We start from the raw sequence: 56,952 nt of genomic DNA on the forward strand, positions 1-56,952 counted from the left end.
AAAATAGTGCTAATATGTTCGGAATGATAAAACTTGCTACACCTAATATCCCTTTATTAGCAGCCATATCTGTAGACGTAATTAATGCCGGTGCCCATGTCCATGCTGATGCAATTGATAAAGCCATTACAACATTCTTATATTTTGCTCCAAAATAAAAGATTTTTTTATCCATTTTTGCCTCCAATTTTAAATAAATGTTTTAGTATACAATAGCCCTATAATATACTCTCAGCTTTTCTAATCCATTCTCTCATAGTATCTTTGTTTTCTTCCAGATAATCATAATATATCTTTGTATCAACATCTATATTGTAATCAAGGTTAATTTTCCCATGCCCTATTGAACTTTTACCACCGATATAGCCATATTCCTTCAACTTTTCAAGTCCTGCTTTCAAACAAGCTTTTTCAACCTCGTTATCATTTTCTATAATTATGTCTCCGGATAGTTCAGTACCGGCGCTCAAGCACTGCATTTCATATTTCATTTGAGTGGGATTTTCTTTCTTTTTGCCCTTTTCATCTTCAATTTCATTAATGTTGAAATCTTTGGATTTGAGGTCATCTCTTCTGGTATAAAAAGTATCTTGCAGCATATCATAAAAGCTTATATTATTTTCTTCACCTGTATATTTAGCTGTTTCCTTGCATACAGGTATAAAAATAGCCACCTTCAATTTGCCTTCCGGTATTTGGTCTCCTATAGCTGAACCAAATAAGCTTAAAGGTGGACACATTTTCCGCATTTCTCTTTTCTTACCTACTTCATTATATCTACTGCCACTGGTTAAAGCCCCACCGGTAAACAACAAGTAATAAAGATTCGCTGATACTCCTTCGTCTGCAATATCTATATGGTTTAAATAATCCTGCATGATAAGCCTTCTCAACTCACCTCTAAAGGCATTTCCGGAATATACAGGGATATCTATGTACTCGCCGTTATATTCATATTTTTGTGTTCTTGCCGCCTGCATTGTCCCCATTCTTTGGTCACCAAAATGACTTAATGGGCTTAAAAGTGTTAGTTTTATATTAGTTCTCATGTACTTTTACCCCCTTCTCTGTAAAACTTACTTGGGCATTTTCAAGTTTTTTATTCAAGGCTTCTTCTCTTTCTTTTCTGGCTTTTTCTGCTTGGATCTGCTCTTTACGCACTTGATTATTTAATCTAAGTTTTAGGATAATTACTTGGGTTTTATCTCTAAAAGCTTTAAGAACTGCATTTTTAAATTCATCTGTCTGCTCCGCAATTTCCGATATATTTTTATATTTGAGTGACCTAACGTCCATCTTTCTGCATAGCTTTTCCACAAACTTATCATATTGATTTGTTGTAGTAGCCGAAGCTTTCACCTTTGAAGTGAATTCATCCCATATTCCCATTGCCCTGGTACCAGTTACCTTGTCCCAATCTATTTGAGACCATATATCTGCCAATGTAGCTACTGCCGCATCTTGAATATTCTCTTTATTCAATTCGTACAATTTTAATACCTCCTAGAATAAACTTATTTGTTTGGTTTTAGCAGCTTTTTTCTTTTCTTTCTCAAGGGCTTTCAACCTTGCTTTTTCTTCTTTCTGTGCCTTCTGCTTAGCTTTTACATATTCGTTTCTTTTTTCAGAGTTCATCATGTAAATTAGTAAGTCAAATTGTGCTGAACCCCTGTATTGGCTAAATAAATCCTCATATGTTGCAAACTTTTCAAGTCCGAATTGTTCAATTGAAATCATCTTATAATTGCCCGTTTGTAGCTCATCTTTGCTAAACTGTAGATAAGCATCATTCAGGTATTCATACACTCTTTTCAGCTTATCTACATCAAAAACATATTCTCTGTCTTCCTCCCTAATAAAGTATCTCTTAGGGTTTGAATTTACCTTGCATCTAAAGGAATTATGTTTCTTGAAGCTTTGCGTTATACCTACCACAAATTCACCAGTTACATATTTCCCAAGGTTGAACAAATAATTTTCTATATCATTTTTCTTTAATAGATATAAGTTATTTGCATCTGCTACAAACGAATTAACCCTTACTTCCCTAGCCTTTATTGTCCCCGCACATTCTTTACAAATATATTGGCTTGATCTATCCTTGCAATCTCCCCAATTTGTAAAATTTGATGATAATACTTTCTTGGCTTTTGCACCTTCTTTTGTATGCTTACCACATATCAAGCAGTTAGTGTCTATACTTTCTAAGTCTTTTATGTCTGGTTTTCCTAAGGCTGAATATAATATCTCTGTATTTGTAATTATTCTCACCTCTTTTCAAGCATAAAAATAAGACACCTAGAATTTAATCTAAGTGTCTTTAAGGGATATGTTAAATAGCTATTCCCTTTGTTCCTTAGGCAGGTAGCTAACCTGGTCTTATAGTTGCGCATTGTTAAGAGGCTATATAAGCTCATTTGGGGCTGTATATTATTATGCCCTACAGCCACAGGCAATGGAAAATTAACTTTGTTACTATCTTTTAATCCCTAATATCATTATATCTCATTTTGGCAATGTTTTAATAAGTAGTTCATAACCACTTAATAAGCTATAATTTACGTTTTAAAATGTTTATAGTATTGTTTCAATTCCTTATAGGTATACTAAAAAGAGAGCACATTAAGTACTCTCTTTTATCTTTTCCAATACCAATCCACGTAATTTAGGCGGTATTGGTAACTCTATAAGCTTTTCTTTGGTAATAATACCTTCCCTAAGCAAGTCTACTAAGGTTCCCACAGGTTTTTCTAATTTCCCTTTTACAATGGCTTGCAAGGTTTCCTTTATAATTATTTTCTTTGCTCCTTTCACTGTTAATATAGTAGACTGCCCTTGCCCCAGGCGTCTAAAATCTTCTCCTTCCACCATATTAAACCCTGGTAAATCTAATCTCTGTTGTAAGGTACGTATCTCTATACCTGTTTCCTTCGCTATATCTCTAAGTGTAACTATATCTTTTAAATCCATGCAATTCCTCCTTCTGGCAGTTTTCTGGATAACTGCCAACCAAAAATATGTTCTAATTTTCTCCATATAAGTAATTGTAACAATCCTCTATGCTCCATACTGCAATAGCTTTTTTATATTCAGCGACATATTCATCATCATGTCCATTAACTCCCGTATCCTCTCCCTCGAATACAAGAACTACATAATTGTCGTCGAACTGGTCTACCCAGTCCCAAAGTCCTTCTAAAGTGTCCATGCAACTCTTCCCCGGTAATACTGCTTCTTCCTCTGTAAGCCCATCTTCTTCTGCAGATTCTAAAGCTTCCTCTTCGCTTCCATAAATCATTCCCCAGCTTTTAGATTCTGGGGTTAATTCCCATTCTGGGTTCTGGAACCTAAAAAATATATTGTTGTCTTTATTGAATTTTTCTACTAATTCCTCTGCCGGTTTTCCTGTTATTTCATAACATTTTTTAGGTTTCATTTTTATTTTAATATCTCCTTTCCTTATCTACAATTATATTATATTCCTACGTGGGAATATTGTCAAGGGAATTTTATAAGCTTTCAAAAAAATTTTTCTGGAATAAAAGAGCATAGATTTCTCTATGCTCTAACTAACTGATTTTCCATAAACTCGTTGCATGGCGGGCTTTGTAATAAGCCAAGTAGCCCCAGACTGCCTATATTCGTCCTCTCTGAAACGCCCTTGTCTAATAGCATTCCTAAGGACAGAGCCATCTGACAAGCCCCATTTTTGAGCCGCCTCGGCTAATGTGTATACATCATCCAGCAGACCACCTAGGATTTTGTCCGGGTCTTTCCGCTTATAAACACTCATGCTAGATGATTCCCAACTTCCAGTTCTATATTTATCATACATGATGCTCCCATATTCATCGTCATTATCAATTATCTGGAGGGCTACATTGTCCCCCAGAGTAATTGTAGAACCATCTTCTAGTTTAACCATATTTCTTCCTGTATATTTTCCCGTTAGCCCTGTAATTTCTTTTGCCTTTTCTTCAAAATCCTGTGGTAACATTTTATTTTCTCCTTCTGGCAGTTTTCTGGATAACTGCCAACCAAAATTTTTTCTAAAAATTTATCCTTTTACCAAATCATCATATTGCCTTTTTAGCCTCTTTATTTCATGAAGATATTCCTCCTTCGAGAGGTTCTCTTCTGGCCTATCATCCCATTCCTCTTCTCCTTTGCTTTGTAGCAGATATTGTATATTATCACCGCCATGTATGGCTAGACAACCACCGCGGTTCTCCCTATATACTTTATACCCGCGGCCATGAACAAATATATGATCATGGTCAATCCACTCCGCATCTAGAAATATTCTTTTTCCATTTTCTCGTCCTAAAACTCCAGTTAACATTTTACATATCCTCCTTTGGCAGTTTTCTGGATAACTGCCAACCAAAATTTTTCTAACGCCTGTATTCGTCTAAACTTAGAACCGTATCCATACTTTCGCCTTTCCATATTCTTCTAATCATATTATAAAAGCCACCTTTAAACGGGATATTGCCAGTACGATAATCAATAAACCATACTGCGTTGTCTATTTTTTCTATCTCGTCCATTAAGACTTTACCTTTTTGTTCTAAGCCCTTAACTCCAGCAAGTCTAGTCTCTGGGAATTTTTTATATTCACCCAAGAAGTCTTTCTCATAAATCTTTTTTGCCCATGCAACTTGTTTTTCTGAACCTTTCAACTCAACCATTGTATTTTCTACCCCCTTAATTTCAGAAAGGAGATAACTCATCTCTAACCCAAACTGGAATTTATAAGTAACTATTGGAAATTCCTTTTTCATATTTCTTGTTTCTTCGTGCGCCTTCCTTATTAACTCACCTGTAAATTTCATTTTTCATTATCCCCTTTCGTATCTTATAATTCTATTATAACACTAATTCGTGTTATGTCAACACTATTTTAAAAGTTTTTTAAGGGGATCTTTATAAAACACTGGTTTCTTTAGTTTCATATCTACATCCTGCCTATTTTTAAATTCTACAAAATAAGATTATATTCCTTTAAAGAAAAAGAGCATAGAAATTAATCTATACTCTACTAACCATTATCCAATCTTCCCAATTTAATATATTTCTTAGTAATTTATTCTTTCTCTCTGTAGCTGCTGGTTGACTTATCCCATATTTAAATCCCATCTGCCAGTCTGTTTTCCCATATCCTGAAAACTTTTCTTTTAGAAATTCCTTATCTCCATCTCTCAAATCTTTTATATTATCCTCTATAATAGTATTATCCTCCTGTATCTGCATAATTCTATCTTCTATATCTGCAATCTGCTGTTGCTTATAAGCCTTATTCTTTATTAGCTTGTCTGTTATGCTATACAAAGTTTTCTCTGCAAAACTATAGCCTGTAGGGCTTGTTTGTACCCTTTCTTCATATCCAATTTGTATAGATTCTTCTGGCAACTTGTAATCTATATGTTCCAACTTGTAATCTATCTGTGAAATCTGGCTTTTTAGTAAATCCAGTCTTTTATTCAATGCCCTAAGCCTCTTATCTTTGTTGAAATAATTATATAGTTTTTGTTCCATTTCTTTTAATCTAGCATCCATAACAATTCCTCCCTATAGAGATTCATTCTTTCCACTTTACAGCTAGAATAATACATAATATTGCTAATATTCCAACTACTATATATTTTATCATACTAAACCCTTCTTCAATCATTAAACATATTTATTTGTCCTTTTAGTATTTCTTGTTTATGTTGTATCTTCTCTTTATGCCGTTTCTTCTGCTCTCTCTTGACCTTATTTATCCGGGACAGGCATACAGGACCTATACCTATTTCTTTACTCTCTTTAGACTTTAACTTTCTGCCACATACTAAGCATCTATCAATTTCTACTCACCTACTTCCAATTCTTAATTGCTATCTTTATAGGGAAATCTTCTCTGCTATTAAGTTCTTCTATTAGTTTAGACGTAGATATCTGAGATAAATTAATATCTGCATTTGTATCATTATTTTCACTCAAAATTTTTATTATAGGTATAGACAATATACTACATATTCTATCTAATGCTATAAATGAAGGCTGCTTATCTCCACGTTCAATTTGATATAAATATGAAATGCTAAGTTCTGCATAATCTGATAGCTCTTCTATGCTTATTTTTCTTTTTTTTCTGAATTTCTTAATTTTTTTCCCAATATCCATAGCAAATCCTGTTTTTCCGATATTAGACTTCTGATTCGTAATTAATAAATCCACTTCAATATCTAATGCTTTGGCTATTTCTTTAAGTGTTTCAATATCTATTTTTTTTCTACCGTTTTCAATTTTACTTATTGCTGATTGACTTATTTTAAAACCATTTTTATTTATTATATCAGCTAATTCATAAGTAGATTTATTTTGTTGAGTTCTTATTTTTTTAATTTTTTCCCCAATATTCATATATTTCACCTACTTCTCAATTCTTTCTTGCACCCTCAATATACTTTGTAAGGCACTAACCTCAGTTTCTAAAGCTCTTAACATTGAATGGCTTGCTTTTAAAACTTCCTGTGATAAATCTCTGTTGAATTTTAAATCAGCTACATTTTCATTACCTCTTGCTAAATTATTTATAAGTGTAGTAGGAACACCTTCTGTCCTTAACTTTGTAATTTCCTTTGCCAATGCTATTCTATATATCTTCTCAGATTGTGCAAAATCCTTAGCTTTAGAAGTTATTATGTCAGCACCTTTATCTAATCTTTTAGATGTATTATATAATGCATCTGTTACTTCTATAGGCTCTACAGACATATTCCTTTACCTCCCATATCCATATTTACATTTTCTTCTTTCCCCTGTCGGGTACGGGATATCGTACTTTTTTAGTATCCCGAATACTTCACAACCCTTACTATGCTTATTACAGTTTCTGCAACTTCTATCAATTAAAATTTCTATAATACTCCTAAAATCTTCATCTGCCATAACTTTATATTTAGATTTTATATCCTCTCCTATAAGCAATTTGTTTTCATATTTATTAGCTAGTTCTAGTACCCTAGCATCTATATCTTTTATCCTTTTCTCACTTATTTTATGTTCTCTCATTGCCATATGGAGCCATGTTTCAATCCTGTGCCATGTATCATCATTTAGCTTTTTCAGTACATCTTCCCTTTCTGTAGCTGCCTTTTCTAGTTCGCCTTGCATCTGTAATGCTTTCTTCTCTACTTGCTTACCTATATAGGCTCTTAACTCCATTTGTTCACCTATATTTAACTTAGATAAGATATTAGATATCATTTAATCACCCACCTTAACAGCTCATATCTTCTCCGTGTACTTCATCTAACCTCACATAAACATAAGGATCTTTACTATAGTATTTTGTTATAAACATACTTATTATTTGTTTATCATCATCATAGGCTATTTTATTCAGCGCATCACAGATACATTTTAACACATTGTCCACATCTGGTTTTTTATCTGGCAACAATATACCTTTCAGCATCTTTTCCTTCTTAACTTTACTCGTTCTTTTTGGTATAGGGTAGTATGCCGATACCGACATACTTAAATACCCTTCTAACTTTGGGAATCTATTTATCTTATAAATATCCCTTATTAGCCTCTCATAATTTGCTGTTTTCTCTGGAGTATAGGTGCCGTGCCTTGTTACCCGTGGGCGCTGTTTTCCAACTGGGGGACCAGGGATTTTAAATTGTATCATCTATTCTTCATCCTCCCAATATCGAGTTAATATTGCTCTTGCTATCTCTAACCCTTGTATTTTGCCTTGTTTCGTTAAGCCTGTAACATCAAAATTATCCTTTTTATTTTGCTGGTTCTCTATTTCTTTTGTAATTAAATCTATACATTCAGATATCTCATCTTCCACCTATTCTTCATCCTCCTACCCGTTAATTACTACATCATTCCAGTTTGCTTTATGCCATTCTTCATACTCTCCATATGTGGAAAAATATTTTGTATGCCTTTCATTATCTCTTAAGTCCTTATAATTTATTTCTATAAATTTTGTTTTGTCCGTACATGTAGTTTCTTCTTCATCCTCCTTTATATACCATTTACCTTCTAAAATAATATCTGCAAGTATGTTATCTATATGGTTCGTACTTAATTCATGCATTAATTCACCTAACCAATAATATTTAGGTGTTTTACATAAACGCGGATGTTCTACTCTAATTTTCTTCTTACTTTTTACAGCCTCCATGAAGCTTACTGGCTGTTGTGCTAAAGTCCACATATCATTAAAATTTATACCGCATTTATCTTGACCGTAGCAACCCTTACAATCTATCACTATTTCTCTAAATTCATTTGTTGAAATTGTTTGAGTACATGGATCTTTTTTTGGAATTATCTCAAACTTTAATTTTTTATCTTTGTCAAGCATACTCAAAGCTTTTAACGTACTATATTTCTTCATTTAAATCTCCTCCTTTATATACCATTTACCATCTCTTGTTACTTTTTTTATCTGATATGGTGTTAATATACGTCCCATCTTCATTAGCAAATGGTCAGTATCCTGATAGTTACCGTGCATACAAAAATATTCATGCTCTACTCTTATAGGTTTGCAACTTTCTATAGCTTCAATAAAACTTACCGGTTGCTGTACTTCCTTCCATTCTTCTTTAAGAAATTTTTCAAATTGTAGAGGAGTATACGTATCTTTGGGTATCATAAAGTTTCTTCCACTCCCCACAATAAAAAAGTGCTTGGTTTGATCAGAACTATATATATCATTCTTTTCTATATTGCTCCGTACTTTTTTGGTATGATTCCTGCCTTGCTTAATTACTTCTCCAGTTTCAATATTTTTAAAATTATTTTCAAATATCTTTCCGTTATATACTGCATTAAGTAAATCTATAGTTCTATATGTTTTCATTTAAATCTCCTCCTTATTTACCCCATAATTCATCTAACCAATCTAAATATTCTTGTAATTTTTTATCTTCAAATTCATCTATAGGTTCAGGTGCCATTCCAAATTCTTTTTCACTCTTTCTTATAAATTCTCTATAAGTGCCTGTATTTTTTGTTCCTGGTTCTACATCACATATTCTTTTATCTAAATCATTTTTAGTCATTTCAATACTCCTCCCCACGGATCCTCATATTCCACATCTTTCAATTCTTCTTGTGTATATATCCTATCTCCCATAAGCCTTTTAACAAGTTCTTTATTTCTATATCCGCCCTTATATAATCTAAGCCTTTTACATATCTTTCTTGCTGTACTAGATGTAGTATTTAATAACTCTTGTATCTCTTTCTCCGTGTAAAAATCTTTGCTAAATAGTTCAATTAATTTATCCTGCAGTTCTAATTTGTAGGTAAGGTCAACATATCTGTTCTTATGTGGACCATTCTTGCCTTGGTGATGTTCATTGCACAGGTACTTGAAATTTAAGCTTATATTTTTTAATAAAGGGGCTTGGCTCCTAAATGCAACATGGTGTAACTGTACTTTATAACATGTTCCACATACAGAACAATGATGTATTTCTCTTATACTCATTTAACCATTCCTTTGTATGTAGTACAGCTTTTATACTGTACTACTATATTATTTTACTAATACACTTAATTTATATCCGTTACCAGCTTTTAACTTATTTCTTCAATATTTTCATTACATATTTACTAAAATACTTTCTATCCTTTCATCCGCCTCTTTCATTGCTGTTTTAAGTGGGTGGATATAAGTCGATTGAGTTGTTATAGTATTTGCGTGTCCCAACCTTTTGGCAACTGCCTGAATACTCACTTTCTTAGCTATAAGCAGGCTTGCATGTGTATGCCTTAATCCATGTACCGTTATTCTCCCAACCCCGGCATTAGCACAGTGTCGGGCTATTATGTCATTAATGGTTGAGTTGTAAATAACTACATGCCCACCACCATACCAATACGGAAATATTGGCTCTGTTGGTTCAAGTTTTTCTATTATTGGTCTTAATGTCCATGCTGTTTTTAAGTCCAATGATATTACACGATTAGACGATGGATTTTTTGTAGGCTGGAATCTATTAGCCTTGATTTTAGTTTTGTAGTCATATGATTTATTCACATCAATTTTTCTATCGTCAAAATTAAAATCATTTGGCGTCAATGCCAGCCCCTCTGAATAACGTAATCCAGTATTGATTAGTAATAGTAAAAAGTAGTCCCAATTCAATTCTTTTGTATTAACATTTAAATCAGCTATGAACTTTTTGGCTTCATCTTCCTCTAGAAACTTCTTTATCTTTTTAGCCTTTGGTTTACCCCCAACCTGTACACGCCTAGTGAAATCTCTTTTGATAATTCCTTCATCTAGGGCATCAAGCACACTGGCTCTAATCTGCCTGTGGAAGTCCATAACCGTCAAATGTTCGTGTGTCTCGGCATATTTATTTATAAGTTTCTGGTATGTCCCTCTGTCAAAATCTGTTATTTCGCATGCAGGTTCCAGTTTCTTTAATGATTCACCTGTCATTACATACTTTTTATAGGTTACAGGTCTTACATTGTTCTTTTTATATGTTACAATCCATTTATCATAATACTCAGATAGCTTCACTTTCTAAACTCACCTCTAGCAATCTTTAAAGCGCATTTCCAATATCCCTTAAAAATATCTTCATCTGATTTAAAACGCATTCTGAAAATAATCTCTCTTAAATCACTTAATTCTAAATACTTAGCTTTATTTATAGTTTTGTAATATTTATCTTCCATATGTGTGTAATACAAATCAATGGTTCCGCCTGTTTTGTCCTCTATAAACTTTCTAAGCTGTCCTTCTGTTAGTAATGGAATTGTATCATCTATAAAATCTTTTACAGCATTCAAGTGTTCTCTACCTTCTATGTGTGAAATTATTGAACGTTTCCCAGTCGTCTCATATAGGTCACATATCTGCATATTTTCTTTCCACCAATCTCTAAATACCTTTCGTACTTCCGATGGCTGTTTTAAAAATTCTTCTGCACTTATATACTGCATGTTCTATCCCTCCTTTATTGGCGGATATCTAAAATCATTAAACTTGACGTTGAAATAATCTTCAACTTGCTTGCTGTATGGCATTAAGTTTAAATTTGAAAAGCTTAGAAGATCGTCTTTCTTATTGTCTATAAAGAAAATTCCTTTGCATTTCCTTGATAAAGTATTACAATGGGCAACAGCAGCATTCATACCTCTTATCATCAAGTTAAATAATAGAAACGGTATGGCACGGTCGCTTAGTTCTTCACACATATAGAAGTGTTCACTGGGGATATATCTAAATGGTGTTTCTTGCAAGCACTCACTCCACCATTTACGTATGGTCATTCCCCCGGTTCCTGCCGCAACTTCATATACCATTCCTTTTTTACCTCCCGTGAGCCTTGCTATAACATTTGAAACTGAATCCGGTGTAAAATCCTGTTTCTTCTTTTTTCTGTCAGCATGTTCATCTTCAAAATATTCATGGAACCAGTCATAAGAAACATCATGCTTGTATAGCTTCAAAAATTCTGAGAATACTTTTTCTCTTCTCTCACGGTCATATAAGATTTTTAAAATAGTTTCTGGGGCTTTATAGCTCTCCGTTATACCCAAGATTTTATTTATATCCGTACCATATCATCCTTTCTATATCAAGAATCTAAGTATTGCCAATAATCCTACAGCAGCACCCAATACTTCTCCCCACCATACATCTTTTCTTTCTTGCTTAGATAGTATATATATTTTCTTCACTTCTCTTTTTCTCCTTTATTCTTGCTATTTAAATCCATTTCTAACTGTTCTCCCTTCATAATTTTTCTATCCCATATACTTATTTGCTTACCAAACTTTATTTTCTTTGCATCTTTTATAACCATTGTTTTATACCTTTAATGCTTTTCTATTACACTAATACACTATAGTTTTAACTATTCCGTATCTAGTGTATTAGTGCCTTAAATTATTTCTATTCTTTATTCTTTATAATCTCATTACAGCAATCTATATGTGCAACATCTAATTTACCATTTATTCTAATCATATGTGCATCTAATGGATGTAACTTTTCATGGCATAAAGCACATATCATATATTTAACTTTTGGATTATTCATATCTGTTTCACGCATTTTTTCACCTTCTTTTTAAAGGACAAATTAAAGTTTTAATAATAATTCTTTTTTATCCATTGCCTAAATGTGTCTATTTCACAAGTCCTCGGAAGTCCTGTGCCATCTTCATACGTCACCTTAACCCCGGTCGAACTTTCTGTAACTGCCAATACTGTTCTCCAATTGTCCGCAAAATTCTTATATGTCTTGCCAATGACAATTTTTATTGGAATTTTTTTCTTCATAAATATTTTTCCCTACCTACTTTTCTACACTAACAATGTCTTTCTTCTGGCAATACAATATTTCTTTACCACTCTTTATCATGTATTCTCCGCCCTCTAGCTGCCCTATTATCTTACCTTTTATTCCATCCCACAACTTTACTGTAGACCCTATCTTAATATCCAAGGCTTATCCCTCCTCTGCTATCTTACAAGCTATGATCCAATATGCTTCCAACATAGAATTTGTCTGCACATCATAGATAGGATCATTTATCAATTTTCCGCCATTTTTCATGTCTTTAAATTTAACTGCATAAGACATGGTATCGGCATCATTCCAAAAGGGAAAAACTATTGTACTAAATCCTGTTTTGTCCTCTATGAATTTCCTTAGTTGCCCTTCTGTAAATAATGGAATTGTCTCTTCCCCTAGTGGCAAACAATCTAAAGCTACGTTTTTAGCCACCCAAGGCGAACTCTTTTTATACAGCGGAATGTCTCCTATATATCCTATTAAATCAGTTCCTTCGGGATTTCGTTTCCACCACTTAATAAATACTCCCTGTACTTTTTTAGGCTGTTTTAAAAAATCCTCTAGCTTTATATATTCCAATGCTATTCCTCCCTTAAACACTCATTACAGGTTTTATCTTTTTCAACACATGGTGTATTGTCAATAGGACATACTATTATATTCTTCTCACGCAATGCTTCCAATGGTTGAAGATACAAGCTACTTCCTAATGCTCTAGAGTATTTTAAATAATCCAGTATGTTGGTGTTTTCTCCATGTTCTATATCCTTTAACTTTTCTATACTCATACCTGTTTGCTCTGAGATATACCCTAATTTGATACAATGTGCCTCTCTAGTCTCTTTTAGAGTTTTCCTTAATTCATACCATCTGTCTTGCGCAATAAAAGAATATTTTGCTTGTGGATTTTTCTTTATAATTTCCCTTACCTTTTCTTCTGCATCTACCTTATGAAATGGCATCTTATCCCTCCTTAATATCCTTCTTCCTGTCTCTTATAATTAACTTTGTTTTTCTTGTAATAAGCCTGCTCCATCTCTTCTTTACTAATACCAAGCATCATCCCTAATCCAATAATATATGCAAGCACTTCTCCACCATAATTCAAGACCGTATTATAAGTACTGAAAAACCCTTCTATTATGTCTATCAATGTTGGTTTATTTTTTTCTAAAAAATCTGAAATTGAGTTAAAATCATCTTTGCTAAAATCTCCTTCAAGTTCATTACCTTTACTTTCATAATAGTTTTCTAAGCTAAGAGCAAAGTGCAAACAGTCTGCAAATTCCCCAAGTAATTTTTCTCTATTGATTTTCTTATGTTTTTTCCAGTATTTAAATCCCTGCCACTCATTTGCCAACTCTCCAAGCTCCACCAGTAAAGCCAGTTTCATATTCTTTAATGGATATTTCTCTATGCTCGCATTACTAAGTATCCTATCATCCAACTTCTTTTGGTCTGCTAACATCTTTTTTATATCCAATCTATTTTTCCTCCTTTATTAATTCTGGGCTTTCATAGATATTTCCAACTATTTCAAATTTACTTTTGGTGGTGTACCTATATAAAGATTTCCACCACGTATCACCATCTACGTTCCGTTTTAATCGCCATGCACCCATATAAAAAGCTACAATATATTTATTTTCGCTATCTGATACTATGTCACCTTCATACACTTCAACACCGTTCTTATCTCTCAAGCCTGTAAACTGTTCAATACTTTCTGGAATAACCTCTATATCTGTCCCAAGTTTTTCTTGTATGCAAAATGTTACTTCATCTGTAGAAATCAATCTTTGATGTAAATATCCATATACCCATTTCTTTTCATCCGTTAGACCTCTAAATCTAATATCTCTCATTTTATTTCTCCCTCCATTTCAAACACAAAATCACACAAACTATTGCCAACAGCCCAATAACTACATACATATATGGCACCTTCTAATTACTCTTTTCCCGTCTGCACTGTATATAAGCCCTTTATCCAGATTTATTCTTGCTCTATGCCATACTCCATCAATCTTATATCTGCATCTTGTTTTCTTATATTCTTCCTCGAATAAGTCCAGCCCAGTTGTCAAATACTGTTTCAGACTTATCAACTTTTCCACCCCTTTTATGAAATATTTTATTCATTTATATATTTGCATGATAGTTATTTATTCTTATTAACTTTTACACTTATTCTTTAGTTTGAATATTCTGCACTTTATTTATATATCTTCTATCGAACATAGCGCCATTTTAAGCACATTTTTATTTCAAGATATCCAACTATACCAAAAATGATTTATCTTTTTAAATTTGCCCCTTCTCGTTTTAAATTTTGCTATTCTAATTTTTGCACTCTACCTAGAATAAAATCCACATACTTAAAACTTTCTGGATATTTCTCTATTCCGTTTTTAGATACCATAATCGTTATAAAATACTTTGTCCTAGCAATTACTCTTCCTCGTACATATCTGTCTTTATTTCTGCCCATATGCTCGATTAAACGTATCTTCTGTCCTTCCCTAAAACCATGCTTTACTGCTTTTACTTGCTTTACAGATATAAGCCTACCTTCCCAGCTATTGACATACATTCAATCCCTCCACAACCGTTTTACCGCTTAGAATATCTACAAATTTGAAACATTCTTTGTACTTTTCCCTTTGAACTACGAGTTGGCAGTCTGTTATTCCTACAATCTCGCCACACTTCTTGATCGGTATTGAACGCTCCATATCACGCATACTGTATGTTGAGCCCGCTGATTCATAGTCCATTAGCTCCAATGCATCTCCTAGTTTGAAATTATTTTTTATTTTTTGAATATTTGCTGTAGCTTCCCTACCCTGTGCTTCTTTTATTGTGTTCAGCCCCGATCCATAATGTTCGATCTCTGCAAGTATTCCATTGCCCTTTTCATACTCTACATCTTTCCATACACCACTTGCATCTCTGGACATTTTTCTTTTATCCGGAAGCCCTAATCCATGTCCTTTCTTGCTTACTGCTTGGGATGATATTCCCAACATTTCTCCTATTTCCGTGTTAGTCTTGCATAACCAATATTTCCTCAACTTGGCTATTTTCCTTTTATCCCATTTTCTAAGACCCATTTTTATTCTCCTCTCAACAAAATGTTTTGTAATTCTTCATTGTCCCGTTTACTCTGCCCTTTTCTCACATCTTCTTCTGGCATCTTTACGGGTATAGCCATTTTAAATATCCTGCTTTTTAACCTTTCGTCATGCTGCAAATTTTCAATTGAGCAATTAGACGTAAATATCGTTATCTTGTTATATTTCATTCTGGTATCAAATATCGAAAACAGCATTTCATTTACCCAGTTTGTAGGCTGTTCAACCCCTATATCATCTACAATCAAGACCTGTACACTGTTTATACTCTCTATCAACTGGGATTCGGTATATTGAGTATTTTTGTTGTACGTATTTCGTATTTCTTTAAGCAAATCCAGGGTTGTAATAAATTTAACTTGCATATGTCTCACTTTTAAAAGTGCATTTCCTAAACTAACTGCAAGCCTTGTTTTCCCACTCCCTCTGGTACTGCTATAGTAATATAACCCCTTAGCTTTCTCTCTGAATTTTTCAAAGCTTTTTATATAATTTGCCGTCATGATTTTAGCTGTTTTAGCTGTTTCCCTATCTGCTTGTGTTTTGTATATCTGCGTATCAAAGCTATTCACCGTCAAAGAAGAAAACTCGCTGGGGATATTTGCAAATTGTAATCTTTGGGAATATATAAGCTGTTCTTTGCATTTACAGTACTTTGCTTTAGTTTCAAGTGTTTCTCTGTTCTGCATAAATATTATCCCCGAACCGTCGCACATATGATACGGGCAATCAGAAGTCGCATTTAGGATCTTCCAGATGTCCCCCGGTAATTTCTTTTGCTCTTTTGAGGAGTCGTTCTCCCTCATCTTCGGTTGCTCTCTTTTTAGGTCCTGTATTATTTGCTTTATTGGTTCCATGCTGTTCCTCCTTCCCATCTTCAATCCAGCTCTTTAATATTGCTTCTGTGTAGTTTGGTATAAATCTATTTTTGTTTTTAACTGTTATTTGCAATGCCTCTTTAGTCCAATCAAAGCTATATTTTTCTATAAATATTTTTAAAGTAGATATGTGACTTGTTATAGACTGCCCTGGTTTTAACTCCTGCCAATATTTACAAAGGTCAATTGCTTTATCCGAATAGTCCTTTCTCTTATTAGCATTATTTTCATTGTTCTCATTATTATCATTATTGTTTGGTTCCGTGACCGTACCGCGACCGTACCGCGACCGTTCCGTGACCGTACCGTTTTCGTTCCGCACATTCCCTGTATTTGTTGATATATCTTTATTAGAACCGTTCTGTTTTTGATACCGGTCATAATTCACTACCGAAACAGTAGACTTTCGTTTGTCAATCGCCAATTTTATCATTCCTTCTTCTTCGAGAAGCCTTAAAAATCTTTGAACTTTTCCAGCACTCCACCCCCACCTTTTCATTAATTTCCTTTGAGAAGTTACATAGCTTCCACGTTTTACATCTATAAGCTGGTTGTCAATCAAGGTTTTATTATCCTTGTGGTTAACTAGTAGGAGAAGGTCTATCCATGCATGAGCTTTGTCAAAACATTTCTCCTGCCATAACCAGCTGTTTTGTATTTTCCTATATATGCTTATCCAGCCTTTACCTTCTCCCATGGTCCAATCACCTCTTAAAAGCCTTTTGACAATCCATGCATAATGCTTTTCCATATCGTTTTTTACTGTAGTCTGCAACCTTCTGTGAAATTTTCTTACCGCATTTTTCACAAGTTAATCCATTGCTTGAATTTTTACTTTCTTTATTTTGAATATTCTGTTTATAATTTTCACCATAATTAGGTGTAACAGATTTACCCATAGAGAACCTAACCACATTATTGTTGTCTACTATATCCAGTTTTTCTATCTCTCTTTTATCGTTATATGCTATAGACTTAACTCTAAAGTGTAACTTGGGATTTATATAAGCCTTGCCGCCTTTATCTTTAACCTCTCCTGCCTGTAGATTCACCCATATAAACGGAGCTGTATAAAGTTCCCTACCTATGCCTACATTAAATCCTGCTCTCTTAAATGAATCACTTGCCTGACCCTTTTCCTTCTCTGTATAACTCTCTACTCCTACATCTTGTTTACGGATCCATTGCTTCTTTTCATCATCCCAAATTGATATAGTGCAGAATAAATTTCCATTAATAAGTTGATGTTCTCTCTGCCAGCCTGTGGGACCGTAAGTTTCATCAAGTATACGCATATCAACTCTTGCATCTTTATATAGGAGAAGTATACAACCATTAGATTTTACACTTTGTACCCTTACTTCAATTTCATCTGCATTTAAAAGCCGTATCTCTGCCATAAAAGCACCTTCTATTCTATTGGTTTAATTTGTATAGTTTCTTCCTTGGAAACTGAAACTCCAGGAAGTACTTCACCTGTTTCTGCATCTATGCCATCTTTATATTTCTTCTTAAGTTCAGTTTTATCTACACTCTCCTTAACTTTCACAAGCGACGAATCATTTTCTTTCAGATAGGAAAGCAGCTCATCTTCATTATTGTAATTCCATTTGGCTGATTTTCTACTGCTTATTTTGCCATATGGAGTACTTACCTTAGCTTTGGGGTCAACATGTTTTAATCTTATATAATAGTCACTTAGCAAGCTCTCAAAGTAGGCAATAGAATCCTGTGCGTTTTTGGTTTCTGCTTTCTCCCAGATATTTATTCTTTCTCTTTCCTTGTCAGCAAAAGCCTTGGTTTCAGCTATCTTAGCATTTAAAGCCCTTATCTTCCTAAAACACCAATTCGCCTGGTCTAAGTCATTCACAATAAAGCCCTGTTGTTCCTGCCCTTCTATCTCCCGTAACTCTGCATTAATCAATCCATTTTCCATAATTATTCCTCCCCTGCTATTCTTCTACATTCAGTCATGCACCCTGTACAAATATTCATTCCTTCAAATATATAGTAAGCATCACCCTCATATATAGGATCACCGCACCAATCACACTCACAAAATACTTTAGCATTTGGTTGTTCATAACGATAGTCGTAACAGGTGTCTGGTAAATCATCCATATTTATTCCTCGCTTTCGATATCCTCTGGATGAGGTTCTTCTAAGATATAGCCCTCTGTTTCAACTCTCTCTTTATCTAAAATTTCTATAGAAACTGAAACTTTGGCAGGATAATCTTCAAACTCCTTCATCTCTGGCATTCTTTTTTGTAAGAACTCTCCAAACCTTTCATAATCCTTTTGTCCAACTTCTTTTATATCAAGCCCATATGCCTTCCTTATAAGACAGCCATTATTGCTATATTCCAGTTTCATTTCAAACCCTCCATTGATTTATTTTCCAGTTTAGTATATACTGGAAGTAACATTTTTTATTTGCCTTTTAATTAAAGGCTTTCTTTTTATATATTTTTAAGAAACTGTTTCATTTCAAACGGTGTAAGCATATCTATATCCTTATAAGTTGTTCCTATATCTTCGTCATAGAGTTCTCCATCACTGTTCAATTTCCAATGTCCTGCCCTGTTTATAATGTCTTTGGCACTAAGTTGACCATTACACCCAAAGTATATAGATTCCACTGTACCAAGCTTTTTACTTGTGCATCTGTCCATTTCTTTTCCACTCTCCCTCCATTCTTTCCAAGGCACTATATAACACCTTTAATATAGAATTTAATTCATCTTCATTAAGACTAGGAGCCAATTGTCCAACCAGTTTCATGGTTTCTCGGGCTTTAGCTATATTTGCCATGTTAATCCCTCCATAACTTCTTAAATTCAAATAGTCCTTTCCATGTGGGATTTATATAGCTTGTTTTACATTCATCTACATACTCAAGCAGTACATACACACTCATTTTGTAACATCTCCTTGAGTATATTTAGCGCCTTTTTCTCTTTCCTTGATACCATAGTCTGACTCATGCCAAGCTTATTTCCTATTTCTTGTTGTCTATATCCGCAAAAATATTTAAGCCTTATAATGCTACTTAATTCACATGGCAAGCTCTGTATAGCATTTTGTAAATCCCAATCCGGTATACTATCTTCAACACTTATAAAGTCACCTATAGGAGTATCTTTTTTTTCTCCTACACAAATATCAAGAGAAGTTACTATTTGGGCGTTATACATTCTTTCATTCATGTTTCTAGCCAAAAACCATCTATCATCTCTTATATATCTTAAAATTTCACGTTTTATATAAACCCAAGCAAAAGTAATAAATTTGGTTCCTCTGTTTTCATCAAAAGCTTTAATTGCTCTCATAAGTCCAACATATCCAACCTGCATTAAATCTTCATATTCATATCTGTGTCTATATTTTTTATATATCCCGCCTGCTAAATTATTTACTAACGGTATATACTGTTCTGCATTAATCAACTCTTTAAAACCTCCTTATACTTATTTGCATATTCTGCCATATACATATCATGTAGTTTTCTCGCATACTTCTCTGGATCTACATAAGATTCTGGAAAACTCTCTGCTATAACCATTTCTAATTCTTCTATAGGCGTATATATTGCTTTCTGTTTATCTTCTGTATATACAATTTCTTTATCTGGAGTAACATCAAATACATAATTTGTATCCATATAAATTCCTCCTGTTATATTTACTTAATCTGCTTCAACAAATTCTCCATTTTTAAACATTGTTATATGTTACAGGTATTAAATTACTCAATGTATTTCCTCCTTACATTATTTTCTAAAGGATTTTCCCTTATCTTATAGAACTAATTTACTGAAAGGTGGTGATGACCTATGGATAATAGCCCCATAAATCCATTCACGTATCCTAAAGTTGAAATACCTAAAATCCATAATCCATTACTTGCTAAATCTCAATTTGAAATTCTTAAAAAGTCCATAGAAAACTTTGAATCAAAATTAGACGATGATCATGAGATAGCTTTAAAACTAGCGAGTTTTGGTCAAACAGTTACTATGAATGTAACTCAAATTGGTTATTCTGGTCCTTCTATACTTTTTTTCCGTGGTTATATTGGTAATAATTATGCTGAACTTATCCAACATGTAACCCAACTTAATTTTTTAATAATGGCTGTAGAAAAACAAAATTCTGATAGTAAACCTCGGCGTGTTGGGTTTATTCAAGATGATTAATGCCATTCAACATGCCCTGATTTCGAAAGTTCTTTCTGGTAATGAATAATACATTGTAATAAATAATCAACAAAATAACTATCTTGAAGCTGCATATTTAAATTAATTGTTGTCGGCTGTGCTTGAACTTGCTCTTCAAGTGCAGCTACTCGTTTTTCTAACATATCAACTCTTTCTTCCAGGCTTTTCTTCATATTGCTTATCCCTCCTATCTAACTAAACTTATCTGTGCGTTGGCTCCACGTATTGCAAGTCCAAATTCTTCATCAGGTATCCAGTTGTCTATAAACGTATAAGCATTGTCTATATCTTTTATTGCAGTGTCCTTATAGGAAGATACTCCAAAAACTCTCTTGTAATTATTCCAGAACCTCGGGAAAGCTTTTTTACCCAATACTTTATATGCTGGGGCATCTTTACCACCTAAAACCTTTATTACTCTTTCCCTACCATATCTATTTAACTTTTCCTGCTGTGCATGGTCTATTGTCATGTTGTCCTCAATTTTTTGTATCCTAGTATCATGATTATCAAGCTTGTATATAACTGCTCCAACTTGTTCATGCATAAGTTTTAAAGCTCCCATACTATTGTCAGTTACTTTATTTCTAAAATAGTTATTCACTAATTCTCTCTGAACCTTCCAAGCTAGATTATCTTGTAATGATTTCACTAGCATTAAATAACCTGATTCAGTTATAAGTATCAAACCATTCGGAGCAATTACATCAAATTCATTTTTGGCTTCCGACGAATTTCGTTGGAAGTAATCTGTTCCCTTAATAAAGTATTTTCTATTTTCTCTAAAGTTTCTTCCAGCTGTTCCTTCTGGCCTTTCATGCAATATGTCAATGTCCTTCAAAGTTACAACTCTTTGTCCTTTAAACTCTTTTACTTGCAAATCTTGATTATTGATTTTTACTAAATTACTCATATCTATCTCCTTTCTTAAACTGCTATATCATCAACAAACCTTTTTAATCGCCCAAGTTCTGTCCTTAATCTTTCATTTTCTCTAATTGCTGCCTCATATTTTTCCTTTGAAACATAATCATCATTTTTGGTAAATTTATCTACTTCCTTTTCTGGAATTTTGTAATGACCTCTGTTGGTTCTTATTGCATCAATCTGATTGCTTTTGCACATATATAAAACTTGTGCGTAGGATAGCCCCACTTTGTTTGAAAATTGGTTAGGACTTAGCATTTAATTCACCTCCTTAAAAATTTCATCTTCTGTTGTTTCAAACGCCCTAGCTATAGCTGCTCTACTGTTTTTTCTTGGATATGCATTTCCTGTTTCCCAATTCCAATAAACTTTTTGGTTAGTATTACATTTTTCAGCAGCTTCGACTTGGGTCCATCCTTTCAAAACTCGAAGGACTGCAAGTTTCTTATTCCAGGTAATGTTATCCAATAGATCATTCATTCTCTCCCTCCTTACGTCTAAAATCTTTATCTTTGTTTATGTTTATATTTTACGTCATTTTGACGGTATATTCAAACTGCCCTAACCGTCAAAATGACGTAAAATATTTAAATATGTCTCCTTTGCTATATCTATCTTCTAAATATTTATTTTTATTGACAAAATGACGTAAATAACGTATAATGAATTTAAAATAAAATATGAAGGGAAGAAAAATGAATACTATACTATTAGGGTTAAAAATTAAGAAACTAAGGAGTGAACAAAGCCTAGAACTAGGTGAAAAAATAACACAACAAAAACTAGCCAAAAAATTAGGGATATCTCGTTCTTATCTAGGAGATATAGAAAGTGGTAGAACAATACCAAATGATGAAATTATAGATAAAATTGCAAAAGCTTTAAATGTATCTCCTGAATATCTAAAAGGTGAATCAATTGAAAAAAATCCAGGTGAAACTACACAAATAGTTAATGAAATACAAACAGAATTAGAAACTAAATTAAATAAAATGGCTAAAGATAAAAAGATAAAAACTATAAATAAATTAAAAGAAATGCTAAATAACATAGAATTATAATTAATAAAACCAACTCATATCTAAATTATGGGTTGTTTTAAATAAATTATAAAGAAGGGCTTTTATGAAAGGAACTATAAGAAAATACACCCGTAAAGACGGAACAGTTACATATGGTTATTTGGTCTATATGGGTGTAGATGAAAACGGGAAGAAAAAATACAAAAGAAAGAGGGGGTTTAAAAAACAAAAAGAGTGTGAAACTGCATTGGCTAAATTCATAACGCAGTTAGAAAAGGGGACAGTTGTAACAAATGATAAAATGACGATTAAAGAATATATGAATTATTGGTTAGAAACTTATCCAAAGAATCATTGTCAGCCTTCTACTTATAAAAGATACAAACTTTTCTGTAGAGACATTGTTCATTGTTTGGGTGGCTACAAACTTACAAAACTTAATCCGTTACTAATCCAAAAATTTTACGAAGATTTAAAGAACGGTACTATAAAAGAAGATCTTAAAAAGCAAAAAATATTAGAGCTGCAAAATGCATATAGTAAATCCAAAAGAGATTCTAAAGAAGCTAGGAACTTAGAGTTAAAAATAGAAAAGTTAAAAAAACAGCCATTAAAAGGGATATCTAATAATACTATAATAAAAACACATAGAATGTTTCATGAAGCTTTAAAACAAGCTCAAAAATGGCAATTGATATATGTAAACCCTTGCGATTTAGTTACACCTCCACCTGCAGATGAAATTGTAATGAATTATTGGGATCCGGAGGATATACACGATTACCTTGAAGATTTAAAAGGTGAATTTTTATATCCGATTATATTTTTAGCTGTTCACACTGGGATGAGAGAAGGTGAATTATGCGCTCTTCATTGGAATGATTATGATTCTATAGAAAAGACAATTACGGTCAACAAAACATTGCAACGTATTGATGGGAGACTTCAAGAAAAAAAGCCAAAGACCAAAAAATCTTCAAGAATTGTAACTCTGCTTGATACTACAAACACCTTCCTAAAACAACTCAAAAGAGAAGAAAGAGAAAAAAATAGAAAAGTTGTTAATATGGATTCTAAAAAAGAAAGAAAAGATGGATATATTTTGCATTGGGAAGATGGGAGACCTATGGATCCACATTATGTTGCACAGCATTTTCCTGAGGTGCTCAAGAAACATAACGTACCACAAATAAGATTCCATGATTTAAGACATACTCATGCAACTTTACTTCGTAAACTCAAAGTCAATGCAGAAGTAATAAGTGAAAGGCTTGGACATGCCGATGTTGCATTTACATTAAAAACTTATACTCACGTTAGTACAAAAATGCAAAGAGAAGAAGTTTCAAAAGCTAACGATTATTTATAAAAAAATAGTGATTTTATTATGTGTTTTAAATTAGACAACTAAAAGACAACCAACACACTAAAATCACAAAAACAAAATTATATTATATGAGCCTGTGAACCGTTGAATTCACAGGCTTTTTAAATGGCAGGGGTAGAAGGCTTCGAACCCTCAACCAACGGTTTTGGAGACCGCTACTCTACCAATTGAGCTATACCCCTAAGACGATAATTATTATATAATATAAAATAGTAAATTGCAAGTTTTTTACCTCTTGTAAATATTTTCTAAATTCTTGATATTGTACTTTAAGGTTTCCTCATAAGTAAGATCCCCATTGTATATTTCTATCTTTACAGGTTTTATATTATAATTTTTCAGCAATTCAGCATTGTTTTTCAAGACAGTTTCATCACTATATAAAAATATCATATTATTGTTTCCCAACCTCTGTTCAAGATTTTGCTTTTCAACTGGATCCTTAGGAACTATACTGCCATTTTCCCCGGGGTTTATTTCCAGGGTATTCAAATTGTTGTATTTTACGAAATAACTCAACTGGTCTTCAGCTATGATGAAATCGTAGCTGCTTAGCTGATCATCTATGGATTTCAAATCTTTTCTGTAATCTTCAAAATTTTTCAATGACTCAGAAAAATTTTTTTCATAGAAATCCCTATTTTGCGGATCCTTGTCCTGAAGAGCATTCTTTATATTCATAAGCATTATTCTATAATTATCAATATTCATAAAATAATAAGGGTTATATTTTAAGATCTTACCATTGTATTTTACAGTTTTATTATAGTTTAAAAGTTGTATCCCCCTAGAAACATTGGTTACTCCAACCCTATTTTTATCCAGTTTGTCTACGAAACCGTCTATCCAGGGTTCAAAACCTGCTCCTACATAGAAAAAGAGATCTTTCTTAGATATATTATCCACACTATCTTCCGTAAATTTGAAATTTACCTCGCCTGATCTATTGTTGAACATATATTCCACCACATGCCTGTCTTTAACTATGGACTTTACCATACCGTATAAAAGCTTATCGGTAGTTACTATATTTAATTCCATGTTTTTCCTCACAGCCAATTTATCAATACCTTCATCTGCATTATTATAATTTTTGTAACTGCATGAAACAAAAAACACTACAAAAAAAAGCATAATTAAGCACAGTAATCTTTTCAAGTTTTTCACCTTTCTCTCTACATTTCAAAACAGCAGTACCTGGACAGATTAAATAATAACAAATATATTTTACATAAAGAGATCTAACATTGCAAATTACTTTCACAAGATGTTTATCAGATTATTTTATTGTGATAAAATTATATATAGTTACTAAGTTAATATACCACTAAATGGAGGTTTAACCATGAAAGTTAGTATTGATAAAACAATAAGGGCCATGGCAATAGCTCTTGATTTAGCTCAGATAAGCTCCAATTATAATAATTTTCCGGGAAATGAACCCATTATTGAAAATATAACTAACGTCAACTATTCCGATCATAAATTCATGCATCATTCTCAGCGGACTACATATATAGCACTAGAAATTGCAAATCACTTAAATCTAAACCAGAAATGTAAAAACAGAATTTACATATCCGCGTTATTACATGATATAGGAGCGGCAAACTTCCTTTCTGAAAGTCATTCTGCTAATCTCTTCATAAAAGAGCACTGTAAAATCGGTGCCAGAATAACAGAACATTTTCCTATGTTTAAAGATCTATCCCATATCATATTATATCATCATGAAAACTTTAATGGCACCGGTCCCATGAAATTATCCAAAAATGAAATCCCTATAGAAAGTCAGATAATAAGAATTGCGGATTTAGTGGAAATACTGTACAATGAAAATTTGTCTAACTTCCAGCAAAAAGGCAACATTATAAAATGGGTTAAAAAAAACTGTAACAAAATTTTTTCCGACACAATAGTAAATGCATTTTTAAAAAGTGCACAGCACGATATGTTCTGGTTAAATCTTCAAAATATATCCTTTGCCAACTTTATACTGGATAAAATGCACCCGGGTCTTGATGAATTTATGAATTTAAATGAATTTGAGAATATCTCCCTTATATTTGCAAATATAATAGATAACAAAAGTAAATTTACTGCAACTCACTCCAAGGGCATAGCAAATTTAGCATATAAAGTTTCGAAGCACATCGGATATTCCATGGAAAAATGTCGTGAGATGAAAATTGCAGGTCTCCTTCATGATATAGGGAAACTGGCCATACCTTTATATATACTGGATAAAAATGATTCTCTGACAGATGAGGAATACAATATAATAAAATCACATGCCTACTATACCAAAGTGATCCTAGACAGAATAGAGGATATACCAAATATAAGCGAATGGGCATCAAATCATCATGAAAAATTAAACGGGAAAGGATATCCTCAGGGCTTGGAAGCAGTTGATCTTTCCGAAGAATCCAGAATAATGGCAGTATGTGACATATATCAGGCACTTACAGAGGATAGACCTTACCGGAAGGGCTTACCTTCTAAAAGGGCCTTTGATATAATGGATAATATGGTATTTCAAAATCTTATATGTCCTAATGCATTAAGTTATTTGAAGGAAGTTATACACAGTTCTCCATTACCAGAACTTAAATAATATATCGGGAGATGAACTAATTGGAATATATTTCAAAAAATGTGAAAGACACTGTGGCTCTGGGTAAAAAGCTGGGAAATCTATTGAATGCAGGTGACATAATCTGTCTTAAAGGTGACCTGGGTACAGGTAAAACCTACTTTACCAAGGGCATTGCATCAGGTCTTAAAATAAATGAACCCATAACAAGTCCAACATTTACCATAGTAAATGAATATCAGGGAAGATTAAAACTCTTTCATTTTGACGTATACAGGGTGAATGATATAGATGAAATATCAGCTATAGGCTTTGACGAATATATTTTCAGTGATGCTGTAAGCGTCATAGAATGGGCCGATTACATCAAAGAATTGATACCGGAAGAATGCATATGGATAAATATCTATAAAATTCCTGAAAAAAGTCCTGATTTCAGAAAAATAGTAATAGAATATAATGGTGACAGATATAATTATATAAAGGAGCTAAAATAAAAATATGAAAATCTTAAGTTTGGATTCTTCCACCGAATCAGCAACATGTGCCGTACTGGATGAATATAAATTATTCGGTGAAATTACTTTTAATTACAGAAAACAACATTCTACAATTTTAATGTCCATGATAGATAGGCTTTTAAAGGAGTTAAATACGGATATAAGCTCCCTAGATGGATTTGTCGTTTCCAAAGGGCCTGGTTCTTTTACAGGGCTCAGAATTGGAGCAGCCATGATCAAGGGATTGAGCCAAGGTACGGGGAAACCCTTTATCGGAGTATCTTCACTTGATGCTTTAGCTTACAACTTATACTGCACTTCCGGCATTATATGTCCTATTCTAGATGCCCTCAGGGGAAATGTATATACCGCACTTTACGACTTCAACAATGATAATTTAAATATATTGAGCAAATACATGATAATTTCCATTGATAATTTAATTGGACTGCTCAACCGCTACAGCAGGCCCGTGTATTTCATAGGAGATGCCATGCTTAAATTCAAGGAGAAATTAAAATCCGGAATAAGAAATGCCCATTTTGCACCCACACATTTAAATCTGGTAAAAGCCTCTTCTTTAGGTGAATTGGGATTGAAACTGTTAATTTCCGGCCATCAGGACAGCCTTTATGAATTTGCCCCTTTTTATTTGAGGAAATCCCAGGCAGAAAGAGAATATGAAAAAAAATTGGAGTCCTCTAAAAATGACTGATATAGAAATATGTCCTCTAAAAGCGAAATATATTGACGGTATAATTGCAATAAACAATATGTGTTTTTCTACACCCTGGTCCAGGGAATCCCTTGAAAAGGAAATAGAAGACAATATAATTGCTAAATACGTAGTTGCCAAGAAATGCGACATATTAATGGGGTATGCAGGTATGTGGCACATATTAGACGAAGGGCATATAACGAATATAGCGGTTCATCCTGAATACAGGGGGATAGGTGTTGGAAGTTTACTTTTGGACGCACTTATAGAAATATGCAGGATTAAATCTATAAACAGCATGACCCTGGAAGTTAGAAAATCCAATATAATTGCACAAAATCTCTATAAAAAATATGGATTTATTGAAGAGGGTATAAGGAGATTTTATTATGCGGACAACAAGGAAGATGCCATAATAATGTGGAAATATAATATTTAAACTTCAAACAAGATCAAATTTATCCAGGGTAAAACAGTAAGGATAAAAACTGCTGCCCTGGACAAAAATTACCTTCATTTATCATTTGAGTTCAATTCTGTTATAATTCTTTTTTCCTCTTCTCACAAGCATATACCCATTTTTAAAATCATCTTCCGTAACAACAAGCTTAGGATCTTCCACCTTTTTATCATTTACCGTCAAACCGTTTTGGCTTATAAGCCTTCTGACTTCACTCTTAGATGCCAATATATTCAGCTTAACCAGAAGCTCCACTATAGAACATCCTAAATAATCTCTAGTTATTTCTGCCGTTGGAACGCTGCCCATATCTTCTCCACCTGCAAACAATGTTTCTGAGGCCTTTTCAGCTTTTTCAGCCTCCTCCTTTCCATGGACAAGTTTAGTAACTTCATAAGCCAGTATCTTTTTAGCTTCATTTATCTTTTCACCCGGAAGCGATCCAAGCCTTCTGACTTTCTCCATAGGAATAAATGTTAAAAGTGCCAGACATTTTTCCACATCAGCGTCATCCACATTTCTCCAGTACTGATAAAAATCATAAGGGGAAGTTTTTTCTTTATTCAGCCACAGCGCTCCTCCTTCAGTCTTTCCCATTTTTTTACCGTCGCTTTTGGTTAAAAGCGTAAAAGTCATTCCATAAGCGGGTTTATGTTCTTTTCTCCTTATCAAATTCACTCCTGCAATTATATTTGACCATTGATCATCTCCGCCGAACTGAAGTACACAATTGTATTTTCTGTTCAATTCAAGAAAATCATAAGCCTGCATCAACATATAGTTGAACTCGAGAAAAGACAATCCCTTTTGAAGTCTCTGCTTGAAACATTCAGCTGTAAGCATCTTATTTACAGAAAAATGAACTCCAACTTCCCTTAAAAATTTTATATAATTCAAATCCAAAAGCCAATTGGCATTATTTTCTATAATGGCCTTCCCATCTTTCAAATCTATAAATTTTGAAATCTGATTTTTAAAGCAGTCGATATTGTGCTGTATCTGCTCAGGAGTCATCATTTTTCTCATATCGGTTTTGCCCGTCGGATCACCTACCATACCTGTGCCTCCGCCAAGCAGAGCTATTGGTCTGTGACCTGCCCTCTGCATATGGGCCATGACCATCATCTGTAAAAAATGTCCCACATGAAGACTGTCTGCAGTCGGATCAAATCCTATATAAAATGTTATCTTTTCTTTTCCCAATAACTCCCTTATCTCTTTCTCATGAGTAGTTTGTTTTATGTAACCACGTTCTAACAATATGTCATAGACATTATCCAATGAAAATCACTACCTTTCAAATAATAAAAAACCTCTTAATTATAACTTATAGTATATATTTAAAACTCACTTTTTTCAATATTTTACCCATTTATTACAATTTTGCAATGATAAAAGGTAAAATATTAAGGCTGGAAACCTTTCCAACCTTAACTATATCAAAAAATCAATTATTTTCGCAATTATAAGCAGCCTTATGCCACATACTTCATAATAAACTCAGGTATTTTTTCTCTTTCTTCATTTATACTAATATAAAAATTCACTCTATACTCCTCGGATAATTTTTCAATATCATAAAACAAATGCGACATATTTTCAAGGTTCCCATCTATAATATTAAACAATCCATCAACAAAGATCGTATCAATATCATAGTCCCCTGAAAGTATGCCGCACAAAAAACCATAAAAAGTTTCCATCTTTTTTAATTTAAAATCACTGGTTGCTATAAATCTTATTTCCCTATTCAGCTGATACAGCGGACCCCTGTCATCATCTACATACACAACATGCCCCCTTCCTATTCTTGCTTTTTCGTTGGCCAAATTAATCAGTTCTTTTGTCTTTCCTGAACCTCTTTCGCTGCAAAACACATGAATCATTTTTATCACCCCTTAATTGATATTTAGGTGTTATCCTTATAAGTAGATTATATAATGTTCAGAATATTTTTTCAACAGTAAATACACAATAATTTAAATTACCGTGTATTATTATTTAAAATTTTTGATACCAGGATAAATTATTTTGAAATCATAATTTTTCATAGAATTTATAAATTTAACTTTTCCCTTATTTTTAAATTTTTTTTGCATTCTGTTAAAACCGGACGCAATATTCATGGATCTTTCCCTTGTATCCAGAGCTATTATCTTTTCATATATCCACATATTCCTATTTAAATAATTATAAAAATTTGTATTCTTCCTGTTTGTCAATATACCGGGACTCGTTATTATAATACTGTTAAATCCAATAACAACCTCTATACCTCTGGAAAAATCTGAATAATCCCTATAAACTATGGCTTCTCTTACGCCCTTATTTATGGCCTCCACGGGATAGGACTTGACGTTTATAATTTTTCTAACCACCTTCTCTGATCTGTTCATCATGGAAATCAAATCTCCCTGAATTATAAAGACGGATTTAAAATTTTTATTAATTTTATTAATTATCTTTATCATATTGTGTGGTATACATATATTATTGACTTTAGAAAATACCAACAACCCACCTAAAGTGACCATATATTTTCCGGAATCTTTATCCATATATATTATTGAAGCATTTTCCATGAGTTCTATCTTATTTTCCTCATTGATTTCTATCCCCTGAGACAAAAAATAATTGTTTACTATGCCATAGTCTATACAGTTCAAGTCACTATGCGGTATCGGACAAAGTTCTACATCTATAGTTAAATTTTCCTGGAATGCAGAAATTATTTCCTGTTTGCGCATTGTATCATTGGTGGATCCCCTCCTTATATAAAAAGCTCCATTATCTCTCATCTGATAAGGTCTTTGAGGGCTGTTATATATATTTATAACAGCTACATTTTTACCATTATATTTTAAAATCTCAAGTGATACTGGAATAGGCGGATCAATTCTAGAACTAATTATCTGTTGTATTTTTTCTTCACTAAAATCTATTTCATCAACACCAACCACTCTTTTGCTTTTATCTTCGACTCCTATTATCAAGTATCCCCTGCTTCCCCTAGAATTAGCTATAGCACATACATCTTTGGCCAACTCCTTTCTCCCACTGTCATTTCCAATGTTTATACACTGTTTAAAATCCAATTTAGGCCCTTCTGATCTCTTCAACAAACTAAGAAATTTTTTTATATTCATAAAAACAACCTCAATTTAATATATGCTATTATTTTTTATTATATATTACTATTGTTAAAATTCCAAATATCACTTAATTAGATGAATATACTTAAATTACATTGATAAATCTGAAGAATCAATATTTTTTCAAAAGATTGATTTTTTATTTTCATATGCTATAATGAAGCTAGAGTTTTACTCTAATTACAATATTTATAAGGTCAAATTTTTTCAAGGTACTATATTCTCCTTAACCCTGGGAGGTAGGTTATCAAGAATAAAATTAGTCCTGGTTAAGGAGGTTTGTTTAAATGGCAGATAAGACAATAGTATGTAAAGACTGCGGAAAAGAATTTGTATTCACTGAAGGTGAACAGAAATTTTATAAGGAAAAAGGATTTGAAAACGATCCTGTAAGATGTCCGGAATGTAGAAAAAAGAGAAAAGCTGAGAGAAACAGGATGAGACGATAAAAAAGAGAGGTTTTCCTCTCTTTTATTTATCCTTAAAGCAGCTTGGATACATCACACAGTTTGTTCTTATTTCCCCAAATTGGCCTTTTTTAAAACCTTTGCCAGTGGAAGGGCTATAGCCATTCCAACAATGCTTTGAGCAATATTTCCCGGAATTTCTGCTGCAGACAATACAAATGCCTGGTGGAAATTTATGTTGGTTACATAATGCATCAATAAAACTCCGGCAATGTAGTAGGCCGATATCATCCACAGACAAGCTGCGGCAAATGCCATCGCATTATTCCACAGCTTCTCACCATTATAATCTCCCCTGTAGGCAATTGCTGCTGCAATCCATGCCATAATGCCCTTTATAAAAAAAGTAAACGGCGCCCAGATTGCATAAGGTGAAAGTATATCAAACAACCCCATTCCTATAGCAGCTGAAAAAAAGCCTTTTTTCTTTCCCAAAAGTACCGCTGATAAAAGCACCATGCTGTCTCCAAGATGAACAACTCCTTTAAATACGGCCCCTGTAGGTATATTTATTACAGATGTAGCAATATAAGTTACTGCTGCCATAAGTGCCACTTGAACCATATCTTTGATTTTTAAATTACTAATACTTATCTTTTTCTGTTCCATGTATAATAACCCCCTTTTTTATAATAAAGTCAGTAATATTATATTTTTATTTGGAGAAAAGTCAAAATGTATGGATACAATTTCATTTCCTAATAACTTTGTCTCCTAAAGGGAACAATAAACTGTTAAACAATAGATTCAAGAGGAGGAAGCAATGATATTTTTCAAATGGCTCTGCAATCTCATGATTATATTCTTCTTAATAGGATTGATATTAAAAGCGGGAATAATATTTGTAAATATTTTGCTTTTAATCTGCATGCTTATATTTACATTGGATTTATTGACTTCCGGAAGAAGACATACATGAATCTACATTTTTTTATTATTTCCAACAATTTCCCTATGTACATTAAAAAACAAATTATACAAAAATATTTTGTATACTTACCGTTTTACTCATGATATAATTTATTTTGTACATAGGGAGGTTATAATTTTATGCAAAATTTAGCAGAAAGGAAAATACAGGGAAAGCTGAAATATATAGGTTCAGCATTTTTAGAGTTGTTAAAAAAATATTATTTTGTACCTATAGGTCTGTTTTTTTTACACAAGGCTCTACATATAGCTCCTTATACTTCTATCAGCTTAACCAGCAAAATATATTTATTTATGCTTGCCTTAGTGTGTTTTACCGTATATGAAGACATCAGACATGATATCAAATTAGTTCCCTTTTTATTATTGTGTATTATTTTTTTTATATTCATATTTTATGCAAATAAACATGGGTATGCATTCTGGGGAAGAATATTGAGATGGCAAATTAAAAAAGGTTTTGTAATAAATTTAAACCCTGTTTTCAGCAGCATACCCTTCAATGATGGAAGTTTTGCAAGAGTATATAAATCAGAAACTCTCACTTGGTTCTTTAGAATGGTATACAACAACGGATTCGTGCTGCCAGTTTTACTGGTATTATACAGATCTGCACTGATCATGGACTTTAAGAAAATGCTTCGTTACGCATTGTCTGCCCATGTTTTACAGATATTTTTAATATCTCCGTTTTATCTTATTTTTCATCTTCAGGAAGTGTGGTATGTACTTGGACAACCTGATGGACTGGCCAGACACCTGAGTTCCAGATCTGCTGCCGGAATTACACTGAACTGTTTCCCATCCATGCATACGTCTATATGTTTTGCCATGTTTTTGTTGGTACTAAGGGAAAGAAATAAGATATTCAAGTTTGTCATGTCATTTTTTTGTTTAAGTGTAATATATTCTACCTTATATCTTGAAATCCACTGGGTACTGGATATAGCTGCAGGCATAATTTTGGCCATTATAGCTGTAAAACTGTCAGACTTTATATTGGACAAGCTTAAAATGCTTATTCAAAAACCACTGGATAAATTTTATTACAAAAATGTAAAAACTATTTATGTAGATAATTACTATTTGGACACTATGAAAAATTGATACTATCTTTATTTATCCAAAGTTGACATTGATATATAATAAAGTTAGAATCAGTAATGAAACTAATAGAGAGAATAGGAGAGAAAAGGTAGTGTCAGACTTAAAAAAAGAGATAGAAAAGAGAAGAACTTTTGCCATAATATCTCATCCGGATGCTGGTAAAACAACTCTCACTGAAAAATTATTACTATATGGAGGTGCCATAAGGCTTGCAGGTTCCGTGAAAGCAAGGAAAGCCTCAAAACATGCGGTATCAGATTGGATGGACATTGAAAAGAAAAGGGGGATTTCTGTAACTTCATCAGTGATGCAGTTCAACTATGACAACTATTGTATAAATATATTGGATACACCGGGCCATCAGGACTTCAGTGAAGATACATACAGGACTTTAATGGCGGCAGACAGTGCTGTAATGGTTATTGACGCTGCAAAGGGAGTGGAAGCCCAGACTAAAAAACTTTTCAGGGTATGCAGTTTAAGGGGAATTCCCATATTCACATTCATAAACAAAATGGATAGGGAAAGTAGAGATCCCTTTGATTTAATGGATGATATAGAAAATGTACTTGGTATAAAATCCTATCCTATGAATTGGCCTATAGGATCCGGAAAATATTTCAAGGGTGTATATGACAGAAAAAGAAATCTAATAGAAGTTTTCAACGGCGGCAACCACGGCCAGACGGCGGCAACATCTATAGAAGGAACGGTGGATGATGCTTCATTTAAGGATCTGCTGGGAGAATCCCTTCACAAAAAGCTGCAGGAGGACATAGAACTTTTAGATATAGCAGGAGATAAATTCAATATGGAGGAAGTTAGAAAGGGACTGCTTACTCCTGTATTCTTTGGAAGTGCCCTTACAAATTTCGGAGTAGAGCCTTTCTTAAAAGAATTTTTAAATTTGACTACACCACCGCTGCCCAGAAAATCTGACATTGGTGAAATAGATGCTTTTGAGCCCAAATTTTCGGCTTTTGTATTTAAAATACAGGCAAATATGAATCCATCCCACAGAGATAGAATTGCATTTATGAGAATATGTTCAGGAAAATTCAAAAAGGGTATGGAAGTATACCATATGCAGGGAAAAAGCAAAGTTAAGCTCTCACAGCCCCAACAATTTTTAGCTCAGAACAGAGAAATAGTAGACGAAGCTTATGCCGGGGATATAATAGGTGTGTTCGATCCGGGCATTTACAGAATAGGGGATACTCTCTGCTCCACCGATAAGAAATTCAAATTTGAAAATATTCCTGTTTTCGCACCTGAACATTTCGCCAGAGTTAGAACCATAGACACAATGAAGAGAAAACAATTCATAAAGGGAATAACAGAGATTTCCGAAGAAGGTGCAATTCAGGTATTTAAAGAATTGAATATAGGAATTGAGGAAATCATCATAGGTGTAGTCGGCTTACTTCAATTTGAAGTACTGCAATACAGGATGAAAAATGAATATAATGTGGATATAAAAATAGAAGTTCTTCCCTATAGGGCTATACGATGGATAGAACATTCCAAAGTTTCCTTAGAAGATCTGGTTTTAACAAGTGATACAAAAAAAGTTAAAGATCTAAATGGAAGAAACATACTGATATTTGAAAGCGAATGGAATATCAACTGGGCCTTGAAACACAATGAGGGTCTTGAATTATCGGATATAGGAAAATCAGAATAAAAGAGGATAAGTATAAATTAATGTAAAACACAAATTTATACTTATCCCTTATTTATATCCAAATCTTCATTTTGCCGCAGGTATAAATCCCATCTTTTTCTGCATTTTTCTCAAAGTTTTGCCGGATACGTAGCACGCTTTTTCCGCACCTCTCTTATATATACTTTCCAGATATTTTTTGTCATTGAGGAATTGATTTACCCTGTCCTGTATCGGAGAAAGTTCCTTTATCAAAGCATCTGCTACATCATTTTTAAATTCAGCATATCCTTTGCCGTCATATTTGGTCTCTATTTCACCATAACTCATTCCTGTAATTGCAGCAAGTATATTTATAAGATTTTTTACTCCAGGTTGATCATCTGTATATTTTACTATACCCACACTGTCAGTAACACATCTATTTATCTTTCTCTTTATTACTTCAGGAGGATCCATGATAAGTACATAACTGTTCGGATTAGTAGATGATTTGGACATCTTTTTGCTAGGTTCCTGGAGATCCATTATCTTTGCCCCACCTTCCGGTATATACCCCTTGGGGAGTGTAAATGTTGGGCTATAGGCATTGTTAAATCTTTCAGCTATATCCCTTGCAATTTCAATGTGCTGCGTCTGATCCTTTCCCACAGGAACAAGATCAGCATTGTAAAGCAATATATCCGCGGCCATAAGAACAGGATAATTGAGGAGCCCTGCGCTTACACCCTCCGCCGTACTACCGTATTTTTTAGCCTTACTTTTATACTGGGTCATTCTCTCAAGTTCCCCCACATAGGTAAAACAATTTAAAAGCCATGCCGCTTCACTATGGGTTGGAACATGAGATTGAATGAATATAGTATTTTTCTCCGGATCTATACCTGCCGCCAGATATATAGCCAATACCTCAAGAGTTCTTCTTCTCAGGTTTCTCGGTTCCTGCCTTACGGTTATAGCATGTAAATCCACTACACAAAAATAGCAATCATATTTATACTGGAGCTTTACCCAGCTCTTTAAAGCCCCAAAATAATTCCCTATAGTCAAATTCCCCGAAGGCTGAATTCCACTAAATACTACTTTTTTCTTGTCTTCCATATTTATTACCTTCCTCACTATCATATTTTATAAAAAAACACCCTGTGATTAAAATCATAGGGCGCTTCAACGCTGTACCACCTAAATTCAAGAAGTTCGAAAAATTTTTCCGATCTTCCTCTCAAAATGGATTGCATATCCTATCTCATAACGCAAGAACTGCGGTTAAAACTACTAAAGATCAATTCATTTCACTCCTCCGGAACCCATTCAATCTGAACATAATCATCGTACTTACACCACATGTACAACTCTCTTAAAATCTGTTTTCAAATTTACTTGCTTTCCTTCAAGGGATTTATATATTCATATATTATTCTCTATTCTACTACAAATATTCTAAAATTTCCACAATAATTTGATTCTATTATAGAAATCCTCCCTAAAACTGATAGGGAGGGTTTAATAAAATATTATTTTTTCCAGAGTCCGTGCAAATTACAATATTCTCTTGCCATTACAACTTTTTCATCTAATTTAAATGTAGCTTCTGGTTTTTCGCCCGGTTTCAAGTACTTTCTATAGATCTTATTTTCAGTATGAACTTCAATCCACTGAATATAATGTTCCGGTGTCATTGGATGCTCAACTGAACCAACTTTAACTTTTACTCCGCCATCTATTTTTTCAATTACAGGTACATGCTTTTCAAGGGCAGCATCCACACTGTTTTCTTCCAACAATTTCATGGGTTTGCCACAACAGACTAAAGTTCCGCCGCCTTTATTGAGAACCTCTACTATATTGCCGCATACTTCGCACTTATAGACTTGTTTGACTTCTATCATGATCAATTCCCCCTATTAATATATTATTTATTATATAATATAAGTTCTCTATAAGTTTATAAAATCCTTCTAAAAATCTAAAATTTTATATATTTATTTTAATATCATGTTGGCCATACTTGAAAAATGGTATTATCCCACCTTCAATTTTATTCCCATCAACCCATATTCCCTTCTCTTTCTTCCTTACAACCTGTATGTTGTAGACACAATTTTCTCTTTTATACCGTATACTGTAATTTCTCCAATCCTCCGGAATAGAAGGTGTTATAGCAAAACCGCTGCCTCCTTTAAATGTCATCCCGAGTATAGTTTCCATGCCTGCCCTATAAAACCATCCTGCTGCACCTGTATACCAGCTCCATCCTCCTCTGCCAACATGGGGCTCCACTGCATATATATCCGCCGACATCACATAGGGCTCCACTTTATAAACATGACAGTTCAGATAATTGTTGGTATGATTTATAGGATTTAACATGGAAAAAACTTTATAGGCCCTTTCACTGTCTCCCATTTTGGCAAAAGCCATAATAGACCATATGGCGGCATGAGTGTATTGCCCGCCATTTTCTCTCACACCAGGAATATACCCCTTGATATATCCCGGTTCCAGGGATGATTTGTCAAAAGCTGGAGTAAGAAGGAGTACAATGCCCTTATCTTCCCTGATGAGATTTCTATCCAGGGCATAAACTGCCTCTCTTGCCCTTGATTCTTTCGCAGCTCCCGATATAACAGCCCATGACTGTGAAATTGAGTCAATTTGACATTCTTCATCCTTTACGGATCCAAGTGGAGTACCATCATCAAAATATGCCCTTCTATACCAACTTCCGTCCCAAGCATTTTTGTCTATATTCTCCTTTACAAAATCTTTCAATCTCGAATATTTTAGCATTTTCTCATCATCATTCATAAATTTACATAACGGTATAAATTTATCCAATATATCGTATAAAAACCACCCGAGCCATACACTTTCTCCCTTTCCCTTATTTCCTACAGTATTCATACCGTCATTCCAATCCCCCGAACCCATAAGCGGAAGATTATGCGGCCCGAATTTGGAAGATCTTTCAATAGCCTTTACACAGTGTTCATAGATAGTGCCTTTTTCAGCAGATACGGGAGATATACCATACCTTTCATTTTCCCCTTCTTTTAGTTCACTGTCTTTTAGGTAACATACTTCTTCAGTCAGTATGCCAAAATCCCCGGTATTTTTTATATAATCCTCCACCACATATGGCATCCAAAGCAGATCATCAGAAAATCTGGTCCTGATTCCACTATTTACATAAGGATGCCACCAGTGTTGAACATCTCCTTCAAGGTACTGCCTGGAAGCACTGTAAATTATATGTTCTCTGGTCATATCAGGACATATATAGGATATGGCACTGACGTCCTGAAGCTGATCTCTGAAACCATAGGCCCCGCCGGACTGATAAAATGCAGTTCTCGACCAGTACCTGCAGGATATTACCTGATACATGAGCCATCCATTTAACATTATATTCATTGAATCGTCAGGAGTATCAACCTGTATGGTTTCAAGAATATCTTCCCAGTAATTTTGAGCTTTTTTCAACTCCTGCCCAGTCTTTTCAGGATGGTCATATTTTTTCATAACCCTGGCTATTTCTTCAAAAGTATCTTCCTGCCCAAAAAGGACAATAATCTCTTCCTCTGAATCAGAATTCAATTCCACTTTCACATTTTCAACCAGACATGGATCAAATCCAGCTCCAACTGTATTGGAAAATCTCTTAAAATGGAGTCCACAGGGTTTGCACACATCTCCCTGCCTGCCTATAAACTCTGACCTGACTCCCGTATATGACAGGCAGCTGCCGCCAAACAATTTCAAATAGCATATACCCTTGAAATTTTGGCTGTAGGGATTCCTAGCATATATGTACTTGCCTTCTTCATTGAACCTGGTATATATATACTGTGCCGTCTGTTCATGGCATACCCCTAAAACCAGCTTGACATAATAACTTACAGAAATTATCCTATTTCGGCTGCTTATATTATGCAATCTTATCCTGCACACCTTCACGCTGTCCTCTATATCTGCAAATACAGTCATTTTTCCTGTTATTCCGTCAGCCTCGTGTTTAAAAACAGAATATCCAAAGCCATGTTCTATCACATATTGTCCTGAATCCCTTACGGGTCCCGGAGATATACTCCATACATGGCCTGTTTCTTCATCTCTTACATATATATCTTCAGCCTCACCGTCTATTACAGGATCATTTGACCAAGCAGTAAGTTTGTTTTCCCTGCTGTTCTTATTCCACGTATAGGATATTCCACTTTCGGAAATATGAAATCCGAACTTTTTATTGGAAATGACGTTTATCCACGGCGCCGGAGTATTGCTATAGTTTTTAAGGACAATTACATATGATTTCCCATTTTCAGAAAATCCGCCTATATCATTAAAGTACAACAGAGGAGGTATTTTAAAATTATAACAGGAAACTGCTTCCCCGTTTTTATCAAAGCTGTAATTTTTATCATTGTTCAGTTTTTCCGGAGAAATACTGTTGTCTACAAGTTGTTTAAGCGATTTCCCCTCTTGCCTGTCTATTATAATCCTGGATACGGCTTTCAAAAAATCAACATCTTCTTCCCCCAAGTTGTTTCTATTTAAGATAAATATATTTCCACCGCTGCCCCTTCTGACCCTAGATACACTGACGTTTACAATATCCCTTAATTTTGCCTGCAAAGGCTGCATATAAGAGCTGCCCTCAAAATTTAACAAAACCAAATCCACCGACAGATTTTTTAAAATCCAATATTCCTGGGCACGTAAAAATTGTCTTGCAAGATCCATATCACTTTCATCCCTTATGATAAGAAGGGCTATAGGTAGATCCCCCGAAATTCCATAGGGCCATAAAGCTGATTGTCCTTTCCTCATATTGACTATATACCTGTATTTGTCCCGGGAAAATTCATTTAAAAATAAAACTTTTGAAGCTATTTTCTGGTATATGTTTATTTGATTTGATGTTATGCCAAGGTATTTCATCTCAAGTTGAGCTTCAGTCCAGGAAAGTCGAAACATTCTGTTAACATTGCACATATCACTGTACTTATCCGCAAGTTTGATTGCATCTTCTCTGGAATCCGCCGCAATAGTACTGTAAGCTATCCTACCGGTTCTTCCGGGTTCTATTCTCATTCTAACCCGCAAACTTATTATAGGATCAATTACCGCCCCCACAGATTTTGTGAGCTGCATATCATTGTCCATTACTTTTGGATTTGTGAGATTTCTTCCCCTCCCTATAAAATTTTCCCTGCTGGTTTCATACTGGACGGCACCTATTTGATTCCCATCCACCGCTGTAGTCTGTACGAGCCATTTTTTATGTTCATCCATATCCCTGGATCTCCTACACGCAATAATGCACATGGGATTTTGAACAAATTCTGTCTGTATAAACAATTTCCCAAATGCAGGATGAACCAAGTCCGCATTATAAGAGGATAGGGTTACTTCCAGGTAGCTCGTTATCTCAACTTCCCTTGCTGAATTGCTCATATTGGTAACTGAAATTTTTCTTATCTCTCCATTATCTTCCTGAGACACAGTGATTTCAGTATGGGTTCTCAAATTTCCATCCTTTCTTTTGAATTCCGATTTTCCTGGTAAAAACACAGCCTCGTATTCCTCGGGCATAAATTTACAGGGTTCATAGGAGGCACTCCAGTATTCATTGGAATTTATATTTTTTATATAGAAAAACATCCCGGTATCATTCGTAACAAGGTCTTCACGGTACCTATAAAGCATTATATCTCCAATCCTGCTGTATCCGCTGCCGCTGTTTGTGACCATCAGAGAATACCTGCCGCTGGAGATCACATTTACTTCAGGCAAATCCGTCTTTGGATCACCGTACCTCCTTGCTATTATATTTTCATTTTGAGGAACTATTCTCGGTTCTCCAGTTTCCTGCTTTTTATCATAGATTACATCTCCAGAATTTTTTTCCTGAAGTAAAAGTTCCACAGCCCTGACTTCCGGTATCCGATGAAATCTTTCCTGGAGTATATTATCCCTGAGGACATTATCAAGCGACATAAAGCTCATGCCCTCATGATGCACCATAAAACATTTTACCAGTGCATTTTTTCTACCTTTTTCAAGCCTTTTACTCGTGTAATCTACAGCATCATAAAAACCATATTTTCCTTTAGCTTTCAATTTAACAATGGCTTTCAGATTGTCAAAGGAACTCTTAAAATCAACTTGAAGGGCCATAATAGTAGCATAGGGAGCAATAACCAGTTCATCGATAAGACCCCTTTTCAGGCCAATTTCCGGAACGCCAAATGCTTTATACTGATATACCGAGTCCGAATCGAAATCATAATAGGCAGATTCCGAAATACCCCAGGGTATATTTTTACCGCTAACATATCTTTTCTGTGCTTCAACTACATGTTTATAGGTTTCATCCAGTAAAGTTCCGGGGAATTTTTTCATAATTATCAATGGCATCAGATATTCAAACATGGTTCCAGACCAGGATACCAGAACTTTTCCCCCTCCGGCATACGTCATAGCTCTTCCAAGATTAAACCAATGAGATTTTTCAACCTGACCTTTAGCTATGGCTACAAAGCTGGCCTGCCTGGCTTCCGATGCAAGAAGGTCATAGTAATTGCTGCCTGCCGTGTTATTTTCCACATCATATCCAATAGCAAAAAGTCTCCTTTTTTTATCATACAATATACTGAAATCATGCTCTTTGCTCATTTTTATAAGCTTATCTTCTAAATTCTCCAGCCCAGAAAGAAGATTTTCCACTTTCAATTTAGTATTGCCCAAAAGGTATTTCAACTGCTCCAAATCCTCTGTCTCACTTTTAAAACAGTCCTCAAATTTAATGTGAATTAATCTATCAACTGCATCAGGTATCTCTTTAATAGATATGAAGTTAGCTATTTTATCCAATTCTCCTCTGATGTTTTTAAATCTCTCATTTCTATCTATAAAATCAACCCAGGGAAAAAATTCATCCAGTTCTTTCTGAAAATGAGAAATCATATATTTGACCTTTTCATTCCAGTAAAGTTCACTAAAATCACCACCGATCATGGAAGCTCTCTCTAGAACAGAATTTAAAAAACATTTTAAAGAGAATATGTTAAATTTACATTTTTTTCCTATAAAATCTTCATATACCCGATGTACCTTAAACTTCTCAGCTATTTCCATCTGGGCCAATCCCAACGTATCACCCAAACCGGAAACCAAATTTTCATTTACAAAAGGTCTGTTAATATACTCTTTCAGAGCTTCTACAGTAACCCATATGTAACCTACTAGATTTCCGCTGTCCACTGTGGAAATATATCTGGCTCCAAGAGGATCCTTGGTCTTTATGTCATACCAGTTATAAAAATGTCCTCTATATCTTTCCAGTGATTCCATATTCAAAACTATATTTTTAAGCCTGTATTCAACTTCTTCTATCCCCAAATATCCCAGATCATAGGCTGTTATATTAGAAACAATCCCCATGGCCATATTGGTAGGAGATGTCCTGCAGGCCAGCCCTCTATGAGGTTTTTCCTGATAATTGTCCGGTGGAAGCCAGTTATTTTCCGGCAGTGTAAAATCTTCAAAGTAAGCCCAAATCCTCCTGCTGATCTCTCCAAGCAGTTTCCTTTCTTCACATTTAATTCCAATTTCCTCGTTATTTTTTTCTTCTCTACTTACACTAAATGCTATCCACGGCGCTAAAAACCAAAGTATACAAAAGGGCATCATAAAGAGCAGGGTATCAACATTGTTTTCAAAAGCCAGAAAGGCTGTAACTGCTCCAGCAGCATCACATGGCCACATTGATTTCAAATAACTTTTAAATGTTTTAGAAGAAACAGCCTCAACATCTGCAGCCGTCTGCCATTGGAGTAAATTTTTTCTGCTTATAAATACCCTGTAAATTGTCCTTATTATAGCATCCAGCATCAAACAAACCTTGTGAGGTAAAAAACTCAGTAAGAGCAAAAACTGCTCCAATGTATTCTTAAAGCTTATAATATTGTTCGGGAGTTTTATTTTCCCTGTATGAGACATCACAGTTTCGGACATGTCAAATAATATAGGACACAATAGAGAGATCAAAGCTATTGCAAGTAAATTATTGGGAGCTTGAAACAAAGTCAGTGCTATTATAATAAGAAGCATTACACCCGGCTGCACAGTGCTTCTCCTCAAATTATCAAATATCTTCCACCGGGACAATTTATTCAGGGAATTTTTCCTGAAGATCCATGGCATTAACTGCCAATCTCCTCTGGCCCACCTGTGGAGCCTTTTACAATTTGAATTATAATAGGCAGGGTATCCATCAATAAGTTCTACATCAGTCAAAAGGGCGGCCCTTACATAGGATCCCTCAAGCAGATCATGGCTCAATACTGTATTCTCCGGTATTTCACCTCTTAATATGCTGTTGAAAACATCCACGTCATATATTCCCTTTCCAGTAAATATACCTTCATCAAACATATCTTCATATACATCCGAAACAGCTGTAGTATATAAATCTATACCAGTTTGCCCGGAAAAAATTCTGGAATAAAGGGTCTTATTTGCACTTACCACGCCTACGCTTATTCTAGGCTGCATCAGGCCGTGACCCCTGACCACCTTTTTGTTATCAAGGTAGGGGACATTCAGTGGATGAACCATGGCACCCACAAGCAATTTAGCTGTATCCTTGGGAAGAACAGTATCTGCATCCAGAGTTATTACATATTTCACCTTATATAAATTACTTATGTCACCGCTTATAATATCAAAACTTGTATTTTTATCCCTCCTTATAAGCGAATTGAACTCCATAAGTTTGCCTCTCTTTCTCTCCCATCCAATCCACTTATTTTCCCTCTCATTGTATTTTCTGTATCTGCTCAAAAAATAAAACTTGTCTTTTCCTTCGGTTCCGTATTTTTCATTGAGTTTTTTTATTTCATACAGTGCAGTATCCACCAGAGCCTTATCCTCGGGTTCTTTTTTCCTGGTACTATCTTTAAAATCTTCAAGGAGTACAAAATACAAATTTTCCTCCCTATTTGCCAGATAATATACCTCCAGGTCATCAATGAGAGCTTTTATCCTAGTTCTATGACTTGTAAGGGCAGGTATAACAACTGCAGTGCTAAACTGTTCCGGTATGCCTTGTTTGAATTCTACTTTTGGTATAAACCTGGGTTCTGAAAGTTTATTTATGCTCCAGTTAAATATCGATATAAATATTTCACTGGTAGGTATCAAAAGAATAACTATTTCCAATATGTACTGCCAAAAATACAGATCTTCAAAATAAAAACTTATTCCGCTAATTAAAGTATCCAAGAAAATAGTTCCAAACAATACACTGCCTATATAAAATTCCGGCGTCATAATATGGGTAGTTTCTTTACCTCCGGGCTTTATTTTTTCTTTTAAGCGCTCCATACCTTTATCTATCAAATAATAGCCTACATGTTTTTCATATTTTTCAGAAGTTTCAGGAACCTCCCCGGCACATTCCACTGCCTTTTTCGCTATAAAGGATTCCGGTACATCTATTTTTGGGGATAATTTTTCTATTCTACGTCTGTAATAATCCTTTGAACGGAAATCCATTTTATCATAAATTCCTGAAGGATCGGTCTTTAAAACCTGTTCCACATAACTGAGGCGTTCAAAATTTTCCCTCCAATTTAGAGCACATATCTCCCTTATCCCTTTAATGGAATTCTCCATCAAAACCTGGTATATCCCCTGCTTTTGATGATCAATGCTAACCATTCTCCCTATACTGCTGTCTTTTTTAGATAGTTCTTCATTTATCCAATCATATATCTCTGCATCTTCTATAAGATTATCCCTCAATATCCGTATGAATTTTTCCGTGAAATGGGATGTGAAATTTATTTTTTCTCCTGTATTTTTCCCTGAATTTATAATTTTTCCTGCTGTAATTTCAGCCCTGTCTTTTTCTTTCTGCATGAGAACCATATTTCCTGTCACAGCGCTGATATTTTGAATCAGTGCCATTCTCACCATTATGGGAAGTACCCAGAGTTCACAATCCTTTAATATTTTATTTTCCTGGTAAGAGCTTATAAAACTTTCTATGGTATCTTCATCTACAATGCCATAAGTGTGAGACAACATTTCCCTGACAATATAATATACTCTAGGATATCCTTTCATAACACCTTCCTTCATTACGGGAAGGTCTCTATAATAACTGCCCGATACACTGACTTTTATGTCCTTATATTCTTTTTTTATAAGATATAAATTATCCAAAAGCCATTCGGCACATGAAGCTACCTCTATTTTGCTTTTGATTTCACTTTCAAAAAAACTGCATCCGTCCAAAATATTCTTATATTCTTTATCCAAGTTGCGTATGAGTTTTCTTTTACAGCTTTTCTTTCCATTAACTGCTGGAATAACAGTCATTTCCTTTGCATATTTTTTCAATTCCTCCTTACTCATATTGAAGGCAAGGATATTATCCATCGCACTGTCATCTGTATTTCCACATTTATTTGAATATTTATAAATTATCACAATTAATATGATTGCAGCTGTACCCATAATATAAAGCATAAAAAAATCCATCCTTCCTGTAAAAAAAGAATTTACGTAATATTTATTGTTTCCAATAAAACACAAAATATTAATTTACAGAAAGTATGGATTTAAACTAAACCATTATTTCATTTTCTATCATTTCATCAAAACTCTGCCTTTTGGAAATCAGCCTGGCTTCTCCATTTTTTACTAAAACCACTGCCGGAATAGGCACTTTATTATAATTACTTGCCATAGAGTAACAATAGGCCCCTGTACTAAACACTGCCAGGATATCCCCCGTCCTGACCGGCGGAAGTTTTGCATCTTTTATCAATATATCCCCGGATTCACAGCACTTTCCACCTATAGTTACAGTTTCCTCACAATCACTGTGAACTCTGTTTGCTACGGCACATTCATAATGGGCTTTATAAAGAGCAGGTCTTATATTGTCCGTCATGCCGCCATCTACAAATGCATATTTTCTTACACCGGGAATATCTTTTGTAGCTCCTACGGTATAAAGTGTCGTTCCGGCATTACCTACTATGGATCTGCCGGGTTCTATTACCAATGTCGGAAGTTTTATATTCAATTTTTCCGATTCCAGTTTGGCTTTTTTCAATATGGCACTGCAAAAACTTTCTATGGGCCTGGGGCTGTCCTCTTCACTGTAGTATATTCCGAATCCTCCCCCCAAATCCAGCTCTTCTATTTCATAGCCCGTTTCATCCTTCACTTTTTTTACCAGATTCATCATGATTTCAACTTCATCTTCATAAGGTTCCAATTCAAATATTTCAGAACCTATGTGGCAGTGGACACCTACAAATTCAAGGTTGGACATATTCATGGCCTTTTTTATAAATTCCATGGTTTCACCATTTAACATGGTAAATCCAAATTTAGAGTCAACCTGCCCTGTTTTTATATACTCATGTGTATGAGCTTCTATGCCGGGAGTTACTCTCAGCAGTATTTTCTGCACTCTGCCCTCTTCTTTGGCTATAGAGTTTACCTCCTCCATTTCGCAGAGGTTATCCACTACAAATCTGCCTACTTTAAAATCTATTCCCATTTTAATTTCCTCTGCCGTTTTATTATTCCCGTGAAAATAAATTTTCTCCATCGGGAAACCGCTTTTAAAAGCCGTATAGAGTTCACCTCCGGATACCACGTCCAAATATAAACCCTCACTATCTATTATTTTGCACATGGCCAAAGTTAAAAATGCCTTCCCCGCATAGGTTATCTTATTATTTTCATATCCTTCAAAAGTCCTATAATATATTTTACATCTTTCCCTGACTAAATCTTCATCTATTATATAAAGCGGAGTTTTAAATCTACCTGCAAGATCCACTGCATTTATGCCTCCGACATATAAATTATTGTCCTTGACTTCCATATTTCCAAATAATCTCATGCCATTTTCCTCCTAAAGGTTCTCAAATTATCTCATCATAAGTTAAATTCTTTAGCTATAAGATTTATTGTTTTGATCTTATCTTCTTGATTTATGGCACAGGTAACTCTTATTTCAGAAGTAGTTATCATCTTCACGGATATGTTATTCTGCCTAAATAATTTAAACATCTTGGCAACCACTCCCGATGTAGTCTTCATCCCTATACCTACTATGGAAAATTTAGTTATATTCTCATCTATATCAATTTGTACCCCGCCTTTAGAATAGGGTTTTAAAATATCTAGACACTCCTTCAGATCAACTTTGGGAATAGTGAAGGATACATTCACCTTGTTACCTATAGGTGCTGTTTGACTTATCATATCAACATTTATTTTCCTGTCGGCCACTTTTTCAAACAAATTTGCAATAATATTTATATCATAATCAATATCTCTAACTGTCACCGCCACATCATCGTCACTGGTAGCCAATCCCGTTACAGGCTTACTTTCCAAATTCACATCATCTACCCCCTTAATAACTGTTCCTCTTATATTGCTGTTGCTCAATCCCACATATACAGGTATGTTATATTTTTGAGCAAGTTCTATAGATCTGGAATGCATAACTTGAGCACCCAAACTCGAAAGTTCAAGCATCTCCTCATAATCTATTTCCCTAAGTTTTTTAGCATTTTTATATTCTCTTGGATCCACGCTGTATATTCCATCCACGTCAGTATAGATTTCACATGTTCCCCTTAATTTTACCGCTATGGCTACAGCTGTAGTGTCAGAACCGCCCCTGCCAAGGGTGGTGACATCACCTTCGGTATTCACTCCCTGAAATCCAGCTGCAATTACAATTTTCCCGCCGTTTAGAGCCTTTTTTATTTTTGCCTCATCTATATCATCTATAAGAGATTTACCATATTGTCCACTGGTTTTTATGCTGATCTGATAAGCTGTATAACTCACTGCATCGTATCCTAAATCCTTAATCGCCATGGCAAGCAGGGCGCAGGATCTCATTTCACCGGTGGACAAAAGTGCATCCAATTCCCTTTTATCCGGATTATCCGTAATTTTTTTCGCCAGTGCTATGAGATTGTCCGTAGTGTCCCCCATTGCTGATACTACAACCACCAACTTATTACCTTTCTTTACTCTGTTTACTACCGACTTAGCTACAGATTTTATTTTTTCAGGAGTTCCAACAGAACTTCCTCCATATTTTTGAACAATAACTGCCATAATACTCCTCCCTAAAATTAAAAAACAAGCACAGCAGAGGGACACACCTATTACTGTACTTATTTACTCTTAGTTGTGTACCTTTGTAGCTCTCCACTAAAATAGCCTTTCCCAGTTTCATCAATGAAATACATCGGTTAAGGCTATTTTAGTGACAGCTTTGTACATATTCTGTACAAAGCCAAAATTAGTTCTGCCAAACTAATTTTTCGGCCGTAATTCCTTTCTTTATTTTTCAAATGTCCGCCGACTAAAAATAAATACTATTAATTACAGCGCCTCCACCCTAGGTAGTCAATTATTAAATTGTTCTAAGTTTACCACAAACATTTATCAATTTCAACTATTTTTTATTGTCATAGTATTAGAGGAAATTTTATATACATGAAGCTCATGTAATGCTCTTGTAATTACTATATATTTTAAAGTTTCTTCATTAAGTCCGTAAGAATTATCGATCATTATAACAGCATCAAATTCCAGACCTTTGGCAAGATAACTTGGAAGTATGACTTCTCCCTTGGAATAAATCATATCTTCCCCGCTTATCACCTTTATATACATGTTTTTCTTAAGTACCTTCCCCAGCCTCTCTGTATCCCTTAAATTTCTACATATCACAGCAATACTTTCATACCCTTTGTTTTTCAGCTGCTCAATATCTTCCAATACATCGCCTGCAAGTTCTTCCAAGGTCCGTACCTGCTTTTCTAAAACTTCTTCTCCTTTTCTAACCATGGGTATAATTCTGCCTTTTTTCAAATACCGGTTGGCATAATCAGTTATTTGATTTGTAGATCTATAGCTTTTGCTCAGGGAAAAATTTTTCACCTTTAAATCCGGGAAAATATCTTTTAATCTCATCATAGCAGGAATTTCATCTGAAGGTATAATCCTTTGATTAACATCTCCCACTATAGTGAAAGAGCTGCAATCGGTAAGTTCCCTTATAACTTTGAACTGCAGCGGGGAATAATCCTGAGCTTCATCTACAACTATATGTTTTATCTTTTCCCTGTACTTCAAGCCTTCCAGCTTTATTCTCAAATACAAAATAGCAGCCAGATCATCATAAGTAAGCTCCCTGTTACCATTAAAATCATTATATACAGATATTATATCAGGCTTTTCCAACCATTTAAGTTTATATTTTTTTATCCTTATGACTTCTTTTATAACCTCTTCTATTTCATTTTTTTCCCTGAATTCCAAATTTATTCCATTGATATTGAGTTCCTCTTTCGTCATACTTTTAATTTTATCTTTATACTTTTTCTGTATAGCTCTAACTAAAATATCTCTCTCATCTTTTATCCTGGAATATATGACTCTTTTTAATCTTACACCTCTTTTAAACAGAGGCATATTTTTAAAATAGCAGTACAGCATCTCCTGAATTTCTTTCTTGGTAACTATTACTTTGTTATAAAAAAGCACATCTTTCGCTTTGAAACAATTTTTCTCCACACGGTCAGCTAGTTTATCCAAATCACCTATATATTCCAAAGAATTTTTATGAGCCACCTGTTCAATAAATTGTTTATCACCACTTAGAATATTTTCCATATAATCCTTTAAGTCCATAATATCCGTCAAATTCAAAATACTTTTAGCAAACTGACTGAAAGTAAGTTGGGCAACTTCTTCTTCTCCTAAACTTGGCAATACCATGGAAATATAATCTATAAAAATACTATTGGGTCCCAGTATAAGCACTTTCCTCTGGAGCAGTTTTCTATAATTGTATAAAAGATATGCCACCCGATGTAAAGCTATAGTGGTTTTACCACTGCCAGCCATTCCATTTACAGCAACAACACCTTCCCTTGGCTGTCTTATTAAATTGTCCTGCTCTTCCTGTATGGTCATTACTATATCTTTAAGTTTTTCTCCGGCATTCTTGCTCAATACCATCTGCAATATTTCATCTTTCACATCTTTGTTTGAATCGAACATCCCCACAAGATTAGACTTTTTTATAATAAATTGCCTTTTACCCAATATATCCGTTTCTATTGTCCCCATAGGGGAATTATAGCTGGTTTCCCCCAGATTTCCTGAATAAAATAAACTGCATACAGGTGATCTCCAATCTACTATAACAGATTCATATCCCTCCTTATCGCTCATTCCAAATCTTCCTATATATATTTTTCCCCTACCATATCTATCTTCAAAAACCACTTTTCCAAAATAAGGAGAATCTTTCAATATGGTAAGTTCTCTTATACTCTTGTTGACCAGTCTAAACTGCTCTTCTTTTGTATATATCTCATGATCAAAGTATTCAACAACTTTATCCTCATCATCTTCATACTGTTCAAGATTTTTTTTTCTTAAATCCAGAATATATTTAACAACTTTTTTTCTAAGTTCTATACAATCTAGCACTTTCGTATTTATCTGATCCAATACTTTTTTTAATTTTTCTTTTTCAAGATTTAACTGGATTTCCTTACTTAACTCTTTTTCCAAATCATCTCTCCACATATATATATCTCCATTTCGCTAACTTATATATCTAATCTGAAATCAAATTTCCCTTAGAAGACTCTTCTTTTTTCTTCTCCTTATACTCTTTTATAATACCCATAAATTCGTCTCCCATCAAAGTTTCTTTCTCTATAAGTCTTTTAGATATTATTATAAGCAACTCTATGTTATCTTTAAGAAGTGCCCTGGCTTTCTTATGACACATCCTTATTATTTTCAAAGTTTCTTCATCAATAATAGAAGCCGTTTCTGCACTACAATTCTGGGCTGGCCTTCCATCCAAATACCTGTTTTGCATGGATTCAAGTCCCATCATGTCAAACCTATCTGTCATGCCATAGATAGTCACCATTCTTCTGGCAGCTTGAGTAGCTCTTTCAATGTCATTAGCAGCCCCTGTAGATATGCTGTTAAATTTAACTTCTTCTGCAGATCTTCCTCCCAGCATAACACATATTTGATCCAGCATCTCAGCTTTCGTATTCAAATACTTCTCCTCCTCGGGAAGCTGCATAGTATACCCAAGTGACCCCATAGTCCTCGGAACTATGGTTATCTTATGAACAGGATCCGTATGCTTTAAAAGGGCTGCCACAAGTGCGTGCCCGACTTCATGAAATGCCACCTGTTGTTTTTCTTCAGGTGAAAGTATCCTATCCTTCTTTTCCTTCCCGGCTATTATCACTTCCACCGCTTCTTCAAGATCTCCCTGATTCACCTGGAACCTATGATTTTTCACAGCCCTCAGTGCAGCTTCATTTATTATATTTGCCAAATCCGCACCTACAGCTCCAGGAGTAGCCTTCGCTATACTATTTAAATCCACATCCGGCGAAACTTTCACACCTCTTATGTGCACTTTTAAAATATCCTCCCTGCCCTTTAAATCAGGTCTATCAACTATAACTCTCCTGTCAAACCTTCCGGGTCTCAAAAGAGCTTTATCCAAAACTTCAGGTCTATTCGTAGCTGCCAATATAACTACGCCTTTAGATGAGTCAAATCCGTCCATTTCTGCCAAAAGCTGATTTAAAGTCTGTTCTCTTTCGTCATTTCCCGATACATTCCCATCCCTGCTTTTTCCAATAGCATCAATTTCATCTATAAACACTATACAGGGAGCTTTTTCCTGGGCCTGCTGAAACAGATCCCTAACTCTCGCAGCACCCATGCCAACAAACATTTCCACAAATGCAGATCCTGATATTGAAAAAAAAGGCACTTTGGCTTCACCGGCCACTGCTTTTGCAAGAAGAGTCTTGCCTGTCCCCGGAGGTCCCACAAGAAGTGCCCCTTTAGGAAGCCTGGCACCTATTTCAACATATCTTTGAGAGTTATGGAGAAAATCTACAATTTCCACCAAAGATTCCTTGGCTTCTTCCTGGCCCGCCACATCTTTAAAATTTACACCAGTTTCACTTTCTGCATATATCTTAGCAGTATTTTTACCAAATGACATCACTCCGCTGCCCATCTTCTTATTCAATTTTCCCAGGAACAACTGAAGCAAAAATGCAATTATTATAAATGGCAGAACCCAATTTACAAAGAATCCTTTTATGGCACTATTTTCCTGGGGTATTCCTCCATATTTGACTTTAGCACTATCCAATTTTTTTACTAAATCAGGATCGTCTATTCTTTCCGTATAGAGAACTTTACCTTTATTTGCATCATTTTTGACTTTCGGAATTATAATCAATTTGTCTTTACTTATCTGTACTTCAGAAACTTTATTTTGATTGATGGCCTTCACAAAATCACTGTACTTTATATGCTGAGATTTCAATCCATTCATATATTCATTTATTATAAATATAATCATGGCTGCCAATATTGCATAATAAATAAGGTACCTCCACTTATTATTGTGGCTAAATTTTTTATTAAGCTTTTTATTATTCATATTATAGCCTCCACTTTATTCAGCTTGTAACCCTACCTATATTATAACAATAAATAACCTTTTTCCTAAATAATATTTGCAAAATATTTTTAAAGTTATTCCCAGCCAATCTGTCAGCCAATATATTACGTAATTTGACAGCATTTTAAATCATATTTCAATTCATTTATGTATGTTTCCAAAAATTATATATTATTAAAATTCAGGTGAAGCTTCTTCACCTGAATTTTAATAAATGCTTTATAAATTATGACATATTAAACTTGCTTAGTATGCTCTTCCCCAATAAACCAGTTTACTAGCCTTTTTACCACAACATACACAGGTGCCCGAAATACGTTCCTGGTCAAAGGGAATGCACCTCGAAGTCGCTCCTGTAATTTCCCTGATCTTTTCTTCACATTTAGCATCTCCACACCACATTGCCCTGACAAAGCCAGATTTATTTTCCTGTATATCTTTAAATTCATCCATATTCAAGGCATCTCTGGTATTATTATCTCTAAAAGATTTTGCCCTTTCAAACATGGAATTGTGAATTTTGTCTAAAAGATCAGTCACATTTTTTTCTAAATTGTCCATGGGCACAGTTATTTTTTCTCCCGTATCCCTTCTTGCCAGTACGACCTGGTTCTTCTCAATATCCCTCGGTCCTACCTCAAGGCGGATTGGAACACCTTTCATCTCGTATTCACTGAATTTCCAGCCTGCTGTTTTATCAGGATCATCGTCAATTCTAACTCTCACAACCTTAGACAACCTGTCTTTCAATTCATATGCCTTCTTAAGCACACCTTCCTTATGCTGTGCTATAGGTACTACAATCACCTGTATTGGTGCTATCCTGGGAGGCATAACCATGCCATCGTCATCGCCGTGTACCATTATTATAGCACCGATCAACCTGGTAGTCACAGCCCAGGTAGTATAATGTACATACCTTTGCTTACCTTCCTTGTCAGAATATTGTATGCCGAATGCCCTGGCAAAATTTTCACCCAGATAATGGGATGTACCCGCCTGCAGAGCCTTGCCATCGTGCATCAGACTCTCAATAGTGTAAGTGTCAACGGCACCTGCAAATTTTTCGCTCTCAGTTTTTTTACCTTGAATTACCGGCATGGCCAAAACATCTTTACACAGTTTAGAATATAAATTCAATATATACCTGGTCTCTTTTTCAGCTTCCTCTTTAGTGGCATGAATAGTATGACCTTCCTGCCACAAAAATTCAGCTGTTCTCAGAAACGGCCTAGTTGTCTTTTCCCATCTCACTACAGAACACCATTGGTTATACAATTTCGGCAAATCCTTATAGGAATGAATTATTTTAGCAAAATGATCGCAAAACAGTGTCTCCGAAGTCGGCCTGACACATAGTTTCTCTGAAAGCTTTTCATTCCCTCCCTCGGTTACCCAGGCTACTTCCGGCGCAAATCCCTCTACGTGTTCCTTTTCTTTCTGAAGTAAATGCTCTGGAATAAGTACAGGCATATATACATTGTGATGACCTGATTCCTTGAGTCTTTTATCCACATATTCTTTAATGCCCTCCCAAATGGCATAGCCATACGGCCGTATTATCATACATCCTCTTACACTAGAATAATCTGCCAGCTCCGCTTTTCTTACAATATCCGTATACCATTGAGCAAAATCTTCATCTCTAGATGTTATCTGTTCCACCAATTTTTTATCCAACTTAACTACCTCCAAAATCTAAATAATAATTTTAAATACAAAAAAAACCTCCAATCCCCTCACAAGGGACCGAGGTCACATACGGCGGTACCACCCTATTTAACATATTCAAATATATTCACTCTGCTTGCATCTATAACGATGATTTCACCGCTGTATCCTACTATCGTTTCAAATACAGAACTCCAAGGCAGGTTCAACACACCTCTTTGGGAAATTTCCACCTTTCATTCCCCTCTCTGCAAAAAAACAGTATATCTACTAATCCTTATCTTTGCGTTCTCCATATTTACCTAATTTTTTCATGCTTATTTTATATAATAGAGTATAAAAAATCAAATGTCAATAGTTTTTTATACTGCGGAATCGAAAATCAGCGGTAAAATGCCGCTATAGTTCTCATAATATCCTCCATCCTATCCTCGATTAAGTCAGAAGTATCTTCCATAGAATTTTTTAAACTCATGGGCTTATTTTCAATGCTAAAAAGAGAAGTTGCCCCCATAGAATACAGATTCTTATAGCCTTCTCCCAATCCTCCGGACAATATGATAACAGGTTTATCATATTTCTTGGCTAATTTGGCAATTCCGGAGGGTGCTTTGCCAAAACAGGTTTGAAAATCGGTATTTCCCTCACCTGTTATTATCAGGTCGCTATTTTTAACTTTATCTTCCATGTGAGTAACATCCATTACAATATCTATCCCGTTTTTTAATTTCGCTTTCAAGAACACAATAAGTGCAAACCCAAGGCCTCCGGCCGCACCTGCGCCTGCTGTTTCTGAAAGATCTTCGTTAAAGATATCCTTTACAACACCGGCATAATGACGCAAATTCCTGTCTAATATTTCAACCATCCTGGGAGTTGCATTTTTTTGAGGCCCATATACGGCAGAAGCTCCATTTTCGCCGCACAGAGGGTTATTTACATCTGAAGCTGCAATAAATTGACTCTCATAAATTCTTTTGTCCATTTTACTCAAATCAATTTTTACAAGCTTGTCAAGATTTCCGCCGCCGCAGGAAATCTCCCTGCCGTATCTATCAAAAAACCTTGCTCCAAGAGCCTGAAGCATTCCTGCTCCACCGTCATTTGTAGCACTGCCTCCAATTCCAACTATAAATTTTCTGCATCCCCTGTCAAGAGCACTTTCTATAAGCTCGCCAGTGCCAAAAGATGTAGTTACAAGAGGGTTCCGCTTATCTTTGGGAACAAGGTACAGCCCTGACGCAGAAGCCATTTCGATAACTGCCGTGCCATTTCTCAGGATTCCATAATATGCTTTCACCTTATCACCCAGCGGTCCCGCAACACATTCAACACACTTTTGCCCTCCGGCAGATGTAATAATTGCATCCACTGTTCCTTCACCTCCATCTGCAATTGGAGCTTCGGTTACCTCTATATCAGCTGATACTTTAAATATTCCCTTCTTGAGTGCGGCACATACACCTCTCGATGGCAGACTGCCCTTAAAGGAATCTGGTGCAAGAAGTACTTTCAATTTTATTACCTCCATGATTATACATTAATTATGATTATATATTATGTATTCTATAGACCATCCAAATTTCCCTTTCCCCCCATTAATATAATCCGGCAAAAAATTACATACTAGAATTGGGAGGCGAACCTATATGAAATTAAAAAATTTAATTCCGGCAGTTATTTTCATCCTTTTAAGCAGCCTAATTTGTACAAATACAAACGCCTTTTCAGGCAGTCACTATATAAAAAACCCAAAAGTTCCAAAATATCTTTATGTAATACAGCAGAATAATTTAAGTGCTGCAGAAAATACCATGATAGCAACACTTCAGGGAGTAATATCAGACAAATCCGACTCCCAGATATATACCTTAAATAAAAACCAGCCGGATTATAAAATATGGCTGGAGGATCTTAAAAAAAATTATGGTGTCAACTATATTATGGTGGATGATCCCTGGTACCTTCTAAATAAATTTGAAAAATTTATAAAAGGCTACGTCCTCTATGACAATTTTTCCAAAAAAGATCCATCGATAAACAATGCCTGCTCCCTGGCAGCTTTAAAAAACTCCATAGCCATAGATAAATCCATAGAATCCAAAGCCAAAGCTGCAGGTATAAAAATGCAGCAGGACTGTAGAAGCACTGACAAATACTGGGCCTATAATAATCTTTGGAACAAGGGTCTCAAC

At 34.6% G+C, this 56,952-nt stretch carries 74 protein-coding genes, 1 tRNA gene, 1 riboswitch and 2 other annotated features (2 of these 78 running past the window's edge); of the genes, 12 read left to right on the forward strand and 63 right to left on the reverse strand.

Translation table 11 applies throughout. The features are described from left to right. From AB8S09_RS06870 to AB8S09_RS07085, 44 genes are all read right to left on the reverse strand, one after another. Positions 1-175, reverse strand: the 5' portion of a protein-coding gene (locus AB8S09_RS06870) for a sodium:solute symporter family transporter (RefSeq protein WP_369868771.1). 875 nt of this gene lie to the left of the window's left edge; 175 of the gene's 1,050 nt are visible here — the first part of the coding sequence; it begins with the start codon at positions 173-175; its stop codon lies beyond the left edge, outside the window. Positions 176-218: 43 nt separating this feature from the next. Next, positions 219-1,049, reverse strand: a complete 831-nt coding sequence (locus tag AB8S09_RS06875) for an RAMP superfamily CRISPR-associated protein (RefSeq protein ID WP_369868772.1) — start codon at positions 1,047-1,049, stop codon at positions 219-221. Then, complete coding sequence (locus tag AB8S09_RS06880) at positions 1,039-1,491, reverse strand: hypothetical protein (protein WP_369868773.1); 453 nt, start codon at positions 1,489-1,491, stop codon at positions 1,039-1,041. Before AB8S09_RS06880 ends, AB8S09_RS06875 begins: the two co-directional genes overlap by 11 nt. 12 nt (positions 1,492-1,503) lie before the next feature. After that, a complete protein-coding gene (locus tag AB8S09_RS06885) occupies positions 1,504-2,271 on the reverse strand; it encodes a hypothetical protein (protein WP_369868774.1) in 768 nt (255 codons plus the stop codon). Positions 2,272-2,622: 351 nt separating this feature from the next. Further along, a complete protein-coding gene (locus AB8S09_RS06890; protein WP_369868775.1) occupies positions 2,623-2,970 on the reverse strand; it encodes a hypothetical protein in 348 nt (115 codons plus the stop codon). Between the two features lie 52 nt (positions 2,971-3,022). Continuing rightward, positions 3,023-3,436, reverse strand: a complete 414-nt coding sequence (locus AB8S09_RS06895) for a hypothetical protein (RefSeq protein WP_369868776.1) — start codon at positions 3,434-3,436, stop codon at positions 3,023-3,025. 129 nt (positions 3,437-3,565) lie between these two features. After that, a complete protein-coding gene (locus tag AB8S09_RS06900) occupies positions 3,566-3,997 on the reverse strand; it encodes a helix-turn-helix domain-containing protein (protein ID WP_369868777.1) in 432 nt (143 codons plus the stop codon). A 60-nt stretch (positions 3,998-4,057) separates the two neighbouring features. Then, positions 4,058-4,342 carry a hypothetical protein gene (locus AB8S09_RS06905; RefSeq protein WP_369868778.1) on the reverse strand — a complete coding sequence of 95 codons (285 nt, stop codon included), beginning with the start codon at positions 4,340-4,342 and terminating at the stop codon, positions 4,058-4,060. Between the two features lie 52 nt (positions 4,343-4,394). Then, the gene (locus AB8S09_RS06910) at positions 4,395-4,835 is read right to left on the reverse strand and encodes a hypothetical protein (protein ID WP_369868779.1); all 441 of its coding nucleotides are present in this window, start codon (positions 4,833-4,835) and stop codon (positions 4,395-4,397) included. Between the two features lie 196 nt (positions 4,836-5,031). Beyond that, on the reverse strand, positions 5,032-5,559 hold the full coding sequence (locus tag AB8S09_RS06915; RefSeq protein WP_369868780.1) for a hypothetical protein: 528 nt from the start codon (positions 5,557-5,559) through the stop codon (positions 5,032-5,034). A 107-nt stretch (positions 5,560-5,666) separates the two neighbouring features. Then, the gene (locus AB8S09_RS06920) at positions 5,667-5,849 is read right to left on the reverse strand and encodes a DUF6011 domain-containing protein (protein ID WP_369868831.1); all 183 of its coding nucleotides are present in this window, start codon (positions 5,847-5,849) and stop codon (positions 5,667-5,669) included. Between the two features lie 10 nt (positions 5,850-5,859). Next, positions 5,860-6,408: a helix-turn-helix domain-containing protein gene (locus tag AB8S09_RS06925; protein WP_369868781.1), complete on the reverse strand. Its 549-nt coding sequence runs from the start codon at positions 6,406-6,408 to the stop codon at positions 5,860-5,862. A gap of 9 nt (positions 6,409-6,417) precedes the next feature. Then, the gene (locus AB8S09_RS06930; RefSeq protein WP_106009035.1) at positions 6,418-6,762 is read right to left on the reverse strand and encodes a hypothetical protein; all 345 of its coding nucleotides are present in this window, start codon (positions 6,760-6,762) and stop codon (positions 6,418-6,420) included. 6 nt (positions 6,763-6,768) lie between these two features. Beyond that, positions 6,769-7,254 (reverse strand): DUF5651 domain-containing protein, encoded by a 486-nt coding sequence (locus AB8S09_RS06935; protein ID WP_369868782.1) that lies wholly within the window; start codon positions 7,252-7,254, stop codon positions 6,769-6,771. A gap of 13 nt (positions 7,255-7,267) precedes the next feature. Then, a complete protein-coding gene (locus AB8S09_RS06940) occupies positions 7,268-7,684 on the reverse strand; it encodes a RusA family crossover junction endodeoxyribonuclease (RefSeq protein WP_369868783.1) in 417 nt (138 codons plus the stop codon). Beyond that, a complete protein-coding gene (locus tag AB8S09_RS06945) occupies positions 7,685-7,852 on the reverse strand; it encodes a hypothetical protein (protein ID WP_369868784.1) in 168 nt (55 codons plus the stop codon). 15 nt (positions 7,853-7,867) lie between these two features. Beyond that, positions 7,868-8,407, reverse strand: a complete 540-nt coding sequence (locus AB8S09_RS06950; protein WP_369868785.1) for a hypothetical protein — start codon at positions 8,405-8,407, stop codon at positions 7,868-7,870. After that, entirely contained in the window at positions 8,408-8,875 is a 468-nt protein-coding gene (locus AB8S09_RS06955) for a hypothetical protein (RefSeq protein WP_369868786.1), read from the reverse strand. Positions 8,876-8,888: 13 nt separating this feature from the next. Further along, positions 8,889-9,077, reverse strand: coding sequence for a hypothetical protein (locus AB8S09_RS06960; RefSeq protein ID WP_369868787.1), 189 nt, complete (start codon positions 9,075-9,077; stop codon positions 8,889-8,891). Then, positions 9,074-9,508 carry a hypothetical protein gene (locus tag AB8S09_RS06965; RefSeq protein ID WP_369868788.1) on the reverse strand — a complete coding sequence of 145 codons (435 nt, stop codon included), beginning with the start codon at positions 9,506-9,508 and terminating at the stop codon, positions 9,074-9,076. The genes AB8S09_RS06960 and AB8S09_RS06965 overlap by 4 nt, the downstream gene beginning before the upstream one ends. 114 nt (positions 9,509-9,622) lie before the next feature. Then, a complete protein-coding gene (locus tag AB8S09_RS06970; RefSeq protein WP_369868789.1) occupies positions 9,623-10,552 on the reverse strand; it encodes a site-specific integrase in 930 nt (309 codons plus the stop codon). Next, positions 10,549-10,977 carry a hypothetical protein gene (locus AB8S09_RS06975; protein WP_369868790.1) on the reverse strand — a complete coding sequence of 143 codons (429 nt, stop codon included), beginning with the start codon at positions 10,975-10,977 and terminating at the stop codon, positions 10,549-10,551. Before AB8S09_RS06975 ends, AB8S09_RS06970 begins: the two co-directional genes overlap by 4 nt. A 3-nt stretch (positions 10,978-10,980) precedes the next feature. After that, entirely contained in the window at positions 10,981-11,577 is a 597-nt protein-coding gene (locus tag AB8S09_RS06980; protein WP_369868791.1) for an N-6 DNA methylase, read from the reverse strand. A gap of 137 nt (positions 11,578-11,714) precedes the next feature. Continuing rightward, complete coding sequence (locus AB8S09_RS06985) at positions 11,715-11,843, reverse strand: hypothetical protein (protein WP_369868792.1); 129 nt, start codon at positions 11,841-11,843, stop codon at positions 11,715-11,717. A gap of 89 nt (positions 11,844-11,932) precedes the next feature. Continuing rightward, entirely contained in the window at positions 11,933-12,094 is a 162-nt protein-coding gene (locus AB8S09_RS06990; RefSeq protein ID WP_369868793.1) for a hypothetical protein, read from the reverse strand. 35 nt (positions 12,095-12,129) lie between these two features. Further along, entirely contained in the window at positions 12,130-12,321 is a 192-nt protein-coding gene (locus tag AB8S09_RS06995; RefSeq protein WP_106009049.1) for a hypothetical protein, read from the reverse strand. A 16-nt stretch (positions 12,322-12,337) separates the two neighbouring features. Then, positions 12,338-12,487, reverse strand: a complete 150-nt coding sequence (locus tag AB8S09_RS07000; RefSeq protein WP_369868794.1) for a hypothetical protein — start codon at positions 12,485-12,487, stop codon at positions 12,338-12,340. A 3-nt stretch (positions 12,488-12,490) separates the two neighbouring features. Beyond that, entirely contained in the window at positions 12,491-12,916 is a 426-nt protein-coding gene (locus tag AB8S09_RS07005) for a hypothetical protein (protein ID WP_369868795.1), read from the reverse strand. Between the two features lie 2 nt (positions 12,917-12,918). Further along, a complete protein-coding gene (locus AB8S09_RS07010; RefSeq protein WP_369868796.1) occupies positions 12,919-13,299 on the reverse strand; it encodes a hypothetical protein in 381 nt (126 codons plus the stop codon). An 11-nt stretch (positions 13,300-13,310) separates the two neighbouring features. Then, the gene (locus AB8S09_RS07015; protein ID WP_369868797.1) at positions 13,311-13,820 is read right to left on the reverse strand and encodes a dUTP diphosphatase; all 510 of its coding nucleotides are present in this window, start codon (positions 13,818-13,820) and stop codon (positions 13,311-13,313) included. A gap of 1 nt (position 13,821) precedes the next feature. After that, a complete protein-coding gene (locus AB8S09_RS07020) occupies positions 13,822-14,202 on the reverse strand; it encodes a YopX family protein (protein ID WP_369868798.1) in 381 nt (126 codons plus the stop codon). A gap of 60 nt (positions 14,203-14,262) precedes the next feature. Then, on the reverse strand, positions 14,263-14,445 hold the full coding sequence (locus AB8S09_RS07025; protein ID WP_369868799.1) for a hypothetical protein: 183 nt from the start codon (positions 14,443-14,445) through the stop codon (positions 14,263-14,265). 227 nt (positions 14,446-14,672) lie between these two features. Beyond that, positions 14,673-14,930: a hypothetical protein gene (locus tag AB8S09_RS07030; protein WP_369868800.1), complete on the reverse strand. Its 258-nt coding sequence runs from the start codon at positions 14,928-14,930 to the stop codon at positions 14,673-14,675. Continuing rightward, positions 14,917-15,450, reverse strand: a complete 534-nt coding sequence (locus AB8S09_RS07035) for a hypothetical protein (RefSeq protein ID WP_369868801.1) — start codon at positions 15,448-15,450, stop codon at positions 14,917-14,919. Before AB8S09_RS07035 ends, AB8S09_RS07030 begins: the two co-directional genes overlap by 14 nt. A gap of 2 nt (positions 15,451-15,452) precedes the next feature. Next, entirely contained in the window at positions 15,453-16,319 is an 867-nt protein-coding gene (locus AB8S09_RS07040) for a DnaA ATPase domain-containing protein (RefSeq protein ID WP_369868832.1), read from the reverse strand. Next, complete coding sequence (locus tag AB8S09_RS07045) at positions 16,201-17,100, reverse strand: DnaD domain-containing protein (RefSeq protein ID WP_369868833.1); 900 nt, start codon at positions 17,098-17,100, stop codon at positions 16,201-16,203. Before AB8S09_RS07045 ends, AB8S09_RS07040 begins: the two co-directional genes overlap by 119 nt. After that, the gene (locus AB8S09_RS07050) at positions 17,054-17,749 is read right to left on the reverse strand and encodes a hypothetical protein (protein ID WP_369868802.1); all 696 of its coding nucleotides are present in this window, start codon (positions 17,747-17,749) and stop codon (positions 17,054-17,056) included. Before AB8S09_RS07050 ends, AB8S09_RS07045 begins: the two co-directional genes overlap by 47 nt. 11 nt (positions 17,750-17,760) lie before the next feature. After that, a complete protein-coding gene (locus tag AB8S09_RS07055; protein ID WP_369868803.1) occupies positions 17,761-18,285 on the reverse strand; it encodes a host-nuclease inhibitor Gam family protein in 525 nt (174 codons plus the stop codon). Between the two features lie 2 nt (positions 18,286-18,287). Then, positions 18,288-18,470 (reverse strand): hypothetical protein, encoded by a 183-nt coding sequence (locus tag AB8S09_RS07060; protein ID WP_369868804.1) that lies wholly within the window; start codon positions 18,468-18,470, stop codon positions 18,288-18,290. A 2-nt stretch (positions 18,471-18,472) separates the two neighbouring features. Beyond that, positions 18,473-18,724, reverse strand: coding sequence for a hypothetical protein (locus AB8S09_RS07065; RefSeq protein WP_369868805.1), 252 nt, complete (start codon positions 18,722-18,724; stop codon positions 18,473-18,475). Positions 18,725-18,810: 86 nt separating this feature from the next. Beyond that, complete coding sequence (locus tag AB8S09_RS07070; protein ID WP_369868806.1) at positions 18,811-19,023, reverse strand: hypothetical protein; 213 nt, start codon at positions 19,021-19,023, stop codon at positions 18,811-18,813. Then, entirely contained in the window at positions 19,004-19,162 is a 159-nt protein-coding gene (locus AB8S09_RS07075) for a hypothetical protein (RefSeq protein WP_369868807.1), read from the reverse strand. Before AB8S09_RS07075 ends, AB8S09_RS07070 begins: the two co-directional genes overlap by 20 nt. Before the next feature lie 83 nt (positions 19,163-19,245). Next, on the reverse strand, positions 19,246-19,797 hold the full coding sequence (locus AB8S09_RS07080; RefSeq protein ID WP_369868808.1) for a sigma-70 family RNA polymerase sigma factor: 552 nt from the start codon (positions 19,795-19,797) through the stop codon (positions 19,246-19,248). Beyond that, a complete protein-coding gene (locus tag AB8S09_RS07085; protein ID WP_369868809.1) occupies positions 19,794-20,012 on the reverse strand; it encodes a hypothetical protein in 219 nt (72 codons plus the stop codon). The genes AB8S09_RS07080 and AB8S09_RS07085 overlap by 4 nt, the downstream gene beginning before the upstream one ends. 171 nt (positions 20,013-20,183) lie before the next feature. Here AB8S09_RS07085 and AB8S09_RS07090 point away from each other — a divergent pair, with 171 nt between their 5' ends. Next, entirely contained in the window at positions 20,184-20,546 is a 363-nt protein-coding gene (locus tag AB8S09_RS07090; RefSeq protein WP_369868810.1) for a DUF6173 family protein, read from the forward strand. Here AB8S09_RS07090 and AB8S09_RS07095 read toward each other — a convergent pair. Genes AB8S09_RS07095 through AB8S09_RS07110 form a run of 4 tightly spaced genes read right to left on the reverse strand, consistent with a single transcriptional unit; the run spans position 20,543 to position 21,974 of the window. Next, a complete protein-coding gene (locus tag AB8S09_RS07095) occupies positions 20,543-20,740 on the reverse strand; it encodes a hypothetical protein (protein ID WP_369868811.1) in 198 nt (65 codons plus the stop codon). The genes AB8S09_RS07090 and AB8S09_RS07095 overlap by 4 nt on opposite strands. Before the next feature lie 14 nt (positions 20,741-20,754). Continuing rightward, positions 20,755-21,480 (reverse strand): ORF6C domain-containing protein, encoded by a 726-nt coding sequence (locus AB8S09_RS07100; protein ID WP_369868812.1) that lies wholly within the window; start codon positions 21,478-21,480, stop codon positions 20,755-20,757. A gap of 14 nt (positions 21,481-21,494) precedes the next feature. Beyond that, positions 21,495-21,752 (reverse strand): DNA-binding protein, encoded by a 258-nt coding sequence (locus AB8S09_RS07105; RefSeq protein WP_369868813.1) that lies wholly within the window; start codon positions 21,750-21,752, stop codon positions 21,495-21,497. Continuing rightward, positions 21,753-21,974, reverse strand: coding sequence for a helix-turn-helix transcriptional regulator (locus tag AB8S09_RS07110; RefSeq protein ID WP_369868814.1), 222 nt, complete (start codon positions 21,972-21,974; stop codon positions 21,753-21,755). Positions 21,975-22,189: 215 nt separating this feature from the next. Here AB8S09_RS07110 and AB8S09_RS07115 point away from each other — a divergent pair, with 215 nt between their 5' ends. Both AB8S09_RS07115 and AB8S09_RS07120 read left to right on the forward strand, forming a co-directional pair. Continuing rightward, positions 22,190-22,555 carry a helix-turn-helix domain-containing protein gene (locus AB8S09_RS07115; protein ID WP_369868815.1) on the forward strand — a complete coding sequence of 122 codons (366 nt, stop codon included), beginning with the start codon at positions 22,190-22,192 and terminating at the stop codon, positions 22,553-22,555. A gap of 64 nt (positions 22,556-22,619) precedes the next feature. After that, the gene (locus AB8S09_RS07120) at positions 22,620-23,885 is read left to right on the forward strand and encodes a tyrosine-type recombinase/integrase (protein ID WP_369868816.1); all 1,266 of its coding nucleotides are present in this window, start codon (positions 22,620-22,622) and stop codon (positions 23,883-23,885) included. Between the two features lie 124 nt (positions 23,886-24,009). On the opposite strand, the gene AB8S09_RS07125 is transcribed toward AB8S09_RS07120, so the two are convergent. Both AB8S09_RS07125 and AB8S09_RS07130 read right to left on the reverse strand, forming a co-directional pair. Then, positions 24,010-24,085: transfer RNA gene (locus AB8S09_RS07125), tRNA-Trp, on the reverse strand. Positions 24,086-24,131: 46 nt separating this feature from the next. After that, positions 24,132-25,061, reverse strand: a complete 930-nt coding sequence (locus tag AB8S09_RS07130) for a metal ABC transporter substrate-binding protein (RefSeq protein WP_369868817.1) — start codon at positions 25,059-25,061, stop codon at positions 24,132-24,134. Between the two features lie 187 nt (positions 25,062-25,248). Here AB8S09_RS07130 and AB8S09_RS07135 point away from each other — a divergent pair, with 187 nt between their 5' ends. The 4 genes from AB8S09_RS07135 to rimI are packed head-to-tail and all read left to right on the forward strand — an operon-like array spanning position 25,249 to position 28,156. Continuing rightward, the gene (locus AB8S09_RS07135) at positions 25,249-26,520 is read left to right on the forward strand and encodes an HD-GYP domain-containing protein (protein ID WP_369868818.1); all 1,272 of its coding nucleotides are present in this window, start codon (positions 25,249-25,251) and stop codon (positions 26,518-26,520) included. A gap of 20 nt (positions 26,521-26,540) precedes the next feature. After that, positions 26,541-26,996 carry a tRNA (adenosine(37)-N6)-threonylcarbamoyltransferase complex ATPase subunit type 1 TsaE gene (tsaE, locus tag AB8S09_RS07140; RefSeq protein WP_294180079.1) on the forward strand — a complete coding sequence of 152 codons (456 nt, stop codon included), beginning with the start codon at positions 26,541-26,543 and terminating at the stop codon, positions 26,994-26,996. A gap of 4 nt (positions 26,997-27,000) precedes the next feature. Further along, the gene (tsaB, locus tag AB8S09_RS07145) at positions 27,001-27,714 is read left to right on the forward strand and encodes a tRNA (adenosine(37)-N6)-threonylcarbamoyltransferase complex dimerization subunit type 1 TsaB (protein ID WP_294180077.1); all 714 of its coding nucleotides are present in this window, start codon (positions 27,001-27,003) and stop codon (positions 27,712-27,714) included. Next, on the forward strand, positions 27,707-28,156 hold the full coding sequence (gene rimI / locus AB8S09_RS07150) for a ribosomal protein S18-alanine N-acetyltransferase (protein WP_369868819.1): 450 nt from the start codon (positions 27,707-27,709) through the stop codon (positions 28,154-28,156). Before tsaB ends, rimI begins: the two co-directional genes overlap by 8 nt. Positions 28,157-28,237: 81 nt before the next feature. On the opposite strand, the gene tyrS is transcribed toward rimI, so the two are convergent. From tyrS to AB8S09_RS07165, 3 genes are all read right to left on the reverse strand, one after another. Further along, positions 28,238-29,458: a tyrosine--tRNA ligase gene (gene tyrS, locus AB8S09_RS07155; RefSeq protein WP_294180073.1), complete on the reverse strand. Its 1,221-nt coding sequence runs from the start codon at positions 29,456-29,458 to the stop codon at positions 28,238-28,240. A 194-nt stretch (positions 29,459-29,652) separates the two neighbouring features. Then, entirely contained in the window at positions 29,653-30,063 is a 411-nt protein-coding gene (locus AB8S09_RS07160; RefSeq protein ID WP_294180071.1) for a hypothetical protein, read from the reverse strand. 111 nt (positions 30,064-30,174) lie between these two features. After that, positions 30,175-31,323 (reverse strand): AlbA family DNA-binding domain-containing protein, encoded by a 1,149-nt coding sequence (locus AB8S09_RS07165; RefSeq protein WP_294180069.1) that lies wholly within the window; start codon positions 31,321-31,323, stop codon positions 30,175-30,177. A 293-nt stretch (positions 31,324-31,616) separates the two neighbouring features. On the opposite strand from AB8S09_RS07165, the gene AB8S09_RS07170 reads away from it, so the two are divergent. Next, positions 31,617-31,778, forward strand: a complete 162-nt coding sequence (locus AB8S09_RS07170) for a zinc-ribbon domain-containing protein (protein ID WP_294180067.1) — start codon at positions 31,617-31,619, stop codon at positions 31,776-31,778. Positions 31,779-31,844: 66 nt separating this feature from the next. On the opposite strand, the gene AB8S09_RS07175 is transcribed toward AB8S09_RS07170, so the two are convergent. After that, a complete protein-coding gene (locus tag AB8S09_RS07175) occupies positions 31,845-32,405 on the reverse strand; it encodes an ECF transporter S component (RefSeq protein WP_294180065.1) in 561 nt (186 codons plus the stop codon). A gap of 154 nt (positions 32,406-32,559) precedes the next feature. Between AB8S09_RS07175 and AB8S09_RS07180 the strand changes: the two genes are divergently transcribed. The 3 genes from AB8S09_RS07180 (at position 32,560) to AB8S09_RS07190 (ending at position 35,517) form a co-directional block, all read left to right on the forward strand. After that, the gene (locus AB8S09_RS07180) at positions 32,560-32,715 is read left to right on the forward strand and encodes a hypothetical protein (RefSeq protein ID WP_369868820.1); all 156 of its coding nucleotides are present in this window, start codon (positions 32,560-32,562) and stop codon (positions 32,713-32,715) included. A 131-nt stretch (positions 32,716-32,846) separates the two neighbouring features. After that, positions 32,847-33,833: a phosphatase PAP2 family protein gene (locus AB8S09_RS07185; RefSeq protein ID WP_294180061.1), complete on the forward strand. Its 987-nt coding sequence runs from the start codon at positions 32,847-32,849 to the stop codon at positions 33,831-33,833. A 91-nt stretch (positions 33,834-33,924) separates the two neighbouring features. Further along, a complete protein-coding gene (locus AB8S09_RS07190) occupies positions 33,925-35,517 on the forward strand; it encodes a peptide chain release factor 3 (protein WP_294180060.1) in 1,593 nt (530 codons plus the stop codon). Between the two features lie 66 nt (positions 35,518-35,583). On the opposite strand, the gene trpS is transcribed toward AB8S09_RS07190, so the two are convergent. From trpS to AB8S09_RS07235, 9 genes are all read right to left on the reverse strand, one after another. Next, positions 35,584-36,597, reverse strand: coding sequence for a tryptophan--tRNA ligase (gene trpS / locus AB8S09_RS07195; RefSeq protein ID WP_294180057.1), 1,014 nt, complete (start codon positions 36,595-36,597; stop codon positions 35,584-35,586). Between the two features lie 54 nt (positions 36,598-36,651). Beyond that, positions 36,652-36,899: a binding site (T-box leader), on the reverse strand. A gap of 111 nt (positions 36,900-37,010) precedes the next feature. Continuing rightward, entirely contained in the window at positions 37,011-37,385 is a 375-nt protein-coding gene (locus AB8S09_RS07200) for a desulfoferrodoxin (protein WP_294180055.1), read from the reverse strand. An 85-nt stretch (positions 37,386-37,470) separates the two neighbouring features. Beyond that, positions 37,471-46,035 (reverse strand): glycoside hydrolase family 94 protein, encoded by an 8,565-nt coding sequence (locus tag AB8S09_RS07205; protein WP_369868821.1) that lies wholly within the window; start codon positions 46,033-46,035, stop codon positions 37,471-37,473. A gap of 97 nt (positions 46,036-46,132) precedes the next feature. Continuing rightward, the gene (lysA, locus tag AB8S09_RS07210) at positions 46,133-47,428 is read right to left on the reverse strand and encodes a diaminopimelate decarboxylase (RefSeq protein WP_294180049.1); all 1,296 of its coding nucleotides are present in this window, start codon (positions 47,426-47,428) and stop codon (positions 46,133-46,135) included. A 35-nt stretch (positions 47,429-47,463) separates the two neighbouring features. After that, the gene (locus AB8S09_RS07215) at positions 47,464-48,666 is read right to left on the reverse strand and encodes an aspartate kinase (protein ID WP_294180046.1); all 1,203 of its coding nucleotides are present in this window, start codon (positions 48,664-48,666) and stop codon (positions 47,464-47,466) included. A 78-nt stretch (positions 48,667-48,744) separates the two neighbouring features. Then, a riboswitch (Lysine riboswitch) is annotated at positions 48,745-48,958 on the reverse strand. A 47-nt stretch (positions 48,959-49,005) separates the two neighbouring features. Next, positions 49,006-51,156, reverse strand: coding sequence for a HelD family protein (locus AB8S09_RS07220; protein ID WP_369868822.1), 2,151 nt, complete (start codon positions 51,154-51,156; stop codon positions 49,006-49,008). Between the two features lie 31 nt (positions 51,157-51,187). Further along, complete coding sequence (gene ftsH / locus AB8S09_RS07225; protein WP_294180042.1) at positions 51,188-53,065, reverse strand: ATP-dependent zinc metalloprotease FtsH; 1,878 nt, start codon at positions 53,063-53,065, stop codon at positions 51,188-51,190. 267 nt (positions 53,066-53,332) lie between these two features. After that, positions 53,333-54,766 carry a proline--tRNA ligase gene (proS, locus tag AB8S09_RS07230; RefSeq protein ID WP_369868823.1) on the reverse strand — a complete coding sequence of 478 codons (1,434 nt, stop codon included), beginning with the start codon at positions 54,764-54,766 and terminating at the stop codon, positions 53,333-53,335. Between the two features lie 61 nt (positions 54,767-54,827). Beyond that, positions 54,828-55,050, reverse strand: a binding site (T-box leader). Between the two features lie 89 nt (positions 55,051-55,139). Beyond that, the gene (locus AB8S09_RS07235; protein ID WP_369868824.1) at positions 55,140-56,273 is read right to left on the reverse strand and encodes a glycerate kinase family protein; all 1,134 of its coding nucleotides are present in this window, start codon (positions 56,271-56,273) and stop codon (positions 55,140-55,142) included. A 133-nt stretch (positions 56,274-56,406) separates the two neighbouring features. Between AB8S09_RS07235 and AB8S09_RS07240 the strand changes: the two genes are divergently transcribed. Then, on the forward strand, positions 56,407-56,952 hold the beginning of the coding sequence (locus AB8S09_RS07240) for a GxGYxYP domain-containing protein (RefSeq protein WP_294180037.1). The gene runs 1,056 nt beyond the window's last position; 546 of the gene's 1,602 nt are visible here — the first part of the coding sequence; its start codon is at positions 56,407-56,409; its stop codon lies beyond the right edge, outside the window.

The sequence above is a fragment of the Clostridium lapidicellarium genome (assembly GCF_041224415.1).
GTDB classification, from domain to species: Bacteria; Bacillota; Clostridia; order Clostridiales; family Clostridiaceae; genus Clostridium_B; species Clostridium_B lapidicellarium.

Bases quoted from the DNA above. Each gene is read 5' to 3' on its own strand.
- AB8S09_RS07095 (WP_369868811.1), bottom strand. From the start codon at position 20,740: ATGAAGAAAAGCCTGGAAGAAAGAGTTGATATGTTAGAAAAACGAGTA.
- AB8S09_RS06985 (WP_369868792.1), bottom strand. From the start codon at position 11,843: ATGGTTATAAAAGATGCAAAGAAAATAAAGTTTGGTAAGCAAATAAGT.
- AB8S09_RS07200 (WP_294180055.1), bottom strand. From the start codon at position 37,385: ATGATAGAAGTCAAACAAGTCTATAAGTGCGAAGTATGCGGCAATATA.
- AB8S09_RS07075 (WP_369868807.1), bottom strand. From the start codon at position 19,162: ATGGCAAATATAGCTAAAGCCCGAGAAACCATGAAACTGGTTGGACAA.
- AB8S09_RS07050 (WP_369868802.1), bottom strand. From the start codon at position 17,749: ATGGCAGAGATACGGCTTTTAAATGCAGATGAAATTGAAGTAAGGGTA.
- AB8S09_RS07105 (WP_369868813.1), bottom strand. From the start codon at position 21,752: ATGCTAAGTCCTAACCAATTTTCAAACAAAGTGGGGCTATCCTACGCA.
- AB8S09_RS07120 (WP_369868816.1), top strand. From the start codon at position 22,620: ATGAAAGGAACTATAAGAAAATACACCCGTAAAGACGGAACAGTTACA.
- AB8S09_RS07160 (WP_294180071.1), bottom strand. From the start codon at position 30,063: ATGATTCATGTGTTTTGCAGCGAAAGAGGTTCAGGAAAGACAAAAGAA.
- AB8S09_RS06995 (WP_106009049.1), bottom strand. From the start codon at position 12,321: ATGAAGAAAAAAATTCCAATAAAAATTGTCATTGGCAAGACATATAAG.
- AB8S09_RS06965 (WP_369868788.1), bottom strand. From the start codon at position 9,508: ATGAGTATAAGAGAAATACATCATTGTTCTGTATGTGGAACATGTTAT.
- AB8S09_RS06875 (WP_369868772.1), bottom strand. From the start codon at position 1,049: ATGAGAACTAATATAAAACTAACACTTTTAAGCCCATTAAGTCATTTT.
- AB8S09_RS06960 (WP_369868787.1), bottom strand. From the start codon at position 9,077: ATGACTAAAAATGATTTAGATAAAAGAATATGTGATGTAGAACCAGGA.
- AB8S09_RS07010 (WP_369868796.1), bottom strand. From the start codon at position 13,299: ATGCCATTTCATAAGGTAGATGCAGAAGAAAAGGTAAGGGAAATTATA.
- AB8S09_RS06975 (WP_369868790.1), bottom strand. From the start codon at position 10,977: ATGCAGTATATAAGTGCAGAAGAATTTTTAAAACAGCCATCGGAAGTA.
- rimI (WP_369868819.1), top strand. From the start codon at position 27,707: ATGACTGATATAGAAATATGTCCTCTAAAAGCGAAATATATTGACGGT.
- AB8S09_RS07165 (WP_294180069.1), bottom strand. From the start codon at position 31,323: ATGAATATAAAAAAATTTCTTAGTTTGTTGAAGAGATCAGAAGGGCCT.
- AB8S09_RS06940 (WP_369868783.1), bottom strand. From the start codon at position 7,684: ATGATACAATTTAAAATCCCTGGTCCCCCAGTTGGAAAACAGCGCCCA.
- AB8S09_RS07180 (WP_369868820.1), top strand. From the start codon at position 32,560: ATGATATTTTTCAAATGGCTCTGCAATCTCATGATTATATTCTTCTTA.
- AB8S09_RS06935 (WP_369868782.1), bottom strand. From the start codon at position 7,254: ATGATATCTAATATCTTATCTAAGTTAAATATAGGTGAACAAATGGAG.
- AB8S09_RS07070 (WP_369868806.1), bottom strand. From the start codon at position 19,023: ATGGACAGATGCACAAGTAAAAAGCTTGGTACAGTGGAATCTATATAC.
- AB8S09_RS06910 (WP_369868779.1), bottom strand. From the start codon at position 4,835: ATGAAATTTACAGGTGAGTTAATAAGGAAGGCGCACGAAGAAACAAGA.
- AB8S09_RS07090 (WP_369868810.1), top strand. From the start codon at position 20,184: ATGGATAATAGCCCCATAAATCCATTCACGTATCCTAAAGTTGAAATA.
- AB8S09_RS07045 (WP_369868833.1), bottom strand. From the start codon at position 17,100: ATGGAAAAGCATTATGCATGGATTGTCAAAAGGCTTTTAAGAGGTGAT.
- AB8S09_RS06930 (WP_106009035.1), bottom strand. From the start codon at position 6,762: ATGTCTGTAGAGCCTATAGAAGTAACAGATGCATTATATAATACATCT.
- lysA (WP_294180049.1), bottom strand. From the start codon at position 47,428: ATGAGATTATTTGGAAATATGGAAGTCAAGGACAATAATTTATATGTC.
- AB8S09_RS07065 (WP_369868805.1), bottom strand. From the start codon at position 18,724: ATGAAACTGGAATATAGCAATAATGGCTGTCTTATAAGGAAGGCATAT.
- AB8S09_RS07030 (WP_369868800.1), bottom strand. From the start codon at position 14,930: ATGTATGTCAATAGCTGGGAAGGTAGGCTTATATCTGTAAAGCAAGTA.
- AB8S09_RS07170 (WP_294180067.1), top strand. From the start codon at position 31,617: ATGGCAGATAAGACAATAGTATGTAAAGACTGCGGAAAAGAATTTGTA.
- AB8S09_RS06900 (WP_369868777.1), bottom strand. From the start codon at position 3,997: ATGTTACCACAGGATTTTGAAGAAAAGGCAAAAGAAATTACAGGGCTA.
- ftsH (WP_294180042.1), bottom strand. From the start codon at position 53,065: ATGAATAATAAAAAGCTTAATAAAAAATTTAGCCACAATAATAAGTGG.
- AB8S09_RS07085 (WP_369868809.1), bottom strand. From the start codon at position 20,012: ATGGATACAAATTATGTATTTGATGTTACTCCAGATAAAGAAATTGTA.
- AB8S09_RS06915 (WP_369868780.1), bottom strand. From the start codon at position 5,559: ATGGATGCTAGATTAAAAGAAATGGAACAAAAACTATATAATTATTTC.
- AB8S09_RS07035 (WP_369868801.1), bottom strand. From the start codon at position 15,450: ATGGGTCTTAGAAAATGGGATAAAAGGAAAATAGCCAAGTTGAGGAAA.
- AB8S09_RS06950 (WP_369868785.1), bottom strand. From the start codon at position 8,407: ATGAAGAAATATAGTACGTTAAAAGCTTTGAGTATGCTTGACAAAGAT.
- AB8S09_RS07135 (WP_369868818.1), top strand. From the start codon at position 25,249: ATGAAAGTTAGTATTGATAAAACAATAAGGGCCATGGCAATAGCTCTT.
- AB8S09_RS07060 (WP_369868804.1), bottom strand. From the start codon at position 18,470: ATGGATGATTTACCAGACACCTGTTACGACTATCGTTATGAACAACCA.
- AB8S09_RS07055 (WP_369868803.1), bottom strand. From the start codon at position 18,285: ATGGAAAATGGATTGATTAATGCAGAGTTACGGGAGATAGAAGGGCAG.
- tsaB (WP_294180077.1), top strand. From the start codon at position 27,001: ATGAAAATCTTAAGTTTGGATTCTTCCACCGAATCAGCAACATGTGCC.
- AB8S09_RS06925 (WP_369868781.1), bottom strand. From the start codon at position 6,408: ATGAATATTGGGGAAAAAATTAAAAAAATAAGAACTCAACAAAATAAA.
- AB8S09_RS07110 (WP_369868814.1), bottom strand. From the start codon at position 21,974: ATGAATGATCTATTGGATAACATTACCTGGAATAAGAAACTTGCAGTC.
- AB8S09_RS07100 (WP_369868812.1), bottom strand. From the start codon at position 21,480: ATGAGTAATTTAGTAAAAATCAATAATCAAGATTTGCAAGTAAAAGAG.
- AB8S09_RS06905 (WP_369868778.1), bottom strand. From the start codon at position 4,342: ATGTTAACTGGAGTTTTAGGACGAGAAAATGGAAAAAGAATATTTCTA.
- AB8S09_RS07215 (WP_294180046.1), bottom strand. From the start codon at position 48,666: ATGGCAGTTATTGTTCAAAAATATGGAGGAAGTTCTGTTGGAACTCCT.
- AB8S09_RS07175 (WP_294180065.1), bottom strand. From the start codon at position 32,405: ATGGAACAGAAAAAGATAAGTATTAGTAATTTAAAAATCAAAGATATG.
- AB8S09_RS06890 (WP_369868775.1), bottom strand. From the start codon at position 2,970: ATGGATTTAAAAGATATAGTTACACTTAGAGATATAGCGAAGGAAACA.
- AB8S09_RS07185 (WP_294180061.1), top strand. From the start codon at position 32,847: ATGCAAAATTTAGCAGAAAGGAAAATACAGGGAAAGCTGAAATATATA.
- AB8S09_RS06990 (WP_369868793.1), bottom strand. From the start codon at position 12,094: ATGCGTGAAACAGATATGAATAATCCAAAAGTTAAATATATGATATGT.
- AB8S09_RS07220 (WP_369868822.1), bottom strand. From the start codon at position 51,156: ATGTGGAGAGATGATTTGGAAAAAGAGTTAAGTAAGGAAATCCAGTTA.
- trpS (WP_294180057.1), bottom strand. From the start codon at position 36,597: ATGGAAGACAAGAAAAAAGTAGTATTTAGTGGAATTCAGCCTTCGGGG.
- AB8S09_RS07205 (WP_369868821.1), bottom strand. From the start codon at position 46,035: ATGCTTTATATTATGGGTACAGCTGCAATCATATTAATTGTGATAATT.
- AB8S09_RS06895 (WP_369868776.1), bottom strand. From the start codon at position 3,436: ATGAAACCTAAAAAATGTTATGAAATAACAGGAAAACCGGCAGAGGAA.
- AB8S09_RS07115 (WP_369868815.1), top strand. From the start codon at position 22,190: ATGAATACTATACTATTAGGGTTAAAAATTAAGAAACTAAGGAGTGAA.
- AB8S09_RS07020 (WP_369868798.1), bottom strand. From the start codon at position 14,202: ATGAGAGATATTAGATTTAGAGGTCTAACGGATGAAAAGAAATGGGTA.
- AB8S09_RS06955 (WP_369868786.1), bottom strand. From the start codon at position 8,875: ATGAAAACATATAGAACTATAGATTTACTTAATGCAGTATATAACGGA.